Raw genomic sequence first — 55,491 nt, 5'->3', positions numbered from 1 at the left:
CGAGCCCCACCGGTGAGCGCAGCCGTGCCAGCTCCCGCTCGGTCAGCCCGGCCGCGGTCAGTCGCGCCGTCCGCTCGTCGTGGGTCCGGCGGCTGCCCATCGCCCCGATGTACGCGGCGGGCCGGCGCAGCGCCTCCGTCAGCAGCGGCACGTCGAACTTGGGGTCGTGCGTGAGGACGCAGATCACCGTGCGGTCGTCGGTGTCGGTGTCGCGCAGATAGCGGTGCGGCCACTGCGCGACCACCTCGACGTCCTCGGGGAAGCGCCGGGGCGTGGCGAAGGCCGGGCGGGCGTCGCACACGGTGACCCGGTAGCCGAGGAAGCCGCCGATGCGGGCCACGGCCGCCGCGTAGTCGATCGCCCCGAAGACCAGCATCCGTGGCGGCGGGGCGAAGGACTGCAGGAACACGGCGACGGCGTCCTCCCGGCGTTGCCCCTCGGGGCCGTAGTGCCGCAGGCCGGTCGCGCCGAGGGCGAGTTCGCCGCGCGCGTCCGCCGTGACGGCCTCGTCCAGGCCGCTCGCGCCGAGCGTGCCGAGCACCCGGTCCGGCCAGACGGCGAGTGCCGCCCCGCGCCGCGCGGGTCCGTCGGTGACGGTGGCCACGGTCACCGGCTCGCCGGCCGCGACCGAGTCCGCGACCGCGCCGAACGCGGGGTCCAGCCCGGGCGTCACGGCCCGCACCAGCACGGTGATCTCACCGCCGCAGGTCAGCCCGACGGCGAAGGCGTCCTCGTCGCCGTAGCCGAAGGTCTCCAGCACGGCCGCGCCGCTCGCCACGACCTCCTGCGCCAGTTCGGCCACCGCGCCCTCGACGCAGCCCCCCGACACACTGCCCACGACCTCCTCGTCCGGCCCCACCGCCATCGCCGCGCCCGGGTCGCGCGGCGCGCTGCGGCTGACCTCGACCACCGTCGCGAGGCCGAACGGCAGCCCGGCCGCGTACCAGCCGCCGAGCACCGGAAGGACGTCACGCACGAGCCGCTCCTCTCCGTCGCGCACCCGCCGGGTACCCCGGAGGCGGTTAATTCCGTTGTGGCCCGCGGGGCGGGTCTGCTGCACTGCACGGGACAGCGAGGTCACCGAGTCCCGAGGAGAGCCGGATGCGCACCGCGTTCATGTCCCCCCAGTCAGCAACGGCTCCCTCTGTGAAGGACATGACGCTTCGTGCACGTGCTCAACCTCGGGATTCTCGCCCATGTCGACGCCGGTAAGACCAGCCTGACCGAGCGGCTGCTCCATTCGGCCGGGGTGATCGACGAGATCGGCAGCGTCGACGCCGGGAACACCCGCACCGACACCCTCGCGCTGGAGCGGCAGCGCGGCATCACCATCAAGTCCGCGGTCGTCTCGTTCCCGCTCGACGGCGTGACCGTCAACCTGATCGACACCCTCGGTCACCCGGACTTCATCGCCGAGGTGGAACGGGTCCTCGGCGTGCTGGACGGGGCCGTCCTCGTGCTCTCGGCCGTCGAGGGCGTCCAGGCGCAGACCCGGGTGCTGATGCGGACGCTGCAGCGGCTGCGCATCCCGACCCTGCTGTTCGTCAACAAGATCGACCGCGGCGGCGCACGCCATCAGGAGGTGCTGCGCGAGATCGCGGCCCGGCTGACCCCCGCCGTCGTCCCGATGGGGACGGTCACCGGCCTCGGGACCCGCGCGGCCCGCTTCGTCCCCGGGCCCGGTGCCGCGGGCGCCCTCGACGTGCTGACCGAGTACGACGGCGCCCTGCTGTCCGCACACGTCGAAGACCGGGTCACCGACGCCCTCCCGCACCGGTCCCTCGTCGCCCTGACCGGGCGGGCCCTCGTCCACCCGGTCCACTTCGGCTCCGCCGCCACGGGCGCCGGCGTGGCGGAACTCCTCACCGGCATCGGGGAACTGCTGCCGGCGGCGGACGGGGACGCGGACGGGCCGCTCTCCGGCACGGTGTTCAAGATCGAGCGGGGCCCGGCCGGGGAGAAGATCGCCTACGCCCGGATGTTCTCCGGCACCCTGCGCACCCGCGACCGGGTCCCCTTCGGCGCGGACGGCGCCGAGGGCCGGGTCACCGCGATCAGCGTCTTCGGCGACGGCACCGACACCCGCGCGGACGCCGTCACCGCCGGCCGGATCGCCCGGCTCTGGGGGCTGGGCGGCATCAGGACCGGAGACGCCCTCGGCGAACCCCGCAAGGCCGAGGAGCGCTTCTTCGCCCCGCCCACCCTGGAGACGGTCGTCGTCCCCGGCCCGCACACCCACCGGGGAGCGCTCCACCTCGCGCTCACCCAGCTCGCCGAACAGGACCCGCTGATCGGCCTGCGCCACGACGAACGCCGGCAGGAAACCGCCGTCTCCCTCTACGGCGAGGTGCAGAAGGAGGTCGTCCAGGCCACCCTCGCCGACGAGTACGGTCTCGACGTCACCTTCCGCGCGACCACCCCGCTGTGCGTCGAACGGCTCGTGGGCACGGGGCACGCCGTCGAGTTCAACCACAAGGCTCCGAACCCGTTCCTCGCGACGGTCGGGCTGCGCGTCGAGCCCGCGCCGCCCGGCTCGGGCATCGCCTTCGGGCTGGAGGTGGAGCTCGGCTCCATGCCGTACGCCTTCTTCAAGGCCGTGGAGGACACCGTGCGCGAGACCCTCGACCAGGGCCTGCACGGCTGGCCGGTCCCGGACTGCACGGTCACCATGACGCACAGCGGCTACTCGCCCCGGCAGAGCCACGCACACCAGGGGTTCGACAAGAGCATGTCGAGCACCGGCGCCGACTTCCGGGGCGTGACCCCGCTGGTGCTGATCGAGGCGCTGCGGCGGGCCGGGACGCGGGTGCACGAGCCCCTGCACCGCTTCCGCGTCGAGGCCCCGGCCGACACCCTGGGCGCCCTGCTGCCGGTCCTCGCCGCGCTGGGGGCGGTGCCGGAGACGACGGACCAGCGCGACGGCCTCTGCGTGCTGGAGGGCACCGTGCCGACGGCCCGGGTGCACGCCCTCGGACAGCGGCTGCCGGGCCTGACCCGGGGCGAGGGCGAGCTGGAGAGTTCCTTCGCCCACTACGCCCCGGTCACCCACGGCACCGTCCCCGAGCGTCCGCGCACCGACCACAACCCCCTGAACAGGAAGGAGTATCTGCTCAACGTGACGCGGAGGGCCGGCGATCGAAGTGTGCACCTCCCGCACACGTGAACTTACTCGGGAGTCAGAGGTGTTGACGGTGTCCTGATATCACCGGACTGTAGTGGACATGCCGACTATCCGAGCGCGTCTCCTGGTCGTCCTGGCCATCCTGTTCGGCTCGATGTCGGTGGCGGGCGTCCCGCCCGCCACCGCCGCGCCCCCGTCCGGCTCCCTCTGGTTCGACGATCCCACCGTCACCGTGCGCGACGGCCGTTTCACCGACGTCCACGGCCGCGAGGTCGTGCTGCGCGGCTACAACGTCTCCGGCGAGACCAAACTCGCCGAGAACAAGGGCCTGCCCTTCGCCTCGGTCGCCGACGCCCGGAAGTCGGCGACCGCGCTGCGCGCCCTCGGAGGCGGCAACACCGTGCGTTTCCTGCTCTCCTGGGCGTACGCCGAGCCCGAGCGCGGCCGGGTCGACACCGGCTACCTGGCCGCGGCCACCGAGCAGATGAAGGCCTTCCTCGACGCGGGGATCCGCGTCTACCCGGACTTCCACCAGGACCTCTACTCCCGCCACCTGTTCGACGCCGACAGCTGGTACACCGGTGACGGGGCCCCCGAGTGGGCGGTGGACGTCGGGAACTACCCCGACGAGTCCTGCGGCATCTGCCTCTTCTGGGGGCAGAACATCACCCAGAACGAGGCCGTGAAACGGGCCGCGTACGACTTCTGGCACAACGCGCACGGCGTGCAGGACGCCTTCCTCGCCACCGCCGAGAAGACCATGGCGTACGTCCGGCAGCATCTGAGCGCCGACCAGTTCAAGGGCGTCGCCGGCTTCGACCCCTACAACGAGCCGCACGCCGGCGTCCTCGACCCCGGGCAGTCCAGCCGTGCCTGGGAGAGGGATGTGCTGTGGCCGTTCTACGAGAGGTTCCGGGCCCGCATGGACGCCGCCGGCTGGCGCGCCAAGCCCGCCTTCGTCGAGCCGAACCTCTTCTGGAACGCCAACCTCGACTTCCAGCGGCAGGAGGGCGGCCTGCTGGACGCCGGCCCGCTCGGCCCGCGCTACGTCTTCAACACCCACTTCTACGACCAGAAGGCCATCTCCGGCGTCTTCATGTGGGGCAAGGCGGCCGACGGCCAGTACGCGGGCGACTTCCGCACGGTCCGCGACCGGGCCGCCGCCGCGCGGACGGCCGCCGTGGTCAGCGAGTTCGGGCACCCGCTGGCCGGCACCGTCGCCGACAAGGCGCCGACCGTCCTCAAGGCGATGTACCAGGCCCTCGACTCGCGGGTGAGGGGCGGGGCGTGGTGGTCCGACCCGGTGGCCTCGGGACCCGTGCTCTCCGGCTCGCAGTGGCAGTGGGACATCTACAACGGCCGCCACCACGAGCTGATGAACGGCAACCCCGGCAAGGTCCTCACCGAAGGCGACGCGTGGAACGACGAGGACCTGTCCGCCGTACGCCTCGACGACACGGGCACGCCGGTGCTGCGCCAGGACGCCCGGCTGCTGGACCGCCTCTACCCGAGCGCCACGGCCGGCACGACCGTCGGCTTCACCTACGAGGACCGCTCCCGGGACGGTTCGGCGACCCTGACCTGGAACCCGGTGCCCGGTTCCCTGCCCCACGTGCAACGCCTCGTCGGGTCGGGCCAGTACGGGCTGCTGCTGTGGCGGTCGAACGGCGGCCCGGCGCCCACCGAGCTGCACCTGCCGGCGCGTTTCCCGGCCGCGTCCACCACGGTCGTCTCCGACCTGGGCACCGTGTACGCCCCGCCGGCCTACACCGCGACGACCCCGGTCGGGGTGGCCGAGGAGCCGGGCGGCACGGGAAGCCGCCGCCTGCTGCTCACCGCGCCGGACTCCGGGGTCCTGCACTACGCGCTGGTGACCAACGGGGCGACGGCTCCCCCGGCGGACCTGCTGGCCGCAGCCCGCGCGGAACTGGCGGCCTGGGCGGCGAAGGAGGTCAGCCGGCGGACGGGCTAGTCCAGTCGGCCGCCACCCGGCCGAGCCGGACGCGCTGGGGGTGGTCACCGACCGGTACGGACACGACCTTCTTCCCGGTGGCGAAGTCGATGGCCGTGACCTGGTCGGTGCCGCTCTCGGAGACCACGCAGGACCTGCCGTCACCGCTGACCGTGGCCCAGTAGGGCTTGGAGGCGGTGACGAGCGGGCCCTCCTGGAGGGTGGCGCGGTCGACCACCGTGGCGTAGTCGTCCATGGTCCCGGCCACGCACAGCTTCCTGCCGTCGGGGCTCATGGAGAGGCCGTGGTGGCGCGAGTCGTTGACGAAGGTGGTGCGGTCGTCGCTGGTCGCCGGGTTCTTCGGCAGGGTCTTCGTGCGCGTGATCCTGTCGGTGGCCAGGTCGTACTCGAAGAAGCCGTGGAAGAACGACACCTGGAAGTACAGCTTCGACTCGTCCGGGGAGAACACGGCCGGGCGGACCGCGTCGGAGAAGTCCTTCAGGCCGATCGCGTCCAGGCGCGCTCGCATGTCGATGACCTTGACCTGCTGGTACGTGGTCGCGTCGATGACGGTGATGCGGCGGTCGCCCTTCGTCCAGTCCAGCCAGGGTGCGTCGGTCTGCGTGTTCACCTCCCCGATCGACATGTTGTAGAGGTACTTGCCGTCCTTGGTGAAGATGTTCTCGTGCGGCTTGTCGCCGGTGGCGGCCTTGCCGAGCTGCTTTCCGGTGTCGATGTCCAGGACGTGCACGGCGTTGCCGGTCGAGGCCGACACCGCGACCCGCTCGCCGTCGGGGGAGACGGCCATGTGGTCGGCGCGGAAACCGGACACCGGGAAGCGCCAGTTGATCCGCCCGGAGGCGAGGTCGATCGAGACGACGTCGGCGAAGCTGGGCCGCGAGACGACCACCGACCTGCCGTCCGGCGTGGAGTACATGTCGTCCACGAACTGGTCGTGGCCCTCGCCGACGCTGTTGCGGATCGTCATGAAGGCGATCCATCTGATCGGGTCGGCGTTGATCTCCGCCATCCGCTGGTCCTTGTCGGGGATGACGTTGATGCGGCCGATCCTCGCGAAGTCGCCGGTGGACCGGATGACATCGGCGGTGCCGTCCCAGTTGTTGCCCACGAACAGCACCTCGCGCAGCGCGGCGGGGGAACCCGGCTCCGCCGCGGTGGCGGTCACGGGCAGGGCGGTGGCCAGGGCGAGGGCGGCGGTCAGGGAGCACAGGTGCCGTCGTCGGAAGACGGACATGGCTGATCCCTCCTCGGGGTGGGGTGAGGAATCTGAACACACGTGCTTTCAGAGTCAACTTACTGCAAAGTAAGGAAGGGGCCGCCTGCTCCACAAGACCGCGTGCACGACAAAATCGGTGCGCGGACGAGGAACGTGCGCGCGAGGAAGGGAGAGCCGGTGCCGGGCAGACTCAGAGCGCCGACCGGCCGCTACGGCGGCAAGACCGCCGAGGAGCGGCAGGCCGAGCGGCGCCGGCGGTTCCTGGACGCCGCGCTCGACCTGTTCGGCCGTGCGCCCGGTTTCCGCGCCACCACCGTCGCGGCCCTCAGTGAGGCCGCCGGTCTGTCGACCCGTCAGTTCTACGAGGAGTTCCGCACCCTGGAGGACGTGCTCGCCGCCCTGCACCTGGAGGTCAACGGCTGGGCCGAGGCGGCGGTGCTGGAGGCGGCCGCCGGGGCGGCGGACCTGCCGCTGGTCGAGCGCGCCACCGCGATCTTCCGCGCCTACGCCGGGAACCTCGCCGCCGATCCGCGGCGGATCCGCATCACCTTCGTCGAGATCATCGGCGTCAGCGCCCGCCTGGAGGAACAGCGGCTCGCCCGCCGCGCCGGCTGGGTCGACCTCATCTGCGCCGAGGCCGGGGCGGCCGCCGCGCGCGGGGAGGCCGCCCCGCGTGACTACCGCCTCGCGGCGACCGGCTTCATCGGCAGCGTCAACGGCCTGCTCCACGACTGGAGCGCCGGCTGGGTGGATGCGACCCTGGACGAGGTCGTCGACGAACTGGTGCGCCAGCTGCTCGGCATCCTGCGCCCTCCGGGATGGGACCCGCGCGGCTGAGTCAGACCCGGGCGGGTCCGCGCCCGCCCGCCCGCGCTCCGGGGAAGGCCCGCCGGTAGTCGCCGGGCGACACCCCGAGGTGCTTGAGGAAGTGGTGGCGCAGGTTGTTGGCCGTGCCGAGTCCGCTGAGCTCGCCGATCCTCTCGATGGGCAGATCCGTCGACTCCAGCAGGGACCGCGCGCGCCCGAGCCGCTGGTCCAGGAGCCATTGCAGCGGCGTCGTGCCGGTGGCCGCCTGGAGGCGCCGGTAGAACGTGCGCGGGCTCATCGCGGCCCGGCGCGCCAGGTCCGCGACGGTCAGCGGCCGGTCCAGGTGGGCCCGTGCCCACGCGAGGACGGGGGCCAGCCCCTCGTCGTCCCGGGCAGGCACGGACAGCTCGATGAACTGCGCCTGCCCGCCCGGCCGGTGGGCGGGCACCACCATGCGGCGCGCCAGCTGGTTGGCGACGTGCGCGCCGAGGTCGCGCCGCACCAGGTGCAGGCACAGGTCGAGCCCGGCGGTCAGCCCGGCGCTGGTGAGCACGTCACCCTCGTCCACGTACAGCACCGACGCGTCGACCTCCACCTTCGGGTAGCGCTCGGCCAGTTGGGCGGTGTGCATCCAGTGGGCCGTCGCGCGCCGCCCGTCCAGCAGCCCCGCCTCGGCGAGCGCGAAGGCACCGGTGCACAGGGACACCATCCGCGCGCCCGCGCCATGGGCCCGGCGCAGCGCGTCGATCAGCTCCGGCGGCAGCGGCCTGCCCTCCTCGACGCACGGATCGGGCACCGACGGCACGACGACCGTGTCGGCGCCGACCAGGTCGTCAAGACCGTAGGGGGTGCGCAGACTCAGCCCGGCACCGTTCGCCTCCCCGTCACCGCCCCCGACCCGGCACAGCTTCAGCTCGTACCAGGGATCGGCGAGATCGGGCTGCGGCTTGCCGAACACGGTGCAGGGGATGCTCAGTTCGTACAGATCCCACGAGGGGACCCCGATGTCCTCGGTGACCACCACGGCAACGGAACCGGCACTCATGCCCCGAAGCTTATGGCAGGAATTTGGTGGAGGCCGTCACCGCTGTCACTGTCCCCGACCCCCGCGCCCTGCGAGCGTGTTCGTACGTGATCACGGCAGTCACGAACACCCTTCCAAGAGCGAGGAGTTGCGACATGACCGCACCACAGCAGGCCGTCACCGTCCTCGGCCTGGGCCAGATGGGCTCGGCCCTGGCCGCCGCGCTGCTGGACCGGGGACACCCGACCACGGTCTGGAACCGGTCTCCGGACAAGGCCGCGCCCCTCGTCGAGCGCGGTGCCCGCGCGGCCGCGACACCCCGGGAGGCGATCGCCGCCTCACCGCTGGTCATCGCCTGCGTCCTCGACTACGAGGCACTGCACACGGTCCTCGACCCGGTCGCGGAGACGCTCAGGGGCAGGACCCTGGTCAACCTCACCTCCGGCTCCCCCGAGCAGGCCCAACAGGCCGTCGCGTGGGCGCACTCCCTCGGCGCCGAATACCTTGACGGCGCCATCATGACCACGCCCCCCGGCGTGGGCGACCCCGCCATGATGTTCCTCTACAGCGGCTCCGAGCAGGTCCTGGAGACCCACCGCTCCACCCTCGCGGCCCTCGGCGACCCCCTGTACCTCGGCGCCGACCCGGGCCTCGCCTCCCTCTACGACGCCGCCCTGCTCGGCCTGATGTGGTCCACCCTGACCGGCTGGCTGCACGGCACGGCCCTGACCGGCGCCGAGGGGACACCGGCCGCCGCGTTCACCCCCGTCGCCGTCCGCTGGCTGACTGCCGTGGCGGGCTTCCTCACCCGGTACGCGCCCCAGGTGGACGCTGGCCGCTACCCGGGCGACGACGCCACCGTCGACGTGCAGATCGCGGCCATCGACCACCTGATCCACGCGGCGGAGGCCCGGGGCGTCGACAACGCCCTCCCCGAACTGCTGAAGACCATGATGGAGAAGGCGAGCGCCGCGGGCCACGGCCAGGACAGCTACGCCGCCCTCATCGAGGTGCTGCGCCCTGCACGCCCGGACCGAGCGGGCTGGGCGGTCTCGTCCGGCAAGCCGGCCGGGGTCCCCCGGTCCGCCCCGTGACCTCGGCGACTGCCGCCTAGACCGACGCCAGCACCACGAAGTCCACCGCCACGACCAGTGCGAGCACGAGCAGCAGGCCGGCCAGCAGCCGGGTGCGCAGCGTCCGGTACACCGCCTCGTACTCGCCCCGCAGCTCCTCCCCGCGGCGAGCCGTCCGCTCCCAGGAGGCCCGGGCCAGGGCGAGGTGCTCCGCCGCGAACCGCCGTTCCAGTTCCGCCCGTTCCGCCGCCGGCAGCCACTCCGGCCCGGCGGCGAAACGGGCGGCGGCGGCGCGGGCCTCCGCACGTGCCGCGGCGAGGAGCAGATGACCCTCGACCTCGTTGTGGAACGCCCGCGGATCCACGCCGGGTCCGTCCGTCGCGGTCATCGCGGCGTCGGCTCCCGCTCCGGCGCCGCGACGGGCGCGTGGTGCAGGTCGAACGCCGGGGACTCGCTGCGGATCCGCGGCAGGACGACGAAGTTGTGGCGGGGCGGCGGGCAGGAGGTGGCCCACTCCAGGGAGCGGCCGTAGCCCCACGGGTCGTCGGCCGTGACCCGTTGGCCGTACTTGGCTGTCTTCCAGACGTTGTAGAAGAACGGCAGCATCGACATGCCGAGCAGGAACGAGAAGACGCTCGACAGCGTGTTGAGCGTCGTGAGTCCCTCCGCTGCCAGGTAGTCGGAGATCCGTCGCTGCATGCCCTCGGCGCCCAGCCAGTGCTGCACCAGGAACGTGCCGTGGAAGCCGGTGAACAGCGTCCAGAACGTGATCTTGCCGAGGCGCTCGTCCAGCATCTTCCCGGTGAACTTCGGCCACCAGAAGTGGAAGCCGGAGAACATCGCGAAGACCACGGTGCCGAAGATCACGTAATGGAAGTGCGCGACCACGAAGTACGAGTCGGAGACGTGGAAGTCGAGGGGTGGCGAGGCCAGCAGCCCCCCCCGTCAGCCCGCCGAAGACGAACGTGATCAGGAAGCCGGTGGCCCAGAGCATCGGCGTCTCGAAGGACAGCGAGCCCTTCCACATGGTGCCGATCCAGTTGAAGAACTTCACACCGGTCGGGACCGCGATCAGGAACGTCATGAAGGAGAAGAACGGCAGCAGCACACCGCCGGTGACGTACATGTGGTGCGCCCACACCGTCACGGACAGGCCCGCGATGGCGATGGTCGCGCCGATCAGGCCCGTGTAGCCGAACATCGGCTTGCGGGAGAAGACCGGGATGACCTCACTGATGATGCCGAAGAACGGCAGCGCGATGATGTACACCTCGGGGTGGCCGAAGAACCAGAACAGGTGCTTCCGCCACATGCTCATCATGGACCCGGCCACCGGCGCCGTCCTCGGCCTGGAGACCACCCTCACGGCGCCCGACCCCATGTACGGCGTCGCCAAGGGCGCCGTCATGTCGTACAGCGCCTGGATGCGCTGATCACGTGCAACCGGGAGGACGTGACGGACGCGGCGCCCTCGCCCACCGGCACCCGGCCGGACAGGGCACCGCGTCCGTCCGCCCGGTGAGAGCCCCCGGCGCGCCCGCGACATGATCCGCTCACGGGCCGGTGTGCCGCTCGGCCCCCGGCGCACGGCATCGACTTCGCGGGGAGGCCCCTCCCCGCTGGTGCTAAATCGCAGCGCCGGTCACGGTCCGGATCACCCCGACCAAGCCCGGCCGGGCGTCTCCTACTCGTCCCAGGCCTGCACCAGGGTCTGCTCGGTGATCTTGCCGTCCCGCAGCGACAGCATGGACTCCGACAGGACGCGCACACCGTCCGCGTACTCGCAGCTCTCGCTGTAGGCGGCCTCGTCGCCCTCGATCACGCAGCGCTCCAGCTTGTGCGACATGTCGCGGCTGTAGACGTCCTCCAGCATCCGGCCGATCTCGTCCCGGCCGTGCAGGACCTTGGGATGACTGGGCTGGGTCGTGCGGTCCACGATCCGCAGCTCGGCGTCGTCGGCGTACAGGGAGAGCAGGATGTCCGGGTTCTCGCCCTCCAGGCCACGGCGGAGTGTCTCCTTGTCGAAGGCGGGGTCTGCGGCGGTTCCCATGGTGACCTCCTTCGAAGGGTCTCTCCTCCCGAGCCTCCACCCGCCCGGCGGCCCCGGCAAGCGCTGGACGCTGGGCCTGACGGGTGAGCGCGGCGGCCCGCCCGTGTCCGCCGGGGACCCGGACGCGTTGGCCCCATACTTGATCTCAACACGACGTATCGTCACCGCCGTTGGTCTCGCCGCTGGGGTCACCGGCCTCGCCGCACCGATGGCGCACGCGGCCGACGCCGAGGCGAAGAGCCCGCTCAGCCCGATGACCACGCTGGACTCGCTGACCGTGAGCGATCTGCCCGCCGAGTACAAGGACGAGATCCCGCGGCCCTCCACGCAGCTGGAGGGCCTCAAGCGCCTGAAGGACCTCAACCAGCTGAACCAGGTCACGGGCATGGTCTCCCCGGTCTTCGGCCTCGTCCCGAACGTGCGCTGACGGCCGCGTCCGTGTGAGGGCCGCCCGGATCCGGGCGGCCCTCACACGTGCCGGGGCTCAGTCCGCTGCGGCCAGGAACTGCGTCGCCGCCAGCTCCGCGTAGAGCGGGTCGGCCGTCACCAGCTCCCGGTGCGTGCCCACGGCCCTGACCCGGCCCGCGTCCATCACCACGATCCGGTCGGCCATCGTCACGGTGGACAGCCGGTGCGCGACCACCAGGACCGTCGTCGTCCGGGCCACGTCCGCGACGGTGTCGCGCAGCGCCGCCTCGTTCACCGCGTCCAGCTGCGAGGTCGCCTCGTCGAGCAGCAGCAGCCGGGGCCGCCGCAGCAGGGCCCGGGCGATGGCGACGCGCTGCCGCTCACCGCCCGACAGCTTGGTGCCGCGATGCCCGACGAGCGTGTCGAGCCCGTCCGGCAGCCGGGCGACCAGTCCGTCGAGACGGGTCGTCTTCAGCACCCGGGCGAGGGCGTCCTCGCCCGCGTCCGGCCGGCCCAGCAGCAGGTTGTCCCGCAGGGATCCCGACAGGACCGGCGCGTCCTGCTCCACGTAGCCGATCGCGGCGCGCAGCCGGGGCAGCTCCCACTCGGCGAGGTCCCGGCCGTCGAGCGTGATCACCCCGGATTCGGGCTCGTAGAACCGCTCGATGAGCGAGAACACGGTGGTCTTGCCCGCGCCGGAGGGGCCCACGAACGCCGTCATGCCCTGGGCGGGGACGGCGAACGTCACGCCGTGGTGGACGGGCGGCAGATCCTCGGCGTAGCGGAAGCGCACGTCGTCGAAGGCGACGGCGGCGGGCACGGCGTCGGGGGAGGGCAGCGGCGCAGGCCCGGCCGCCGGCTCTGCGGGCAACCGCAGCGCCTCCTGGATGCGGGTGAGGGCCGCGGCGCCCGTCTGGTACTGCGTGACGGCGCCGACGACCTGCTGTATCGGCGACATCAGGTAGAACACGTACAGCAGGAACGCCACCAGGGTGCCCACGTCGACGGCGCCGGTCGCCACGCGCGCGCCGCCCACCGCGAGCACGGTGATGAAGGCGATCTGCAGGGCGAGCCCGGCCGTGTTGCCCGCGGCCGCCGACCACTTGGCGGCCCGCACGCTCTGCCGCCACGACTCCTGCGCCGCCACGTGCAGCGTGATCTCCTCGCGGTGCTCGGCGCCGGAGGCCTTCACCGTGCGCAGCGCGCCGAGGATCCGCTCCAGCGAGGCGCCCATGGCGCCCACCGCGTCCTGCGCCCGCCGGCTCGCCCGGTTGATGCGCGGCACGATCACGCCGAGGACGACGCCCGCACCCAGGAGCACCGCCACGGTGACGCCCAGCAGCACGGCGTCCACCAGGCCCATCACCACCACGGTCGCGACGAGTGTCAGCCCGCCCGTGCCCAGGCCCACCAGGGAGTCGGTGGTGACCGCGCGCAGCAGGGTGGTGTCGGAGGTGACGCGGGCCATGAGGTCACCGGGCTCGGTGCGGTCCACGGCCGGGATCCGCAGCCGCAGCAGATACGACGACAGGGCACGCCGCGCGCCGAGCACCACCGACTCGGCGGTCCGCTGCAGCACGTACGAACCCAGCGCGCCCACCGCCGCGTTGGCCACCACCAGGCCGGACATGGCCAGCAGCGCGCCGGTGATGGCCCGCTCGTGCGCCAGGTCGTCGATCAGGCCACGCGCCACCAGCGGCAGCAGCAGGCCGGTCGCCCCGGTGACCAGCGACAGCACGGCACCGACCACGAGGGCACGGCGGTGCGGCCGTACGTAGCCGAGGAGCAGCCGCCAGGGGGGCGGGCCGGCGTCGGTCTCTGCGATGCTCACGTCGCTCCTTCGGCGTCGGGCGGGAGCGTTCAGGCTACGTCGGTGCCGGGCCGCGCGGCCCGCTCTTTCCACGCAGGGACAGGTGGCGGATCCGCGCCCCTCACCGATCAGTCGCGCGTAGGGTCGGAAGGGACGGACCCCGGCCGACGAAGGAGTCAGCGCATGGCGCAGGAAGTACGCGGTGTGATCGCACCCGGCAAGGACGAGCCGGTGCGGATCGAGACCATCGTGGTGCCCGACCCCGGCCCGGGCGAGGCGGTCGTGCGCGTCCAGGCCTGCGGTGTGTGCCACACCGACCTGCACTACAAGCAGGGCGGGATCAACGACGACTTCCCGTTCCTGCTCGGCCACGAGGCCGCGGGCGTGGTGGAGGCCGTGGGCGACGGCGTCACCGACGTCGAACCCGGCGACTTCGTGATCCTGAACTGGCGCGCGGTGTGCGGCAGGTGCCGGGCCTGTCTGCGCGGGCGGCCCTGGTACTGCTTCGACACGCACAACGCGCGGCAGAAGATGACGCTGACCGACGGCACGGAGCTGTCCGCGGCCCTCGGCATCGGCGCCTTCGCGGAGAAGACGCTGGTCGCCGCCGGGCAGTGCACCAAGGTCGACCCTAACGTGGCCCCGCAGGTGGCCGGGCTGCTCGGCTGCGGCGTGATGGCCGGCATCGGGGCGGCGATCAACACCGGCAACGTCGGCCGGGGCGACTCGGTCGCCGTCATCGGCTGCGGCGGCGTCGGGGACGCGGCCATCGCCGGCTCGCACCTGGCCGGAGCGGCGACGATCATCGCCGTCGACATCGACGACCGCAAACTGGACACCGCCCGGTCCATGGGCGCCACCCACACGGTCAACTCGCGCGAGAACGACCCCGTCGCGGCCATCCGCGAGCTGACCGGCGGGTTCGGCGCCGACGTCGTCATCGAGGCCGTCGGCCGCCCGGAGACCTACAAGCAGGCCTTCTACGCCCGCGACCTCGCCGGCACGGTCGTCCTCGTCGGCGTGCCCACCCCCGAGATGAAGCTCGAACTGCCCCTGCTGGACGTCTTCGGCCGCGGCGGGGCGCTGAAGTCGTCCTGGTACGGCGACTGCCTGCCCTCCCGGGACTTCCCCATGCTGATCGACCTGCACCTGCAGGGACGCCTGGACCTCGGCGCGTTCGTCACCGAGACCATCGGACTCGACGAGGTGGAGAAGGCGTTCGAGCGGATGCACCACGGTGACGTGCTGCGCTCGGTGGTGGTGCTCTGATGACCACGCGCGTCGAACACCTCGTCACCTCCGGGCAGTTCACCCTTGACGGCGGCACCTGGGACGTCGACAACAACGTGTGGATCGTCGGCGACGACCACGAGGTGGTCGTCATCGACGCCGCCCACGACGCCGACGCCATCGCCGAGGCCGTCGGCGACCGCCGCCTGACGGCGATCGTGTGCACGCACGCCCACAACGACCACATCGACGCCGCCCCCGCGCTCGCCGAACGCACCGGCGCCACCATCTGGCTGCACCGCGACGACCTGCCGCTGTGGAAGCGGACCCACCCCGACCGGGAGCCCGACGCCTGGCTGGTCGACGGCCAGGTCATCGAGGCCGGCGGCGCCGACCTCCGGGTGATCCACACTCCGGGGCACGCGCCCGGCGCGGTGTGTCTGTACGACCCCGCACTGGGCACCGTCTTCACCGGCGACACCCTCTTCCAGGGCGGTCCGGGCGCCACCGGCCGGTCCTTCTCGCACTTCCCGACGATCATCGACTCGATCCGCGACCGGCTGCTCACCCTGCCGCCGGAGACGACCGTCCGCACCGGCCACGGCGACTCCACCACGATCGGCGCGGAGGCCCCGCAGCTGCAGGAGTGGATCGCCCGGGGCCACTGATCGCGTGTCGCCGTAAAAGGCGACAGAAGATGTCCGGCTTACCCGGCACTCTGGGACCGCAACGCAGTCGAGGGCACGGGAGGCCGGACATGTCAGCTCCGCTCAAGGGCAAGGTCGCACTGGTCGCCGGGGCGACCCGGGGCGCGGGACGGGGGATCGCCGTCGAACTGGGCGCGGCCGGCGCCACGGTCTACGTCACCGGCCGCACCACCCGGGAGCGCCGCTCGGAGTACGACCGGCCGGAGACCATCGAGGACACCGCCGACCTGGTCACCGAGGCCGGCGGCCGGGGCATCGCGGTCCCCGCCGACCATCTCGACCCCGCACAGGTCCGTGCCGTGGTGGACCGGATCGCCGACGAGCAGGGGCGCCTCGACGTCCTCGTCAACGACATCTGGGGCGGTGAGAAGCTCTTCGAGTGGGACGCCCCGCTGTGGGAGCACGACCTGGACAAGGGCCTGCGCCTGCTGCGCCTCGCCGTCGAGACGCACGCGATCACCAGCCACCACGCCCTGCCCCTACTGCTGCGCAACCCCGGCGGCCTGGTCGTCGAGGTCACCGACGGCACCGCCGAGTACAACGGCGACCACTTCCGCGTGAACTTCTTCTACGACCTCGCCAAGAGCGCCGTCCTGCGCATGGCCTTCGCCCTCGGCCACGAACTCGGCCCGCGCGGCGCCACCGCCGTCGCCCTCACTCCCGGCTGGCTGCGCTCGGAGCTGATGCTCGACACCTACGGGGTGCGGGAGGACAACTGGCGCGACGCCCTGGAACGCGTCCCCCACTTCGCCATCTCGGAGACCCCGCGCTACGTCGGCCGGGCCGTGACCGCGCTCGCCGCAGACCCGGACGTGACCCGCTTCAACGGCACCTCCCTCTCCAGCGGCGGCCTCGCCCAGGTGTACGGCTTCACCGACCTCGACGGCAGCCGCCCGGACGCCTGGCGGTATCTGGTCGAGGTCCAGGACGCGGGCAAGCCGGCCGACACGACCGGTTACCGGTGACCAGGGCACCTGCGGAACAGTCCGTGTCCGTAATGCCTGTTGTGTAGCCGTATATCTGTCATGCGCCGGTGGGGATTGTCACTGTTCCGTCGCAGCCCCGTCGGCCGCACAACCACACCCCGGGCTCGCCCGTCTAGCTGGCAGACATCGCAGACCACTGACGCGAAGGGGCATGACCAGCCATGGGGGACGTACGCAGACGGGGTGCCGTCGCACTCGGGCTCACCGCACTGGTGGCACCGCTCACGCTGGCGCTCGGCGCCACGCCGGCCGCCGCCGCGAGCTGCACCACGCAGACCGGGCCGTACCAGAAGCAGGTGGAGAAGTTCCTCGGCCTTCCGGTCGACGGCAAGCAGTCCGCCACCGACTGCAAGGCCATCAAGGCCTTCCAGACCAAGCACGGCATCACCCCGAACATCGGCTACGCCGGATCCGTCACCTGGGGCGTGATGGACCTGATGCAGAAGCAGAAGGCCGTCGGGAAGAACCCCAACAAGGACGGCAAGTGCCCGGTGAACAAGGGCCGCATCGCCTGTGTGAACCTGACGCTCCAGCTGAGCTGGATCCAGGACGGCAAGAAGCTCGTCTACGGCCCGGTCCCCGTCCGCACCGGCCGTGACGGCGACGAGACGCGCACCGGCCTGAAGAAGATCTACTGGCGCAACATCGACCACGTCTCGTCCATCTACGACGTGCCGATGCCCTACGCCCAGTTCTTCGACGGCGGGCAGGCCTTCCACCAGGCGAACGTCAGCATGTGGAACCCGCCTGGCTCGCGCGGCTGCGTCAACATGACCAAGACCGACGCCAAGAAGTACTGGTCGATGCTGAAGAAGGGCGACGACGTCTTCGTCTACGGCCGCAAGCCGGGCACCTGATCCCGGGCACCCGGCTCGCGTCGGCCCCTACTGCGGGGCGTCCCCGAAGTCCGGGATCTCCAGCCGCACACCGCCCTGCCGCGCCGACTCGTGCGCGATGATGCCCGGCAGGGTGTAACGGGCGGCCACCCACGCGTTCACCGACGGCAGGGTGCGCTGGTTCACGGCGGTCACGAAGTCGTCCACCAGGAAGTGGTGGCTGCCCTCATGGCCGTTGTGGAGGTGGTCGAACTCCCGCGGCAGCCGTGCGCGGTCGTGCACGGGCGCCGAACCGGAGGTGAAGGCGGCCCGCAGCTCCGGCGCGATGTGCCGCAACGACGGATCGTCGGGGGACATCGTGGGCTTGGGCTCCAGCAGTTCGCTGATGTCCTTCACCCCCTGCTTGTCCTGCCACAGGGCGACCGTGGCGAGCTGCTCCATGCTCGCCTCGGTCCCGAAGAACCGGAACCGCGACTCACGTATGTGGGAGGGGTAGCCGACCCGCCGGAACTCGTTCGTGCGGAACGAGCCGCCGCCCGCCACCTCGAACAGCGCGGTGGCGTTGGAGAAGTCGTTGCCGAACTGGCTGACCTCCTTGTCGAAGACGCCGTCGCCGCGGTCGTCGACGACACCGATCGCCGACACACTGACCGCGTGCGTCTTCCAGGCGCCCAGCACCCCGCCGACCGCGTGCGTCGGGTACAACAGCGGGGGATAGCTGGCGGTCGCCTTCCAGTTCTCGCCGCCGCTGTACTGGTAGGCCTCGTAGAACCCCAGGTCCATGTCGTGGACGTAGTCGCCCTCGGCGTAGAAGAGCCGCCCGAAGGCGCCCTCGGCAATCTGGTTGCGGGCGTGCACGGTGGCCGGGTTGTACTCGCTGGTCTCGCCCATCATGTACGTCAGCCCCGTGGCCTTGACCGCGTCGATGATCGCCGCGATCTCCTCCGTGCTGATCGCCATGGGGACCGCCGAGTACACGTGCTTGCCGGCGTTGAGCCCCTGGAGCACCAGCGGCCCGTGTGTCCACCGCTGCGTGAAGATCGCGACGGCGTCGACGTCCTCCGACTCCAGCATGGCCTGGTACGACGGGAAGGTGCCGGCCAGGTGCTGCGCGGCGGCGAGCTGCTCCGCCCGCTCGGGCAGCAGGTCGGTGACGTAGACGGCGCTGACGCCGGGATGGGCCTGGAAAAGGGTGGCGAACTGGCCCGAGAACTGTCCGGCGCCGACGATGCCGAGGGAGAACGTCATGGAACGCGTGCCCTTCACTGGGAGAGGATGAGGTTGATCTGGTCGTTGGTCTGGTCGAGGCTGCTCACGGGCTTGCCGTTGCCGTAGATGTCCTCCATGGCAGGGGTCATGAGCGCCGTCATGTCCGTCGAGTAGCTGGCGATCGGGTAGGAGAAGGTCCGGAAGTTCTTCTTGTCGGCCACGGGCTCGGTGAAGGACGACACGTCGATGCCCTTCTTCCGGTACGCGGCGACGGCCGCCTCGGTCCCGGCCTTGGTGGCCGGGAAGACGACGCCGTAACCGCCGACCACCTTCTGGCACTTGTCGGAGGCCAGGTACGCCACCCACTTCTTGGCGCCCGTCTTGTTCTTGGAGGCCTTGGTGACGGAGTCGGCGAGGCCGTTCATCATCGTGGCGCGCTTGCCGGTCGGGCCGACCGGCGTGAGGGCGGTCCCGATGTCCCGGCCCTTGAAGCCCGCGTACGTGGAGATCATCCAGGCGCCGTCGAAGGCGGTGGCGGCCTTGCCGGCCGCGACCTGCGTGTTGGCCTGGTTGGACTGGACGTTGTAGTCGGACAGCGGGGGCATGTAGCCCTTCTTCGCCAGGCCGAAGTACCACTTGATGACGGACTGGAAGGTGTCGCTGTCGTACTGGTACTTCGTGCCCCAGCGCGGCTTGTCGAGGTAGCTCCAGCCCGCGGAGGCGGCGAAGTTGCTCCACTGGGTCTGGCCGTCGCCGAAGCCGCCGCCGTTGGTGGCCAGGCCGTACACCTTGACGTTGTTCCTGTCGAAGCCCGGCTCGTCACCCCGTTTGCCGTTCCGGTCGATCGTGAGACGGGCGATGGCCTTCTCGAAGGTGCCGCCGTCCTCCGGGTTCCAGGACAGGTTGTTCAGCTGCTCGGCGGTGAGGCCGGCGTCCTTCGTCATCTTGGAGTTGTAGAACAGCGCGACGGTGTCCCAGTCCTTGGGGGCGCCGTAGCGGCGGCCGTCCTTGCCGACCCAGTTGGCGGCGAGGCCCGGCTGGTAGTCGGAGTCCTCGATCCCGAGGTCGTCGAGCGGTTCGAGGACCTGCAGGTCGGCGTACTGGCCGAAGTTCTGGATGTGGTCGGTGAACACGTCCGGCTGGGTGCCCGCGATGAACCCGGCGGTCAGCTTGGTCCAGTAGTCCGACCAGCCCAACTGCGTGATCTCGACCTTGAGTCCGGGGTTCTCCTTCTCGAACCCCTTGGCGCAGGCCTGGTAGGCGGGCAGCTGGTTGGCGTCCCACAGCCAGTACGTGACCGTGTGCGGGGACGATCCGGCGCCGCCTTGCGCGCATCCGCTGACCAGGGACAGCGCGAGCGCTCCGGTCGCCGCGACGAGCGTACGAATTCGCATCCCAGTCCCCTTACTTGATCCCGGTGAAGCCGATGGAGCTGACGATGCGGCGCGCGAAACAGGCGAACAGCACCAGCATGGGCAGCGCGGCGATGAGCGTCGCGGCCATGAGCCCGGACCAGTCGACGCCGGTGGCCGGGGTCTGCGCCCGGAAGATCGCCAGCGCCACCGTCAGCACGCGCGAGCTGTCGCTGTAGGAGACCATCAGCGGCCAGAAGTAGTCGTTCCACGAGGTGATGTACGTCAGCACGCCGAGCGTCACGATCGGCGTGGACGCCATCGGCAGCACCACCCGGAAGAAGATCTTGACCTTTCCGGCGCCGTCGAGCAGCGCGGCCTCCTCCACCTCCTTGGGGATGTTCATGAAGAACTGGCGCAGGAAGAACACCGCGAACGGGGTCATGAACATGGTGGGCAGCGCGATGCCGAGAAGCGTGTCCACCAGGTGCAGTTGCTTGATGAGCACGAAGTTCGGCAGCAGGGTGAAGATGGCCGGCACCATCATCCCGGCCAGGAACAGTCCGAACACCTTGTCCCGCCCGCGCCACCGCAGCCGCGAGAAGGCGTACGCGGCCATCGCGGAGAAGAAGATCTGACAGACGGTGATCAGGGTCGAGACGAGCACGGAGTTGAGCAGGTAGCGCCAGAAGTCCAGCCCGCCGCCCGCGCCGCCCTGCGCGATCGCCTCCTCCGCGGACTGCAGGCCCAGGGCCCGTTCGAAGCCGCTGGTGGTGAGGTCGACGGGCAGCGGGTTGGTGGGGTCGGCGCTCAGGCCCGCGTTGGTGGAGAGCGCGGTGCGCAGGATCCAGTAGAACGGCAGCAGGGTGATGAGGACGATCAGCCCCATCACGGTCCAGGCGACGGCCCGCCCGAAGGGGAACCCGCGCCGGGCCGGCCGCACCCGCGTCGGTGTCGTTGTCGTCACGGCGGTCATGCCGGTGTCTCCCTTCCGTCAGCCGAGGTCGGTCCGGCCGGCCCGGGTGAGCCGGTACTGCAGGACGGTGATCGCGCTCAGCACGACCAGCAGGGCGACGGACATGGCCGAGGCGTAGCCGAACTGGAAGCGGCCGAAGGCCGAGCCGTAGATGTAGTACTGGAGCACGTTGGTCGCGTTCGCCGGGCCGCCCGCGGTGGTCACGGCCACGGTGTCGAACACCTGGAACGACCCGATCACCGTCATGATCAGCACGACCGCGAGCACCGGTCGCAGCAGCGGCATGGTGATCCGCCAGAACATCCGCCACTCGCTCGCGCCGTCCACCCGGGCCGCCTCGTACATGTCGTTCGGGATGGCCTGGAGACCGGCGAACAGCAGCAGTGCGGTGTAGCCGACGTGCCGCCACACGTTGATGAGCGCGATCGTCGGGATCGCCCAGGTCTCGTCGGCGAGGAACGGGACGCGGTCGACGCCGGCGGCGCTGATGATCTCGTTGCCGATGCCGAGCTGTGTGTCGAGGATCCACAGCCAGACCAGACCGGCCACCACGTTCGACATCAAATACGGCGTGAGCACGATGCCCCGCAGCACCGCCGACCGCGTCAGCCGCTGGAGCAGCACGGCGATGGCGAGCGCCGCGACCGTCTGGACGCCGATGTTGATGACGACGTACTCGACGGTGACCCACAGGGAGTCCCAGAAGATCGGGTCGTTGACCATGCGGACGTAGTTGTCCAGGCCCACCCACTCCGCCGGTGTCAGCAGGTTGTAGCGGGTGAAGCTCAGGTAGACGCCCCGGAGCGTCGGCCAGAGCAGGAAGACCAGGAAGCCGAGGAGCGCCGGCGCGATGAAGAGCGCGGCGAGCCGCCCGTCACCGCGGTCCTCCCCGGCCACGCCTGGTGGTGTTCCGGTCCTGCTGCGGACCTCCGCCGCACCGCCCGTGGGCAGGCGCGACGGAGGACTGCTGGAGGCGATGGTCATCGGGAGACTCCCTCGCTGCGGCGGCTCGTCCTCTGGCGGGACTTACTTTTGGGGCGAAACAATTGCTGCGTCAAGAGGTGAGCAAACATCTTCTCGCAGGAACCTTCACCGCTCTAGAGTGGTCATGTTGATTTCGGTGCGAAAAAAACGAGGGGGTCGGACGTCCATGACCGCAGGCGCCGCCAGCTGGCTGCCGCTGAGCCAGGGGGAGCGCTCGGTGGCGATCGAGGTGCTGGTGCACGGACCGTTGTCCCGGAGCGAACTCGCCCGGCGGCTGGGCCTGTCGGCCGGCAGCCTCACCCGCCTGACCAAGCCGCTGATCGAGTCGGGCCTGCTGGTCGAGGTGCCCGAGGCGGGGGTGCCGGAGGGGGCGCGCCAGGGCCGTCCCTCCCAGCCGCTCGACGTCGTCGCCGACTCCCGGTTCTTCCTCGGCTTCAAGATCACCGAGGACATGGTCTACGGCGTGGTCACCACGTTGCGCAGCCGCATCGTCGCCCGCCTCGACCGTCCGCTCACCACCCACGATCCGGCCGAGGTCGCCGACCTGCTCGCCGCGATGACGGCCGAACTGGCCGCGGAGCACCCCCGGCCCGCCGGCATCGGCATCGGAGTCGGCGGCTTCGTCCAGGACCGGGCCGTGGTCGGCGAGTCGCCCTTCCTGCTGTGGCGCGACGTGCCGCTCGCCGACCTGGTCGCAAAGCGCACGGGGCTCCCGGTCGTCGTCGAGAACGACGTCGCGGCGCTGGTGGAGGCCGAGACCTGGTTCGGCGCCGGACGCGGGCTGGACCGCTTCGTCGTCCTCACCATCGGCGCCGGCCTCGGGTACGGGCTCGTGCTGGGCGGCAAGCGGGTGCCCTTCGCGGAGGAGGACCGCGGCTTCGGCCGCCACTGGATCGTCGACCCCCACGGCCCGCTCACCCCGGACGGCCGGCGCGGCAGCGCCGTCTCCCTCCTGACCATCCCCAGCATCCGCTACCAGATCCGGGCCGCCACCGGCCGCGACCGCACCTACGAGGAGATCCTCGCGCTGGCCGCCGCCGGGGACCCGATGCCCGCCCGGGTCGTCGAGGAGGCGGCACGGGCCCTCGGTACGCTCGTTGCGCAGATCTCCAACTTCGTGATGCCGCAGAAGATCCTGCTCGCCGGGGAGGGGGTCGGGCTGATGGACGTGGCCGGGAAGACCGTCGAGGAGACCGTCCGCGACCACCGGCACCCGCTGGCCGCCCCGGTCGGCCTGGAGACGAAGGTGTCCGACTTCCACGACTGGGCGCGCGGCGCGGCGGTGCTCGCCATCAAGGTGCTGGTGCTGGGCTCGGCGGAAGCGTGAACTAGCTCACGTTTACCGGGAGATGGACGTGATCAGCAACACTGTCCGAAATGACCGTTTAGCTGGTGATTACTCACATCGCCTTCACTTCAACAGACGTATGCTTCACAGCATGTCCACCACTGTTGAACCCTCTTCCGAGCGATCGGCTGACGAGGTCAACGAGGAGATCCGGGCCCTGTGGCGCCGGTCGGGCGGGACACTGAGCGTCGAGCAGCGCGAGGAGTACCAGCGCCTCGTCCTGGAGTGGGCCGCCGCGGCCCCGCAATCGGCGCCGGCGGCCTGACCCACCGGTCCGCTGACGCATCGGACCCTCGTCCCGGGGCACCCTTGATCCGATGGGTGCCCTTCTCGCACTTTCCTCCGCAGCCGTCTACGGCATCGTGGTCCCCCGAGCTCTCGGCTTCGCTCGAGCAGGGCGGACGCCGTGCGGCACGCCCGCACGCTGCGGCTCCCGGCGGTCCGCTGCCTCCAGGCCGTGCCGACCGGAGCCGGGGCGGCGCTCGGCCTCGTGCTGTATCTCCTCGCCGCGCAGCGGCAGTTGCCGGCCGTTGCCGTCGTCCTCGCCTCGCTGTACCCGGCGCTTCCCGTGGTCCTCGGCCTGGCCCTCCTGGGCGAGCGGGTCAGCCGCCGCCAGGTGATGGGCCTGCTGGGCGCAGGTGTGGCGACGGTACTGCTCACCCTGGGGTGAGGACCGGGTCCGGCCCGGACTCATCCCCATGTCGCCGAGTAGTACTGCCGGTACGCCTTGCGGTCCTGCTCGGCCCGGATCCAGCGGGTCGCCACCAGGGCCACCAGGCTGCCCGCGATGACCAGCAGGCCCGGGCCCACGTTGCGCGGGTCGGTCAGCCGGCCCAGCAGCGACGAGACGTCGGCGCCGGACACCGGCGCCGACGACCCGGGCGAGGCCGCGGCGGCATCCTGCGAGGCCGACGGGGTGGGCGCCGCGCCCGCGCCGCCACCGGCCTGCCGGGCCACGATCAGCTTGACCCCGAGCTCGCTCAGCGCCTTCGTCACCGGCTGGAAGAACGTCGTACCGCCCGCCGTGCAGTCCCCGCTGCCGCCCGAGGTCACGCCGAGCGCGATGCCGTCGGCGAACATCGGGCCGCCGCTGTCCCCGGGTTCGGCGCACACGTTGGTCTCGATGAGCCCGGTGACCGTGCCCTCGGGGTAGTTGACCGTCGCGTTGAGGGCCGTGACCTCCCCCTGCCGCAGCCCGCTGGTGCTGCCGCTGCGGAAGATCCGCTGCCCGACCTGCGGGTCGGCCAGGCCCGTGATCCGCACACCCTTGCCGTCCCCGACCGACACCACGTCCGCGCCCTGTCCCGCGCGCCCGCTGTCGTACCTCACCAGGGAGTAGTCGTCGCCCGGGAAGCTGCCCCGCAGCGAGGTGCCGACCTGCTCGCGGCCCCGGTCGTCGGCGAACCAGACGGAACCGTCGGGCCCGCAGTGCCCGGCCGTGAGGATGTAGTCGCTCCTGCCGTCGGTGACGTTGAACCCCGCCGAGCAGCGCCCCGCGGTCGACAGGATCGGCTGCGCGCCGTTGAGGCGCGTCGTGAAGGTGCCCTCGGTGCGTTCCATCCGGACGAAGCCGCCGATGCCCCGCGCGACCTCGGTCAGCCGGGACCAGTCGGAGGCCGAGACGGTGCTGTCGCCGCGCACCACGACCTGGTTGCCCTTGTAGTCCAGGGCCCAGGCGGTCCCGGGCACCCGGGGCGCCGAACGCAGCGTCGCCGTCGCCGACTTGAGGTCCTTCATGCTGTGGCTGACCATCTTCGCCCGGGCCCCGGCCCGTTCGACCTCCGCTGCGGCCTTCCGGTCGGTGACCGCGACGACCGGCCGGCCGGCCGCGTCCACCCAGCTGCCGGCCGTGCGGGAGGCGCCGAGCCGGGTGACCAGGTCGGTGCCCGTGTCGCCGGCTGGCTTCGCCGTGTAGGGGACGCCGACGGACGGGTCGGGAGGCTCGCTCGCCACGGCGCGTGTGACCATCACTCCTCCGAGGAGGAGTCCGCCGACGGCCGCCAGCCGTGTCACTCGCCGGACGACCCGTCGTCGTGCGTGCCTCATGCATGGCTCCCGAACCCGAACAGCGCGGCGCGAACACCGCGGGGCCCTCCGTCAGTTGAGCGCCCTTCCTCCCATACGGGGCCGAGCCGTGCGGCGTTCACCGCGCGCGTGATCTCTTCCGCCGTCAGCCGGTCACCGGCGTGGCGAGCAGGGCGCGGCTGCGCGCGTCGCCCCACACCGAGGCCGGATCGACGTAGGGCCGCAGCAGGGCGGTGAGCGCCGGGTCCCCGCGTCCGTTCAGCTCGTCGGAGGCGATCTTGCGGGCGACACCGGCCAGGAAGTCGGCGATCTGCACCCGCGCGTCGTCCCGCGCGACGACCAGCCGCAGCCCGGCCAGGGCCACGCCGGCCTGCCGGGCGCCCTCCTCGATCCACGCGATGCGGTCCGGGGTGAGCATGTTCTGCCGGTCGTGCACCAGCCGGATCCGCCGCCCGCCCCCGCTCCACAGCGCGGCCGTCCGCACGATCGCCGGGAGCAGCGGATTGAGCACCGGGACCAGGGGCGGTCCGTCCAGGAACCCCGCCCGGTAGGCCACGGCGCGGTCCCGGGTCACGGCGAGCCGTCCGAGGAGCCGGGCCGCCTCCGTGCCCGGGTGCGCGCGGCGCAGGGCGTCGACCGTGCCGTAGAAGGCGTCCACGACGTCGCCGTCGCCGCGGACCCGCAGCAGCCGGTTGGCCGCCTCCAGGAAGGCCCGCCAGCCGTCGTCCCCGAGGGTGCGGCGTCCCGCGCGGAACAACGCCGGAGCCTCGGCCGTACCGTCGAGCAGCAGGCCGGCGGCCCGCTCCACCACGAAGTACGACTTCTCCATGAGGTGCACCCGAGCCCGCCCGTGGATCGGCCCCTCCGGCGCGAGCAGCCACTCCAGCACGGCCCTGTGCTTCTCCCGCAGCAGGTGGTTGGCCTTGTACTCCTCCGCCGGTGAACGGATCCGGTCCCGGATCTCCCGGACCGCCGCCGCGGCCGACGCCCCGGAAAGCGACACGCTGCCGTGCGCGAACACGTCCGTGTTCCCGCCCGTGAGGTTCTCGCCGTCCGACCCGGACTCGTCGCAGGCGATCTCCGGCAACGCGTCCGACACCCCGCCCGGCCCCCCGTCCTCACGATTCCCGCTCACCGCGCAGCCCCCTATCGTGTGCCCATGACCAGGATCCCGCACGAGACGTCCGGTGAACCGAACCCCCTGCGAGTCCTCACCCTCGAACAGCTCCGGCGCCGCACGAGCATGAAGTGGCGCACCCACCCCGAAGACGTGCTGCCCCTGTGGGTGGCCGAGATGGACGTGCCGCTCGCCGAGCCGGTCGTCCGCGCCCTCACCGAGGCACTGGAAACCGGCGACACCGGCTACCCCGCGGGCACCGCCTACGCGGAGGCGCTGGCCGCCTTCGCCGCCAAGCGGTGGAACTGGGACGGGCTCGCCGTCGAGCGCACCGCGATCGTGCCCGACGTCATGCTGGGCGTGGTCGAGATGCTCAAACTGGTCACCGGCCCCGGGGACGCGGTGGTCGTCAACCCGCCCGTGTACCCGCCGTTCTACGCGTTCGTCACCCACCTGGACCGGCGGGTCGTGCAGGCCCCGCTCGGGGCGGACGGACGCCTCGACCTCGGTGTCCTGGAGGAGGCCTACCGACGGGCCGTCGCCGACGGAGGGCGCGCCGCCCACCTGCTGTGCAGCCCCCAGAATCCGACCGGCACCGTGCACACCCGCGAGGAACTGGCGGCCGTCGCCGCGCTCGCCGAGCGGTACGGCGTGCGGGTCGTCGCCGACGAGATCCACGCCCCGCTCGTGGTCGGCGGCACCCCGTTCGTGCCGTACCTGAGCGTGCCGGGCGCCGAGCGCGGCCTGTCGCTCATGTCGGCCTCCAAGGCCTGGAACCTGGCCGGGCTCAAAGCCGCCCTCGCCCTCGCCGGGCCGGGAGCCGCCGCCGACCTGGCGCGCATGCCGGAGGAGGTCGGGCACGGTCCGAGCCACCTCGGTATCATCGCCCACACGGCCGCCCTGCGCGACGGCACCGCCTGGCTGGACGCGCTGCTGGCCGGCCTCGACGCCAACCGGCGGCTGCTCGCGCGGCTGCTGGCCGAGCACCTGCCCGCGGTCCGCTACCGCCCGGGCGACGCGACCTACCTGGCCTGGCTCGACTGCCGTTCGCTCGGCCTCGGCGACGACCCCGCGGACCTCTTCCTGCGCCGCGGCCGCGTCGCCCTCACCTCCGGCCCGCCGTTCGGCTCCGGCGGGGCCGGGCACGCGCGCCTCAACCTGGCGGCCTCGCCCGAGGTCGTCACGGAGGCGGTGCGCAGAATGGCGGCGGTACGGGTCTGAGGACGGGGCCGCGCTCGTAGACTGCCCGGCATGGACGACAGGACGCTGGACCGGCTGGGCTCGGGCAAGTACCTGCTGGTCACGAGCTACCGCAAGAACGGCAGGCCGGTCGCCACCCCCGTCTGGGTGGTGCGCGACGGTGACGCGCTCGGCGTCTGGACGGCGGCCGGCTCCGGGAAGGCCAAGCGGATCCGCAACCGCGCCGATGTCCTCGTCGGCCCCTGCGACCCGCGCGGCAACCCGACCGGTGACCAGGTGCCCGCCACGGCGGAGCTCTGCGACCCGGCCACCACCGCGCGCTACCGGAGGCTCATCGCCCGCAAGTACGGCCTGGCCGGCCGGCTCACGCTGCTCGGCAGCCGGCTGCGCCGGGGCCCGCACGGCACGGTCGGCCTGCGGATCGTTCTCGCACCCTGAGACCCGCGCACCCCCACAGACCCGCGGATCGTTCCCGCGCCCCGGGATTCGGCAAGCGCTTCCGGCGCCGGGGGAGTGGACGCCCACGAGGCGCACGGCGGTGGGGACCCGCGCATGCTCGACGCGCTGTTCGGTCCCGCAGGCCCGGCCGGTGCGGCGGACACCGCGGCGGCGGTCCACCCGACGGCCGCCGAACGCGACGGGGCGCTGGCCCTGGCCGCCGGCCTGGCCGCCAACCGCAGCCTGGAGACCGGACGGCCGGCGCGCCGACGCGTCGGTCGTCATCTGAGAGGGCGTCAGCTCCAGGCCCGGTAGGGCTCGTCCAGCAGCTGGAAGACCGGCTCGCCCCGTACCGGGTCCTTGGCCGTGGACAGCCGGACGCGGTCCCCGCTGTGGATGCCGATGGGCGGGCCCATCACCCGGCCGCGCACCACGAACCCCTCGGACATCTCGATCAGGGACACGTTGCGCGCGGCGGGAGTGTTGCGGTGCACCACGGTGGAGTGGCGCACCGTGCCCGTGCCCTCGCTGCGTTCCGTGCGCAGGTCGGAGCCCCGGCAGACCGGACACAGCAACCGGTGGTACATGGCGGTGCCGCACCAGGTGCAGCGCTGGAAGAGGATGGCGTCGGCGTCCGCGCTCCTGGTTTCGAGCAGACCCGTCGCGGAGCCGGCGGCCTGCTGAGTGACGCTTCCTGGGTGGTGGTACACGCTGGTCAACTCCCTGCACTCGGCCGGAATTGCGTGGGCGCGGTCACCCGCGCACACGCGTGCGCGGTTCGCCGTGCCACCGTGCACGCAGCACAGAGTATGGCACTCAGTGCCACTCGTAAAGGCACTCCGTACCCTCAATGTGGCCCCTTCAGGACCGTCCCATCACCGACTCGATCTCCTGCACCACCCGCCACAGGGGCGCACCGCGCCGCGAGACGACGACCACCACGTCGTCGGACCGCTCCGCGCTCGGCGGCACCGGGGCCGGGCCGAAGGCGGACTGCACGTAGGCCAGCGCGTGGTCCACCGCGGCGCTCGCCTCGCCCTGCCCGTCCGAACGCAGCCAGGAGCGCAGCGCGTTGTTGTGCGCGGCGACCACCGCCGCCGCGATCACCTCGGCCTGGAGGGAGCCGTCCCGGCGGGCCGCGAACCGCCGGCGCAGGTACTCGGCGAGGGCCCGCTCGTAGCGCCACACCACCGACAGCTCGTAGGCGCGCAGCCCGGGGACCTTCTTGGTGAGGCGGTAGCGCTGCACGGAGAAGGTCGGGTTCTCGGCGTACATCCGCAGCACGAGCCGGGCCGCGTCACAGACCCGCCGCACGGGTTCGTCGTCGTCCGCGCCGTCGGCCAGGAAGGCGGTCATGTCGGCCAGGCACCGCTCGTGGTCCGGGAAGACCACGTCCTCCTTGGAGGGGAAGTAGCGGAAGAACGAGCGCCGTCCGACCCCGGCGAGCGCCACGATGTCGTCGACGGTCGTCTGCTCGTACCCCCGCTCGAGGAACAACCGGAACGCCGCCGCCACCAGGGCGTCCCGCATGGGCGGCTTCCCGTTGCCCGGACCGGCTTTCTCGGAGCTCATGTGTCGGAACGTAGCACCCGCGGCACCGGGAATGGCACTCAGTGCAGCCTTTGGGAGGTACTGAGTGCTTTCCGCTACCCGGCCGGCGGGCCGTTGAGCTTCCGGCGCGGCGGCCGCGTATTCAGCGGCAGGACGACCCCCGACGACCCGCGGCCCCGCGCCCGGACGGAAGGAGAGCAGCGTGTCGACACCGTCCCGGCCCCGGCCGCCGCACGGCGAACCGCCCCTGGAACCCATCCGCGTCCTGCGGCCGCGCCGCACCGACGCGCTCGCGGAACTGATGCGGGAACACCAGGAGGAGACCCGTCGCGCAGCGGGCGGCCCCGCGTCCGGTGACGACGAGGCCGGTGACTACGAGCCCGTCACCCTGCCGCCCTCTCCGGCCGGTCCAGGAACCCTGCCCCGCCGGACGGGCGGTGGCCCCGGGCTCCGGCCCCGCCCGTCGGCCGCCTCCGCGGCGCGGCCGGGGCGGCCGGCCCGCGCCGGATTCCGGCCGCCCCGGACGGCCGCCTCGGAAGCCCTCACGGAGGAACTCCCGCCCGTCGCCCCGGGATACGGCGGTGGGGCCGCACCTCCGGGCGCCGGGCTGCGCCGCGCCGCCGTCGCGGTGGCCGTCGGCGCCGCGGCGGTGCTGGGGTTCGGCGGCGCTCTCCTGCTCAGGGGCGGCGCGACCACCGCCGACGAGGCGGCCCCCGCGCCACGGCCCAGCCGTTCCGCCACCGCCCCGGCGCCGGCCCCCACCCCGCCCGGCACCACGCCGGCCCCCACCCCGCCCGCCGCCGACCCCGACGGGCCCGGCACGCTCCGCGAGGGAGCCACCGGCCCCGATGTGGCCGAACTCCAGGCCCGGCTGCTGCGCATCCCCGACGTCTACCGGGACGGCTCCACCAGCGGCAGCTACGACCCCACCCTGACCGCGGCGGTCGCCCGCTTCCAGCTCTGGTACGGCATCCGCGGCGACGAGACGGGCGTCTACGGCGACGACACCCGCGCCGCGCTGGAGTCCCGCACGGCTCCGGTCACCGGCTGACCGGCGGCACCTGCCCGCACGACACCCCGGGAGGCGTCGCCCGCGTGGTGCGGTGGTGATGCGACCATGGCGGGTATGGACGCGTTCATCGACCGGCTGAACCCCGACATGTACGTGGTCACCGCCGTCGCGGGCGGTGAACGGGCGGGCTGTCTGGTCGGGTTCGCCTCGCAGTGCTCCATGAAGCCCGTGCGGTTCGTGGTGTGGCTGTCGGAGCTCAACCACACCTTCCGGGTGGCCCGCGACGCGGACGTCCTGGCCGTGCACCTCCTCACCCGCGAACAGCACGACCTGGCGGAGCTGTTCGGCGGCCGCACCGGCGACGAGGCGGACAAGTTCGAGGGCCTGCGGCTGCGCGAGGCGTACGGCGGGGCGCTCGTCCTGGCGGACGCCCCGGCGTGGTTCGTCGGCCGGATCCTCACGCGCGCCGGCGGCGGCGACCACATCGGCTTCGTGCTGGACCCGGTCGAGTGGGGCGGACGGCGGCCCGAGGAGAACGAGGGGCCCGTGCTGCGCCTGTCCGACGCCCTCACGATCGATCCCGGTCACCCGGTCGACTGACCTCGCGTCCCACGGGTCGAACGCCGGGCAACGTCTCGGGAAAGCGGCCCGGGCGGCGGGCCCGCCCCGCCCCACCCTGGCCCCGGGCGGCAGGTGAGCCGCCCGGACCACCGCGAACCGAAGGCCACGCCCATGAACGGCTCCCGCATCCCCGGCCTGGTGCTGCCCACCGTCTTCCTGCTGGCCCTGGTCGTGGGCCTGTGGTGGTACTGGCGGCACCGCGGCGACTCGTGAACGGCAGGCGGCCGGCCCGGCGCGCCCGGGGAAGAAGTTCTGGTCATCCGGAGAAGAAGTCCTGGTCCTTGGGACGCTCCGCGACGACCGGAACCCTGACGTCGACGACGCACACGTCGTCCCGCCGCTCCTGCGGCAGCATCCGCGCCAGCAACGGCCCGAGCGGCACCGGTCCCTCGGCGTGCGCCGCGGCGACGGCGTCGGCCAGGCGCTCCATGCCCCGGTCGATGCTCTCCGGCGGGTGCTCGACCAGGCCGTCGGTGAACAGGATCAGCCGGTCACCCGGTTCGAGGCGGCACTCCGCCTCCTCGAAGACCGGCGTGGCGGTGGCCCCGATCAGCACGCCGCGCGGGCGGCGCAGGTACCGCGGCTCGCCGTCGCGCAGCAGCAGCGGCGGCGGATGCCCGGCCTGGGCCCAGACCAGGCGGCGCTGGCGGGGGCTGTAGCGGGCCAGCACCATCGTCGCCGTGGCGTGTGTGTCGTGCGAGTGCAGCAGCAGCGTGTTCAACCGGGCCAGCGCGCCCGTCAGGGAGGAACCCGTGATGACCATGCCCTTGGCGGTGAAGCGGAGCTGGGCCATCGTGGCGACGGCGTCGACGCCGTGCCCGGCGACGTCACCGACCACGAGCAGCGCGTCCCCTTCGGGCAGTTCGATGGCGCTGAACCAGTCACCGCCGACGTGCACCCCCGACTGGGCGGGCAGGTAGGCGACTTCCACGCGCAGCCCCGCCAGGTGCACCGGCCGGTTGGCCAGCGGAAGCAGGGCGTGCTGCAACCGGGAGGCCAGGGTCCGCTCGGCCTGGAGCACGTCGTGCTGGGTGAGGATCGCCCGCTCGCTCTCGACCAGGGCGAGTTCGGCCTGCCGCCGTGCGGTCATGTCCTGCACGAAGCCGTGCACCTGGACGGGCCGGCCGTGTATGTCGGTCACCGCCTCGGCCGCGAGCCGCAGATGCCGGATGCCGCCGCTGGCGCGGATCCGGAACGGTACGTCGAACGCCCGCCCCTCCGCGACGAGTTCGCCGACGGCACGGGTCAGCGCGGGCGTGTCCTCCGGCAGCGCGAGCTCGGGCAGCTCGGTCAGGCCGACCGGGCCGTGCGCGGGGTCGCGGCCGAGGAGGGTGAACACCTGGGTCGACCAGGAGGCCTCCCGTCCGGTCAGGTTCCAGCTCGCCCAGCCGAGGTTGCCCAGCCGCTGCAGGTCCGCGAGCCGCTGTTCCTGCCGGTCCGAGGCGCCGTGCCGGATCCAGGACACGACCAGGGTGTCGCCCAGCGGGGCCACCCGCACCGTGTACGTGAACAGCTCGGGGACCCCCGCCACGACCTCCTCGTGCGCGAACGGTTCGCCCTCGTACTGCTGCCCGGTGGCCAGGACGTGCAGACAGCCCTGCCACAGTGGCTGGGCCGCCGGCGCCGGCCGGAACTCCAGCAGCCGCCGCCCGGCCGGCTTCTCGCCGGGACGGCCCAGCAGATCCCCCACCTGGATGGTCGCGGCCTCCACCCGGAAGTCCTCCACCTCACCCGACGCGGCACGCAGCGGGGTGAGCAGCATCGCCGCGACCGGCAGCGCGTCGAACAGGGCCTGTACGGCGTCCGTGGCGGCGTCGGGGGTCCGGTCGACGGGGGTGTCGAAAATTCGCAGCCGCCCGGCGCACAGCCCCGTGATCCCGCGCAGGTGCGCCCGGTCGCGCCGGGTGAACGTCCCGGCCCGGCCGCGCAGCACGCCGATGCAGACCTCCGCGGAGCCCGCGGCCGTGACCGGCAGCCAGGCCCGCGAGCGCCAGCGCTCGGGAGGGTCGCCGATCAGCAGGTACCGCCGCGCGTCCGAGGCGAGGTCCTCCAGCCAGCGGGGCTCACCCGCCCGCAGGGCGTCCAGCGCGGCGATGCCGCTCAGCGGCGGCACCCGGCCCCACTGGGCGGCCAGGTCCTCGTCGACACCGGCGTGCCCGATCAGCTCCAGGCCGCCGTCGGGCCTGCGGGTGTAGATCAGGATCGCGTCCGCCCCCATGTCGGGCGCGAGGTGCTCCAGCAGGCAGCGGGCGAGCTCCTGCGGTGTCGTCACCCGAACGAGGGCCTGGCCGAGACGGCCCAGGGCGGCGGCGACGTCGTCCGGCGCGGACACCTCCTCCAGGAAGGGCCGCTCGGTGTCCGGGGCGTCCGCGGTGAGGGTCCCGGCCGTCCTGCCCGTACCGGGTGCCGTGGGCGCCAGGCGGCCGAGCGTGATCCAGCACTCCTCCAGCAGGGTGTGACGGCCGGCCTTGGCCCGCTGCAGCAGCCGTTCCCCCGCCGCGTCGGCGGAGCACCCGGTCAGCGCCATCACCACGCCCTTGGCCCGTTCCACGACAGCCGAGGTCGCCGCCTGATCGCGCAGCCGGTCCATCTCGGCGCGCTGCCGGGCGACGATCCTGGCCAGTTCGGCCAGGTCCGGTGCGCCACCGTGCCCAGCCGGTGTCACGGGCTCGCTCACGCGTTGAGCATCGCACATCCGGCCCGATTCGAAGAGCGCCTTGTGAGCGGGGAGTGCGCACGCATCGGGACCCCCGTCCGTCCCACGGCTCCCTGGACGGACGTCAGTGTCCGTCGCGCGGATACAGCCACAGCCGCAGCGCCCGGCTGAGCCGCGGCATCACCAGGTAGGTGAGCACCGGCAGCAGCAGGAGCGGGAACACGGCGGCCCGCAGCGGCAGTGGCCAGCCGGTGGTGTGCGGGGTCACCAGCCACTGGACGAGCAGGGTGAACGGGTAGGCGCCGAGGAAGGTCGTGAGGACCATCTTCCACCGGGGCGGCGCCTGCACGGCGGTGCCGGGGAGGCTGAACCAGGTCTCCATGCCGGTCGTCGACTGGCGTTCGCTGCTGACCTCGGTGGCGACGTCCTCGATCCGCCGGTGCCAGTGCGCGCGCTCCTCGGACTCCAGCCAGGCGGCGAGCCGGTGCCGGTCGGACCAGCGCAGCACCGCGTGGTAGCGGTGGCCGTCCTCCACCGTCAGCCAGGAGACGCCCTCGTTGCCCGGGAACCGTCTGGCGCAGCGGCTGATGCCGCGCGTCCACTCCTCGAACCGCTGCTCCTGGCCGGGGCGCACCTGCCAGGTCAGAACCGTCGTCACCGGCTCGGCACGCCGGACTTCGCTGGTGCTCATTCCCTTACGCGTGCCACGCGCGGCGCGTGCCATGCGTGGCAGGTGCCCTGGGAGTGGATGCCATGGGTGGCATGGGGGGTGCGTGCCGGGCGTGCGGGCGTCACGCGTGGCGGTTGGCCTCCACCAGGGCCTGGGTGACGGCCCGGACACTGCGCGCGATGTGCTGCAGCTGCATGACCTCGGCCGCGTACAGCTTGATGGTGTGCTCGATGACGCCCTCGTGCAGACCGAGCCCGGGCAGATCGGCACGGGCGGTCTGCAGGGCGGTGCGGGCGATCCGGATCTCGTTCTGGACCTGGATGTGGGCGTGCCGGGCGAGGAGGACCGGATGGCGGACGAACACGGGGTAGCCGGCGTAGCGCGCGGGGACCAGCTCGCGCAGCCACTTGGCCGCCGAGCGCTCCCAGTCGTAGCTCCCGGGGGTCTTCACCTGGCAGGGCCAGTCCGGGCTGATGCGCGTGGACGTCAGGGGCATGATCATCGCTTCCGGGGTGTGCGGCGTCGTGAGGGTGGACGACGGATCGGGGCGGCCCCGGCCTAGGGGATGACCGGGGCCGCCACGGACACCCGGGTCGCCGGAGCGGGTAGGACCCGGCCTCCACGGGTGCGGAACGGATCCGGGCAACCGGGTCGCGATCCGTGAGCGGTATTTATATATGCCAACCCGTTGGCAAGGAGCATGAAAACATTCATGCCTGCTTTGTTGCGTCCCTGCCCCTCCCGGGCCGGGACGCGGTCCGCTCAGTCGCGGAGGAAGAACTGATGCTGGTCGGCGACCTGCTCGTACTCCTCCAGCCGGGCCTGCGTCCGCTCCGGATCCGCGTCCGTCATGGCCTGCAGCAGGGCCGAGCACATCACGCCCGGGGCGGCGTAGGAGTCGAAGACCAGGCGCGATCCGGTGCCGGTGGCGAAGACGGCGTCGGCCTCGTCGGCCAGCGGCCCGAGGGCCAGGTCGGTCACGAGCGCGACCTTGAGTCCCGCGCCCCGCGCGACCCGTAGGGCCGTCAGCGTCTCCTGGGCGTGCCGCGGCATGGAGAACGCCAGCACCCAGGTGCCGCCCGCCTCGCGCGACTGCAGCAGCGCGTCGTAGGCGACGCTGCCGCCGCGCGTCACGACCCGTACGTCCGGGTGGATCCGGCGCGCGGCGTAGGCGAAGTACTCGGCGAGGGAGACGGAGATGCGCAGCCCGAGGACGGTCAGCGGGGCCGACGACGACAGCTTGCGTCCGACGTCGATGACCAGGTCGGGGTCGGCGAAGTCGCGCCGCAGGTTCTCCAGGTTCTCGATCTCGGCGTCCACGGCCGCCTGCAGTTCGTTGCCCCGGTTCTCCTCCGGGGGCCCGCCGGCCAGGGTGCCGAGCGCGATCGACTGGAGCTTCTCGCGCAGCGCCGGGTAGCCGCTGAAGCCGACCGCCGAGGCGAACCGCGTCACCGAGGGCTGGCTCACCCCGACCCGGTCCGCGAGGTCCGTGATCGACAGGAACGCCGCCTCGGTGATGTGCTCGATCAGGTACTGGGCGATGCGCCGCTGCCCCGGGGACAGGCGCGGCCGGTCGAAGAGCGACCGGAGCTGGGCGGACGGGGAGATTTCCGCTTCCGGGACGGCCTTCCCCGAGGTGATCGCGGATGCCTGTGCGCGTGCCTGCTGCGGCGATGGCACCGGTGCGCCTCCTTCGTCTCCCAGGGACGTTCAACATAGCTCACGCACCGTGGTGACCAGGGCTTCTCAACGGGGGCACATGAGCCGGCCCGGGCGGGGATACCCGGAGGCCGGGCGGGAACCCGCCACCGCAGAGGATCTTGAGAGGAGTCACCGCCATGACCGTCCCCGAGGAGAACCGGCCCAAGACGCACACCACGGACGAGGTCCTGGAGCAGCAGGACGACAACCGCGAGCGGCAGCCGGGCGCGACCGGCCGCACGATGCGCGAGGCCCTGGAGGAGGCCGAGGTGCGCCCCGACGACTACGACGAGCGGTAGCCCGCGCCGGCCCCCGCTACCGAACCGACGACGCTACCGGCAGGTGAGACCGCATGGGCGCGCTGAGTGCGCTGGAAGAGACGCTGGAGAGCCGATGGGAGGCACTGTGGGCGCGACTCCTCGACAAGGAACCGGTCGAGGTCCTCGACGCCCTGCGACGCGAGTGCGACGACAACGCGGTGGTGTGCGGTGAGGGCCGGGTCATGGTCCCGAACGCCTACGACGTGGAACTGCCCGACGACGTCCACGAGCACCTGACCCGCTCCGGCACCGACGTGGGCCAGGCCCTCACCGACAGCCTGTCCCGGCACGCGGAGCGCCGCGGCTACGAGTGGGCCGGCCCCCTGGCGGTCCATGTGGCGCGCTGCCCCGAGGTCCCCAACGGCCGCTACCGGGTGGCCAGCAGGGTCATGCCTCACGTGAGCGCCGACGGCTTCTTCCGCGCGGCCCACTGAGGCGGCGGTCCCGCACACCGGGCGCCGGACCGGAAAACGCTCACCGGCGATCGATCCTGGTCGAGCGCCCCACACGGCCCACGGGGCGGCCGGCCGCCGATCAGTTCGGCCGGCCGCCCCGTCGCCTTCGCGAGCCGCCCCGGATCGCGCCCGGCGTCACCGCCGCACGAGTCGTACCGACAGCCCGTCAGCCGTGTGGAGCGGCACGGCCCGCAGCGTCGCCGAGTCCAGCTCGACCCGGTCGAACCGGCCGCGCAGTCCCGCGGCGGACAGCACGGGAACGGTCGCGCCCGCGGCCGGCGGCCGCTCGGTGTCGAGCCGCAGCGCCAGCACACCGCCGTCCAGCAGGACCCGCCGGCCCACCGTGAGGGCCGGACCGTGATCCCTTCGCAGCGGCAGCTCCAGCGCCGCCCCGCCGTCCTGCACGTACGAACCGCGCACCCGCACCACATCGGCGACGCGCAGCGTGCCGCCCGCGACCCGCACGTCCCCTTGGCCCAGGGCGTTGGGGGAGGCGGCGACCAGCGTGCCGGCCTCGACGACGGTGCCGCCGCGGTAGCGGTTGTGGCCGGTCAGGGCGAGCGTGCCGGTACCGCGCTTGGTCAGACCGCCGTCGCCCTCGATGTCGTTGCGCCAGCTGTCGGCCGCGTGGAAGCCGCCGGCCGCCGCGTCCAGCGTGACGGTCACGTCCCGGTCGAAGGCGCCGTAGCCGTCCGCCGCCGCGAACAGGTCGAGACGGCCCCACTGCTCGAAGCCGTCCAGCAGGACGTACCCGGCGGGCAGCGCGGTCGTGCGCAGCACCTCCCGCCGCTGGGCCGCGCTCAGGTACGGCAGCCGCGTCTCGAGCAGCACCTCCGCGCCCTTGGGCACGGTCAGCGGGACCTTGCGGCCGCGGCGGGGCAGCACGTACGTCAGCCTGGCCGCGACCGCACGGGCGTTGGCCGCGCGGTCGGCGTACGGGTCGGCGGCGCCGGAGTGGGCGTAGGCGTACAGCGTGTCCGCCGTCGTGCCCGTCTCCCGCGTGAAGTAGGCGAGGGCCTGCGCGCGGGCCGCCGCCTTCAGCTCCGCGTTCGCCGGGTCGGCCAGGGCCGCGGCGGCCAGCGCGGTGGCCATGATCCGGCCGCCGATGACGTCGACCGTGGAGTGCATGCCCGCCGTGATCCGCGTGTGGCTCAGCTCGAACGCCCGCGTGACGAGCTCCTGGAACCGCTCCGGCACCGCGTACGCCAACGCCAGCCCGGCCAGGTGGAAGGCGTTGGTGTGGCCGCTGGGGAACCCTCCGTCCTCCTGCGCGTTCTCGGAGCGCTGGCGCAGCAGCTGCGGGGCGACGACCACCTCCGAGTCGTACACCGGGTAGCCGAGCGCGTCCTTCCGCCCGGTGTCGACGACCTCGCTGTCCTCGTTCATGCGCCAGGGGCGCGGGTACTGGAAGGCGAACTTGGCCGGGTTGCCCGAGGCGAACGGACCGCGCACGGTGTCGACCAGCTTCGCGACCCGGCCGAGCTCCGAGTCGTGCGAGCCCGCGCCGAGCGCCGACCCGGCCGGGGCGTCGGCGGGCAGCGTGTCGCTGATCTTCCCGGGGGGCGTGCCGTCCGGGGCGGCGGTGATCGACGTGACGGCCCTGGCGCCCGCCTTGTAGGGCGCGGCGAGCGGACCCAGAGCGGCGATCATGGCGTAACTCTGGTGCTGGCGGTCGTAGAGGAAGGCCTCCTTCGCCTGTGCCTCGGTGCGGGTCCGGGTCAGGCGGGCGCAGTAGCGCATGTTGGCGCGCAGCACCTCGCGGTCCAGGACGCGGCCGGTGTCCCAGGCGTCGCCGGTCTTCCACACCTCGGCCATGCCGCCCAGGATCCGGACGACCGCGTTGGTCTGCGGGGTCTGGTTGGCCACGACGTTGGACCTGTAGTCGTCGACGAACGCGGCGAGGCCCGTGGCGGCCTTCGCGTCCGCGGCGCCCAGCCAGGTGGCGCACGCCGGTGCGGCGAGCAGCCCGGCCGAGGCGCCCAGGGAGGTCTTGAGGAAACCCCGCCGGTCGACGGCGGTGGCGGTGCGGTGCCCGGCTGATGACGGCATGAAGGGCCTCTCCTGAGTTCTGCGACGGAGCCTCGGCCGTGCGGCCGGAAGGCGGGGCGGCGTGTGACCGCCGGTGCCCCGGTGGTCCCGGGGCACGGGTGCGTACGGGCGAAGATCTACGGCCGGGCCGTGACCCCGCGGGGAGGGTCCGGCCACGGGGCGGGGTCGGGACGGTGAACGGCGGCCGCCCGGCTCACGGGAGCGAACGGGCCAGCGCCAGCGCCCCCTCCACCGGCGGCACCCGCAGACGGTGCGGGCGCGCGGCGGGCAGGGCCTCGGCGAGGGCGGCGGTGAACGCCTCGTACAGCGCGGGCTGGGCGAGCACCGTGCCGCCCGCCACCACGACGTCGTCCACGGCGACGCCCCGCGCGGCGAGCCGGACGACCAGGGCCGCGAGGGCCCGGCCGCCGTCGGCGATCACGGCCCGGGCGAGCGGCGAGCCCGCCCCGGCGGCCGCGAACACGACCGGGCAGTGGCGTCCCCACTCGGCGGAGACGTCCGTGGCGGCCTCCAGGGCCGCGCCGAGCGCCGGGACCTCGGACACCCCGAACGCGGCGACCAGGCCGTCCGCCAGCGCGTCGGGCTCCTCGCCGCGGTCGTGCGCCGCCCACACGGCCCGCGCGGCCTCCCGGACGAGTCCGGCCGCGCCGCCCTCGTCGCCGAGCACCGCGCCCCAGCCGCCGACCTGTACCGGATCGCCCGCGGGGGAGCGTCCCACGGCGACCGAGCCGGTTCCGGCGACCAGGCCGACGCCCTTGTCCAGACCGGCGGCCGGGACGAGCAGCTCGGCGTCGCCCACGACCAGCGCGGGCACCCCCAGCCGCTCCTGGAGCGCGGCCCGGATGCCCGCGCACTGGCGGGGCGTCTCACAGGCGTGCCCGCCCACGGCGACCGCGGACGGCCGGGCGTGGACGGGCAGGGCGTCACGGACCAGCGCGGCCAGCCAGTCCGCGGCGGCCGGGGCGTCGTGGGGGCGCCAGCCGGCACTGCTGCGGACGCGGTCCACGACGGTCCCGCCCGCCGCGAGGGCGCGCAGCTGCGTCTTGGTGCCGCCCACGTCGATACCGACCGCGTAAGGCGTGGAGTCCTGCACGGGGCCTCTTTCGTCATCGCGTGGTCACGGCGAGCGGCAGGCGAACCGCGCGTCGGACCACGGCAGTTGAAGAGGTAGGGAAGCCCCGGGACGGGCTTCTGCGGGGCACGGCAGGCGAGTACCGTGGAGTTCGTTAGGAAGTTAACTAACGAAGTAGGGTGCGTCAAGAGGCACGGAATTCCCGGTGCCGCGCCACTCTTGCGGCTGCCCTGTCCGGCCGCAGCACGACCTGGGGAGACCATGCAGCTGAGTGAGAGTGCCCGTGTGGTGTTCGACGTACTGGCCGGTACGGGCACGGCCACCCGCCCCCAGCTGGCGGCAGGCGCGGGTCTTTCCAAGCCGACCGTCTCCGCCGCGGTGGCCGAGCTGGAGGCCGCGGAGCTCGCCGCCCACTCCGGGCGGGCCTCCGGTTCCACCGGCCGCAGCGCCGCGGTCTACCGGCTGGGCCCGGCCGCGGGCGCCGTGCTCGCGGTCGACCTCGGGCCCGCCGAGACCCGCGTGCGCGGCTGCGCCCTGGACGGCACGCTGCTCGCCGAGGGCACCGGGTCCCGCCCGGAGGCGGCCGGCACGGTCCGCGAGGTCCTCGACGCGCTGCCCGCCGGCGCTCCGCTGCGGGCCGTCGTCGTCGCGGTCGGTGACGTCCCCACGCGCGACGGGGAGGGCGCCGGGGAACGCCCCGCGACGGCCAAGGCCGGACCCGTCTTCGACGCCATGGCCGTCGCGCTGCCCGAGGGCGTGCCCGTCCACCTGGAGAACAACGTCAACTGCGCCGCCCTCGCCGAACTGCACGAGGGCGCCGCCGTCGGCCGCGACACCTTCGGCTACTTGCGCATCGGCGTCGGCATCGGTCTCGCCGTCGTCATCGGCGGCCGGGTGCTGCGCGGTGCCAACGGCGCCGCCGGTGAGGTGGCCCGGCTGCCCTACCCCTGGGACGACGACCGCGCCCCCCGCCACGAGGGCCTGGAGCGGCGGATGGGCTCCCGCACCCTGCTGCGCCGGGCCGCCGAGGCCTGGCGGGACGGGGACGGGCCCCGTCCGCGCAGCGCGGACCGGCTGCTCGCCCTCTCCGCGCGGGGACACGCCACCGCCCGTGCCGTGGTCGAGGCGCACGCCGCCGACGTGGGCCGGCTCGCCGCCGCCGTCGCCGCCGTGCTGGACCCCGGGCTGATCGTGCTCGGCGGTGGCACGGGCGCGGATCCGCAGCTCCTGCCCGGTGTGCGGGCCGAGCTGGCCCGCCTGAGCTGGCCCACCGAGGTGGTCAGCAGCGTGCTGGGCGACACCGGCACCGTGGCGGGTGCCAGCAGGCTGGCCGTGGCCCATGGAATTCAAACCGTGACCGGAGCTGTGCGGGCGAAGCATTGACGGCTGCGCCGTCGGTCTGCCAATGTCCGGACAAGCGCTTTCTAAGTCGGCCGGGACGCCGACTCCGGGTAAGCCTCCCGCTCGTACGCGAAGTACGGCAGCCGCACGAGGGCGAGCTCGTGCGACGCTCGGCCGTCATGGCCGGGGACCCCGCCCGTGAAGGCGACGTGGCCGGGCGAGGCCGCGCCCCGGAAAGCGGCATTCGACATCTCCTGCACAATGCACCCGTGCCGCCTCGGCTGGCGCCGTGCTTCCTCCGCTACGAGAAAAGGGATCGAAGATGATCAGTGTGGGTGTGCGGCGCTCCCGCCGGCTCGGCCGCGGCGGCATACGCCGCGTGGTTCCCCTCGCTGCCGTGGCCACGGCAGGTGCCCTGCTGCTCTCCGCCTGCGGGTCGGGGTCCGGCTCGGGCGGCAACGAGAAGTCGCTGACCTTCTGGATCTCCACGGTCCCGGGCCAGGACGCGGGCTGGAAGAAGATGGTGGCGCAGTACAAGAAGGAAACCGGCGTCTCCGTCAAGCTCGTCAACATCCCCTACGACGGCTACCCGGCGAAGCTGCACAACGCCGCGCAGGCGAACTCCCTGCCCGACGTGGCGGCCGTACCGGCCCTGGACCCGATCTGGGCGAACAAGCTGATCGACCTCAGCTCCATCGCCAACAACAAGAGCTACAAGATCAACGCCAACTTCATCGCCAAGGACTCGTCCGGGAAGGTGCTGTCCATCCCCTCGGACATCACCGCCTCCGGCCTGTACATCAACAAGTCGCTGTTCGAGAAGGCCGGCGTCGGCTTCCCGACCTCGCCCGAGAAGACCTGGACCTGGACCGAGTTCATCAAGGCCGCGGACAAGGTCCGGGACAAGACCGGCGCCAAGTACTCCCTCACGTTCGACCAGTCGCCGTCCCGGCTGCGCGCCATGGTCTACGAGCTCGGCGGGAAGTACGTCCACGCCGACTCCTCGGGCAAGTTCTCGGTGGACGCCGCGACCAGGAAGGCCGTGAAGCGCTTCGTCGGGCTGAACGACGACAAGACCATGCCGAAGTCGGTGTGGACCAGCGGCGCCGACCCGTCCGCGATGTTCCAGAGCGGTGACGTGGTGGCCTACTGGTCCGGCGTGTGGCAGGTGCCCGCCTTCGCCGAGAGCATCAAGAAGTTCGAGTGGGCGAGCGTCCCGACCCCCGCCGAGCCGGTGCAGGCCAGTGACGTCAACAGCGGCGGCATGATGGTCGGCTTCAACAACAACGAGGCCGCGGCCGGCGCCGCGAAGAAGTTCATGTCCTGGCTGTACGAGCCGGACCACTACCGCGCGCTGTGCGAGGCGTCCGGGTTCCTGCCCGTCGAGAGCGGCCTGAACCCGAAGTACCCCTTCACCTCCGAGGCGGCGCAGGCGGCGTTCAAGCTCTACAACGAGTCGATCCCGCTGTACGAGCCGATCTCGGGCTACTTCAACACCGCGCAGACGAACTGGGTGCTGAAGGGCAAGAGCCTCACCGAGGACCCGACCAAGACGGAGCTCGGCAAGGCGATCAACGGCCAGCAGTCGGTCGACAAGGCCCTGGACAACATCGTGGCCGGCTACAACCAGCAGGTCGGCGGCGGATCGTGAGCCGGGGGCCGGACGGCCGGGCCGAGTCCCGGCCGTCCGGCCCCGAGCACCCGTGGCCGCCCGGCTCACGCCCTGAGCCCACCGCAACCCCTTCCACCAGCACGGAGTCAGGAAGATGACCAAACGCGCCCCGGACGTGTCCGCGAGCCCACCCAGGAGACGCAGCCGCTACACCCTCGCGCCGCTCGTCCTCATCGCGGCCAATGTCGTGCTCTTCGCGCTGTTCTTCGTCTGGCCTGCGGTGATCGGGCTCGTCTACTCCTTCACGAACTACACGGGCGTGGGAGCGTTCCAGTTCGTCGGACTGGACAACTACAGCAACCTCTTCGGGGACTCCACCTTCTACGACGCGGTGACCCGGACACTGCTGTACACCGTGCTCTTCGTCCCGCTGAACTTCGTGTTCTCGCTGCTCATCGCCAACCTGCTGGTGAGCCGGCACGCCAAGGGCGCTTCGGTCGCGCGCGTCTTCTTCTTCATCCCGTGGCTGCTGTCGCCGATCGTCGTGGGTGTCCTGTGGCGGTGGCTGTTCGGTGAGAACTTCGGACTGGTCAACTACCTCATCGAGAAGGTCGGCGGCAGCGCCGTTCCCTGGCAGTCGAACGCGGACCTGTCGCTGCTGGTGGTGGTCGTGGCGGCGTCCTGGGCCTGGACGGGCTTCTCCATGCTGCTGTTCATCGCGGCGATCAAGAACGTGCCGGCGTCGTACTACGAGGCGGCCGCGCTCGACGGCGCCGGTCCGTGGCGCCAGTTCGTGAGCATCACCCTGCCGAGCATCGCGCCCACGTCCTTCATCGTCATCCTGCTCAACACGATCCACGCGATGAAGGAGTATCCGCTGTTCGCCTCCCTCAACAACGGCGGGCCCGGAACGTCGAACAACCTGCTGGTGCAGTACATCTACCAGACCGGCTTCAAGTCGGGGCAGATCGGCTACGCGAGCGCCGCGTCGTTCGTGCTCATGCTCATCCTGATGGCCGTCGCGGTCGTCCAGCTGATCGTCAACCGGCGGGTGGAGAACCGATGACAACCACAGACATGCCGCACAAGGTCGACTCCACGCCCGGACGGGCTGTTCCCAGGAAGCGGTCCGGCGGCGCGGCCAGTGGCGGGCTCCGGCGCGCGATCCCCGCGACGACCCTGCTGTGGGTCCTGGCGGCCCTCTACGGGGTGCCGGTGCTGTGGTTCGTGCTCAGCTCCTTCAAGCCGGCGGGAGACCTGTTCTCCCTGCCGCTGACGCTGTTCCCGCACGACCCCACCGTGTCGGGCTACCAGGCGGCGTGGGACAGCGCCAACTTCTCCCAGTACTTCTTCAACACCGCCGTCGTGTGCGTGATCGCGACGATCCTCACGGTGGGAGTCAGCTGCTGCACGGGCTACGCGCTGGCCAAGTACGACAACAAGTGGCTCAAGGCCTTCTTCGTCGGCATCCTGGCCACCACGATGCTGCCGGGCGAGGTCATGCTCGCCCCGCTCTTCCTGGTGGTCCGCGACCTCGGCTTCTACAACTCGCTCGCCGGCATCATCCTGCCGGCCGTGCTCACCGCGACCGGCTGCTTCATGTTCCGCCAGTTCTTCCTGACGGTCCCCGACGAACTCATCGAGGCCGCCCGCATCGACGGCGCGCGTGAGCTGTCGATCTTCCTGCGGATCATGGTGCCGATCTCCCGGCCCATCATGCTGACGCTTGCCATCCTGTCGTTCCAGTGGCGGTGGAACGACTACATCTGGCCGCTGCTGATGCTCAACGACCCCGAGAAGTTCACCGTGCAGATCGGCATCCAGAGCCTGGTCGGGGCGCAGAACATCAACTGGTCGGTGCTGCTCGGGGGATCGGTCATCTCCATGATCCCGCTGATCGTCGTCTTCCTGGTGTTCCAGCGTTACGTCATGAACGCCGACATCAACGCCGGACTGAAGGACTGACCGTGCCCACCGAGCTCGACCACGCATTCGTCCGCGCGGCGGCCCGCGCCGCCGACCGGCCGGCCGGCCCGCTGGCGGCCCGTCCCGACGAGGAACCCGCCGGTGTGACCCACCGTGCCCTGGCGCGCCGCGTGCGGACGCTGGTCGCGGCCTACCGTTCCCCGGACTCGGCCCTGCACGGCAGCGGGCGGGCCGTCGCCGCCGCGACCACCCACCTGCGCGCCCTGCGCGCCGCGCAGACCGCCACCGGCCTGTTCGCCGGCGGCGACAACGTGCAGTCGCCGCCGGACTCGGCGTTCACCGTCAACGACGTGTGCGACGCGCACGTCCTCGCCGCGGGCGCCGGGCCGGAACTGCGCGACGTCACGGCCGCGCTGGCCGAGATCGCCGGCGCCGCCCGGGAGAGCCTCCTGGCCGGCGGGGTGCACACCCCGAACCACCGCTGGGAGCTGTGCGCCGCGCTGGCCCGCCTGCACCGGTCGTTCCCCGACGGCCGGCTGCTCGACCGCGTCGAGCAGTGGCTCGCCGAGGGCGTCGACATCGACGCGGACGGCCTGTACTCGGAGCGCAGCGCCAACTACGCGGCCCACGTGTCCAACCCCTCGCTGCTGCTGCTCGCCGACGTGCTCGGCCGCGCCGACCTGCTGCACGCCGTCGAACGCAATCTCGCCACCACGCTGGACCTCATCGGGCCGGACGGCACGGTGGAGACCGTCCACTCGCGACGGCAGGACCAGCACCACCCGTTCCCGCTCGCGCCCTACCTGCCGCACTACCGGCTGCTGGCGATCCGCACCGGCCGGGGCGACTTCAGCCGGGCGGCGCGGCAGGCCGCCGCCGGCGGCATCGACGACCCCGGCCTGCTCGCCGAGACCCTCCTCACCCCCGACCTGTGCCGTGTCCTGCCGGCACCGGCCGCCGAGGCGCTTCCGCGCGAGCGGTACCTCACCACCGCGCGCCTGGCCGCACGCGCCACGGCCACCGCGCACACCGTGGTCTACGGCGGCTCCGACGTGCCCGAGCACCGGCGCATCCGCTCCGGCCTCGCCTGCAACCCCACCTTCCTGCGTCTGTTCGCCGGCGACGCGGTCCTCGACGCGGTCCGCCTCTCACGGGGCTTCTTCGACCTGGGCCCGTTCCGCGCCGCCGGCATGCGACGCCTCGCCGACAGCCGCTACCGGCTCACCGAGACCCTCTCGGCCGCCTACTACCAGCCGCTGGCGCCCGGCCGCCGACGGGACGACGGCGCCTACCGCATGGCGGACGAGGGACGCTTCTCGGCGGCGATGGACTTCCCGGACCGGCCCCGTGACGAGGTCTCGCAGACGACGGACGTCGAGGTGGACCTGAGAGACGACGGCGCCGACCTGCGGATCGACATCAGCGGACCACGGGTGCCCTGGGCACTGGAGCTGACCTTCCGGCCGGGTGGCGCACCGCAGGGCGCCGTGCCGATCGGCGACGGGCGCTGGTGCCCGGCGGGCGGGGAGATGACGTACCGGGCCGGTGACGACGAGATCCATGTCGCGACGAGCGTGGCGGCGGGCGAGCCACTGGCCGGACCGGACCGGAGCGACGTGCTGCGCTACGACCCGGGGCAGGACTACACGGTGGTGGGCGGCACCGACGCCACGACCGGCGACCGCGTGTACATCGGGGGACTCGGACCGCACACCGTGACCGTCGCGCTGCGCGCCCGCCGGTCCGCGCGGGGGCCACGGCCGTGACCGGCGGCCCGGCGGGCGACGCGCCCGGGGGCCGGAACCGGCCGGCCGGGCCCGGCCCGGCTCACGCGCCGGGGGCCGGGTCCGCCACGTCCGGTGCCCGGGCGGCGAGTCGCTCCAGTGGCTCGCCGCTGAGCCGGCACACCTTCCATTCGTCCAGGAACTCCACCCCGAGCGACGTGTAGAAGTCGATCGTGGGGGTGTTCCAGGCCAGGACCCACCACTCGAAGCGGTCGTAGCCGTCGCGCCGGCAGATCGCGGCCAGGGCGGCGAGGAGCGCCTTGCCGTGACCCCCGCCGCGCGCCCGCGGGCGTACGTAGAGGTCCTCCAGGTGCATGCCCCGGGTGCCCGTCCAGGTCGAGAAGCGCGGGAACCACAGGGCGAAGCCGACGGTCGCGCCGGTGCCGTGGTCCTGGGCGATCAGCGCGTGGGCGGCCGGGTGCTCGCCGAACAGCGCCTGGCGCAGCTGCTCCCCGGTGGCCCGGGCCTGCTCCTCGGCCCGTTCGTAGGCGGCGAGTTCGCGGATCATCGCGCGGATCTCGGGGACGTCGTTCGGTGTCGCGGACCTGATCATGGGCACATCATGCCTGGCCCGTCCGGACCACCGGACTCCTCATGCCCGGCCCTTCCGGAGCTGGCCCCTCATGCCCGGCCCGTCCGTCCGGACCACCAGGTCGGCGCGGTCCCGGGTCGCGGCGACCAGCTCCGCGTTGGGCTGGTCCGAGCGGGCCACCCAGGCCTCGGCCTCCCCACGCGTCTTGCCGAACCGCTCGTGCCGGGCGACCAGGCGGCGCAGGCGCTCCGGCTCGGGCAGTTCGCAGAACCACACCTCGTCCAGCAGGGGGCGGACACGGGCCCAGGCGCCGGTGTCCAGGAGGAGGTAGTTGCCCTCGGTGACGACCAGCCGGGCCGTCGGCGGGACCGGGACCGCGCCGGCGAGCGGCTGCTCCAGGTCGCGTTCGAAACCGGGCGCGTAGACGATGTCGCCGGCGTGCCGCTCCTCGCGCAGGCGTGCCAGCAGGGCCGCGTAGCCGGCCGCGTCGAACGTGTCGGGAGCACCTTTGCGGTCGCGCAGGCCCAAGCGCTCCAGTTCGGCGTCGGCGAGGTGGAAGCCGTCCATGGGGACGTACGCGACCCACGGTTCGGCGGACCCGTTCAGTTCCTCCACGAGGCGCTCGGCGAGCGTCGACTTGCCCGCGCCGGGGCTGCCGGCGATGCCCAGGAGCGCGCGCCCGCCGCCCCGCGCCAGGGCGCGGGCCCGCCGGAGGAGATCGTCGAAGGTGTGCGGCACGGGGACGAGTGTGTCACCCGGCTCCCCGCACGCGCGCGCGGGCCCCGCCCCGCGATCTTCGCGTGCGCCGTGCCACGCGGGCCCCGGCCCCGCGCGTGTGGCGTGCGCCACTCACTAGGACGTCGCCGGGAGGGGAACCGATCCCGTATGACGCAGCTCGGTCTACCCGACGACATCCACGCCTGCCTCTTCGACCTCGACGGCGTCGTCACCAAGACGGCCGTCGTGCACGCGGCCGCCTGGAAGGAGATGTTCGACGCCTTCCTGCGCGCACGCGACGGCGAGGACTTCCGGCCGTTCGACGCGGCCGACTACGACCGGTACGTCGACGGCCGGCCGCGCGCCGACGGCGTGCGCACCTTCCTGGCTTCCCGCGGTATCGACCTGGCCGAGGGCGACCCGGACGACCCTCCCGGCGCCGAGACGGTGCACGGCCTGGGCAACCGCAAGAACGACCTGGTCCTGGAGAAGATCCGCACGGACGGGGTCGAGGCGTACGAGGGCACGCTGCGTTATCTGGAGGCCGTCCGCGCCCGTGGGATGAGGACCGCGATCGTCTCCTCCAGCGCCAACTGCCGTGACGTGCTGCGTTCGATCGGCGCCGAGCACTTCTTCGACGTGCGCGTCGACGGCGTGGTCGCCGCCGAGCGCAAGCTGCCCGGCAAGCCGCACCCCGACACGTTCCTGGCGGCCGCTGGGGACCTCGGGGTCCGCCCGGCCGAGGCCGCCGTCTTCGAGGACGCGCTGGCCGGCATGGACGCCGGCCGCGCGGGCCGCTTCGGTTACGTCGTCGGCGTCGACCGCGTCGGGCAGACCGACGCGCTGTACGCGCACGGCGCCGACGTGGTGGTGAAGGACCTCGCCGAACTGGGGGGCGCCGAGTGATAACCCAGCGGGCGTACGGCGTCGAACCCTGGGCCGTGCGCGAGTCGGAGCTCAACCTGGACGTGCTCGCGCAGAGCGAGTCCGTGTTCGCGCTGTCCAACGGCCACGTCGGCTGGCGCGGCAACCTCGACGAGGGCGAACCCCACGGCCTGCCCGGCTCCTACCTCAACGGCGTCCACGAACTGCACCCGCTGCCGTACGCCGAGGCCGGCTACGGCTACCCGGAGTCGGGACAGACGGTCATCAACGTCACCAACGGCAAGGTGCTGCGCCTGCTCGTCGACGACGAGCCGTTCGACCTGCGCTACGGCCGGCTCGTCACGCACGAGCGGACCCTCGACCTGCGCCGGGGCGTGCTGGAGCGGGTCTGCGAGTGGACCTCCCCGGCCGGCTCGACCGTACGGGTGCGCTCCACCCGGCTGGTCTCCCTCACCCAGCGGGCCATCGCCGCCGTGGCCTACGAGGTGGAGCCGGTCGACAGCCGCACCCGCGTGGTCGTCCAGTCGGAGCTGGTCGCCAACGAGAGCCTGCCCGAGCCGGACGGCGACCCGCGCGCGGCCCGGGCGCTGAAGTCGCCGCTGGAACCGGAGGAGGACCTCGCCTCGGGCAGCAGGCTGCGCCTGGTCCACCGCACCCGCCGCAGCGGCCTGCGGGTCGCGGTCGCCGCCGACCACACCGTGACGGGCCCCGAGCGGACCACCACGAGCAGCGAGAGCAACGTCGACGTGGCCCGGCTGACCGTCACCTCCGTACTGGAGCCGGGGGAGCGGCTGCGGGTGGAGAAGCTGGTCGCGCACGGCTGGTCCGGCGCCCGCTCCCGGCCCGCGATGAGCGACCAGGTCGAGGCGGCCCTGGCGGCGGCCGGGCACAGCGGCTGGGAAGGACTGCTGGCCGAGCAGAAGGCGTACCTGGACGACTTCTGGGCGCGCGCCGACGTCGAGGTCGACGGTGACGAGGAGATCCAGCAGGCCGTCCGCTTCGCCCTCTTCCACGTGCTGCAGGCCGGTGCCCGCGCCGAACAGCGCGCCATCCCCGCCAAGGGGCTCACCGGCTCCGGCTACGACGGCCACGCCTTCTGGGACACCGAGGCGTTCGTGCTGCCGCTGCTGACCTACACCGAACCGAAAGCGGCAGCCGAGGCCCTGCGCTGGCGCCTGGACACCCTGCCCGCGGCCCGGGAGCGGGCGGCCCAACTCGGGCTGCGCGGCGCCGCGTTCCCCTGGCGCACCATCGAGGGCTCGGAGGGCTCCGCCTACTGGCCGGCCGGCACGGCCGCCTTCCACGTCGGGGCCGACATCGCGGACGCGGTGGTGCGGTACGTCGCCGCCACGGGCGACGAGACCTTCGAACGCGAGGTCGGCGTGGAACTGCTGGTGGAGACGGCCCGCCTGTGGCGCTCCCTGGGCCACCACGACGACCGGGGCGTCTTCCACATCGACGGCGTCACCGGACCGGACGAGTACAGCGCGATCGCCGACGACAACACGTACACCAACCTCATGGCCCGGGCGAACCTGCTGGCCGCCGCCGACGCCTGCAAGCGCCACCCCGACGAGGCCGCGCGGCTCGGCGCCGACGAGGAGGAGGCGGCCGCCTGGCGGGACGCCGCGGAGGCGATGCACGTCCCCTACAACGAGGAACTCGGCGTGCACGAGCAGCACGCCGGCTTCACCCGCTACCAGCGCTGGGACTTCGCCCGCACGCGGCCGGACCAGTACCCGCTGATGCTCCACTTCCCCTACTTCGACCTCTACCGCAAGCAGGTGATCAAGCAGGCGGACCTGGTGCTGGCGATGTACACCTGCGGCACCTTCTTCGAGGAGGCCATCGACAACCACGCCGAGGAGCAGATCGCCCGCAACTTCGCCTACTACGAGCCGCTGACCGTGCGGGACTCCTCGCTGTCCGCCTGCGTGCAGGCCGTCATGGCCGCCCGGACCGGCCACCTCGACCTGGCCTGCGCCTACACGGCCGAGGCGGCGCTGATGGACCTGGGGGACCTGGAGCACAACACCCGCGACGGGCTGCACATCGCCTCGCTGGCCGGTACGTGGATGGCGCTGGTCGCCGGGTTCGGCGGCATGCGGTGCGTCGACGGCGGCCTGCGGTTCGCCCCGCGCCTGCCCGGCCGGTACAGCCGGCTGGCCTTCACCATCCGCTTCCTCGGCCGGTCCCTGCGCGTGGAGCTGACCGACGGCCGGGCCACCTACACCCTGCGGTCCGGACCGCCCCTGACCATCCGCCACCACGGCACCGAGCTGACGGTGGCCGAGGACGCCCCGGTGACCCGCCCGGTCCCGCCGCCACCCCGGCGCCCCGCCCCCGAGCAGCCCGCGCACCGGGCCCCGCACCCCCGCTGACCGTCCCGTCGCGTCAGGCAGTTGGCCGTATTCCGCCCCGCACCCGCCCGGCCACCGAGTTAGTTTGTTCGTGTTTGCCGACTTCACCGGGGTAAGGGGCGGAACATGGCCGACAGCGCGGACGCCATCCTCGTCCGTATGCGACGGCGCGAACCGACGGCGGGCGCGGGCACGGGCGGCCGGAAGCGCGGCGACCGGGCGCTCGCCGCGCTCGCCGCCGTCTTCACCCTCGCGCAGCTCGCCCTCGTGCGGCCCGTGCTGGGCCTGGGCTGGGACGAGATCGTCTACGTCAGCCAGGTCACCTCCCACACCCCGGCGGCCTTCTTCAGCGCGCCCCGCTCCCGGGGTGTGTCGCTGCTGGTCGCGCCCGTCGCCTCCTGGTCGTCGTCCGTCCCGCTGCTGCGGGTTTACCTCGCCGTGCTCTCCGGGCTCGCCCTCTTCCTGGCCCTGCGCGCCTGGCGGGGTCTGTTCCCGACCCGGGTCCTGGTCGTCGGCGGCGCCCTCTTCGCCTCCCTGTGGATGACCCTCTTCTACGGCCCGCAGGCCATGCCGAACTACTGGGTCGCGATCGGCGCCCTGCTCAGCGTCGGCTGTTTCCTGCGCGCCCGGGAGGAACGTTCCGCCCGGGCAGCCCTGTGGGGCGTCGCCGCGGGCGGCGTGCTCATGGCGCTGATGCGGCCCGGCGACGCGGTCTGGGTGGCCGGGCCGCTGCTGGTCCTCGCCCTGGCACGCCGTCACTGGCGCCTGCTGCTGGCGCTGGCGGCGGGACTCGCGGCGGGTGCCCTCCCGTGGGTGGTCGAGGCGTGGATCAGCCACGGCGGCCTGGCGCAGCGGTTGTCGGAGGCCTCTCGCATCCAGGGCGGGCTCGGCTGGCAGGTCGCCGTGGACGACCAGCTGCGCAGCCTGGGCGGACGGGCCCTGTGCCGGCCGTGCACCGGGTCGGTGCCGCACCCCGTGGTCACCGTCTGGTGGTTCGTCCTGCCCGTCCTGGCCGTACTCGCACTGGTCCTCGCGGTCCGGGCCCGCCGCCTGGAACGGACCCTGGTCCCGCTGGTCTGTGCCGCCACGGCCGCCGTGCCCTACCTGTTCATGATCGGCTACGCCGCCCCCCGCTTCCTCCAGCCGGCCTACGCCCTGCTGGCCATCCCGGTCGCCGACGCCCTGTGGCACCTGGTCAGGAAGCCGGGCGGAACCTGGCGGCCGGTCGCCGCCGCACTGGTCGCGCTCGGTCTGGCCGGGCACCTGGCCGTGCAGACCGCCGTCCTGGAAGGGGCCGTGTCCCGCAACACCGAAAGCCGCCGCGACTGGGACCGCACGGCCGACGCGCTGCACGGCCTCGGCGTCCGCCCGCCCTGCCTGCTCACCGGGCACGAGGCGATCCCCATCGGCTACTACACCGGCTGCTCCTCGGGGGCGACCGCCGGTCACAACGAGAACACCACCGTGCCGGAGATCCTGCGCACCGCCGACCGCCTCCCGGTCGCCCACCTCGCGCCCGCCGGCGGCACCCCGCCCCGGTACGCCCGTACCTGGCCCGTCCACCGCGTCTCCGACCTGGACGTGCGCGTCGCACCGCGCCCCTGACGCCCCACGCGTGTTTCCCGCCCACCCGGGTCAGGTAGGACTCGGGTGACGGCCACGGACGAGGGGGGAACGGGATGGTGCCGGGCGAGTACGAGGGCGGTCTCGGGCAGGAGTTCTTCACGCCGGGGTCCTCGTCCTTCACGGAGTTCCTGGCGGCCCACCGGCCCGGCCTGCTGAGCACCCGGCGTGTCCTGCCGGACGGCGTCCGCGCCGAGGGCGCCCCGCACGGTACGACCGTGCTGGCCCTCGCCTACGGGGACGGCGTGCTGATCGCGGGGGACCGCCGGGCGACGATGGGCCACCTGATCGCCCAGCGCGACCTGGAGAAGGTGCACCCCGCCGACGACCACACCGCCGTCGCCTTCGCGGGGTCCGTGGGGCTCGCACTGGACCTGGTGAGGCTCTATCAGGTCGAGCTCGCCCACTTCGAGAAGATCGAGGGTGTCCCCATGACCCTCGCCGCCAAGGCCACCCGGCTCGCCACCATGATCCGCGGCAACCTGGCCCAGGCCATGCAGGGTCTCGCGGTCGTCCCGCTGCTCGCCGGCTACGATCCCGCGGCCCCGGAGGGCGGACGGGGCCGCATCTTCGCCTTCGACGTCACCGGCGGCCGCTACGAGAAGTCCGGCTTCCACGCCGAGGGCTCGGGATCGCCGTACGCCCGGGGCGCGCTGAAGAAGCTGTTCCGCCCCGGCATGACCCGGCGCGAGGCGGCCCTGGCCGCCCTCCAGGCGCTCTACGACGCGGCGGACGACGACTCCGCCACCGGCGGACCGGACCTCACCCGCCGCATCTACCCGGTGGTGTCCGTCATCACCGAGGACGGCTTCGAGCGGCTGCCCGAGGCGGAGACGGAGCAGCTCAGCCGCGAGATGGTCGCACAGCGCAACGCCCGGCCGGACGGGCCGAACGCCGCCGTGTGACCCGGAACCCGGGCCACGGTCCCGCACCGGCCGGGCTCCACGCGGGGTGGACGGCCGCCCCTGCGTCCACTCCGTTCCACTCCGCCCCTTCCCGGCCCGCGCCCGGCGCACCCTCCGGCACCGCGTCCGCACGTCCATGACGCGCGGCGGGAGTGGTCCGGGCTCGGGGACGGCCGCGGTGCTGATCACCGCCTGACCGGTGGGTAACGTCCCGGATCACCCGTCCGCCGAGGTTAGAGCCCGCGTTACGGGAAACGCGGAACGGACAGCCGAGACGAACGAGTCGACGCAGCGCAACAGGGAGGCAGGAGTGATGGGCACGGAACCGATGCGCCCCGAACCGATGGCGGACGACGCGTACCAGCCCACCGGGACCAACGAGGAGCAGGAGGACGCCGCGCCGCTGGACCTGCAGGACGCCGTCGACGAGCGGACGTACGACGACACCCTCGACGAGGGCTACTCCCCGCCGGAGAAGCCCCTCGGCGTGACCAAGCACGGCACCACCGCCGCCGAGCAGCACGAGGGCGAGACGCTCGACGAGCGGCTGTCCCAGGAGGTCCCCGACGTGTCCGCCGAGCCGGTCGGGGACGGCGTGGGCGACAGCCCCGACAGCGACGGCGAACCGGTGGACCCCGAGGCGGGCACCGCCCGGGCCGGCCGCCTGGTCGCCCCGGACGAGGGCGCCCACCCGGACACCACGAGGGAGTCCGTCGCCACCGACGTCGGCATCGACGGCGGCGCGGCCGGCGCAGAGGAGGCCGCCGTGCACGTGGTGGAGGACGACAGCGTGCTCCCCGAGGACGACGGCAGGGCGTGAACCACCGGCACCGGCAACGGTCCGACCGGCCACACGTACCGGCCACAGGTACTGAGGACGGGCAGCGGCCACAGGTACCGACCACAGGTACGGATCACAGGTGAGGCCACCGCCCCCGGCGCACAAGCGCTACGGGGGCGGTGGCCTCACCCGCACAAGCGCTAGGGCAGCAGCTTCTCGAGCGCGGACGGTCCCTCCGCCGCCAGCTTGCGCCTGGCCCATTCGAGGTTGTGCGGCGTGAGGTCCTTGCCGGAGGCCAGGACGAGGTCCTCCGGTGACACATCGGTGCCGGTTCGGGCGTGGAGCAGGCGGTCCGGGGTGGTGCTGTCCTCGGGCGGCCGGGACGCGGGGGGCTGTGACGTCGACATGTTCTCTGCTCCTAGGGTCCGGTTCGCTGGTGCGGCCCCGGTGCTGAAAGCGGGCCCGCTATCACCATTCCCCGCGCGGGCGCGGCGTGCATCCGGAGAGCGCGGCGCCGCTCCCGCGGACCCCCGCACCCCGTTCGGACGCCCTCGGATGTCGCGTCGCCGGTTTCCGTATGACGGTGGAGACACGTGTCCCTGCGACTGACAGGAGCTTTTCCATGCGCACACGTGTGACCGCCGCGGCCGGCCTGGCCTGCGCCGCCCTGCTCGCCTTCGCCGGTACGGCGAGCGCCGGCGACGGCACCGTCGGTATCACCAACGAGAGCGGCGGCATCCTCTCCGGCAACGTCATACAGATCCCGGTCGACATCGACGCCAACGTCTGCGGCAACTCGATCAACGTGATCGGTCTGCTGAACCCGGTGTTCGGCAACGAGTGCACGATCAAGGGCTGACGCACCGGTAACGGCTTGCCGGCGGGGGGGGGGGGGCGGGGGGGGGGGGGGGCGCCGCCGGGGGGGGGGGGGGGGGGGGGGGCGGGGGGGGGGGGGGGGGGGGGGGGCCCCAAAACCCCACGTGGGGGTGAACCTCCGCCACGCGTCCCCGGGCCGCGAGACGACAGGAG

At 72.7% G+C, this 55,491-nt stretch carries 55 protein-coding genes and 1 pseudogene (1 of these 56 only partly in view); 31 read left to right on the top strand and 25 right to left on the bottom strand.

Translation table 11 applies throughout. The features are described from left to right. A protein-coding gene (locus AC07DA_RS29675) for an XdhC family protein (protein ID WP_479131304.1) crosses the window boundary here: on the bottom strand, positions 1 to 976 show its 5' portion. It extends 131 nt beyond the left edge of the window; only the first 976 of its 1,107 coding nucleotides appear in the window; it begins with the start codon at positions 974 to 976; its stop codon lies beyond the left edge, outside the window. 189 nt (positions 977 to 1,165) lie between these two features. On the opposite strand from AC07DA_RS29675, the gene AC07DA_RS29670 reads away from it, so the two are divergent. Then, a complete protein-coding gene (locus AC07DA_RS29670) occupies positions 1,166 to 3,163 on the top strand; it encodes a GTP-binding protein (RefSeq protein WP_479131303.1) in 1,998 nt (665 codons plus the stop codon). A gap of 58 nt (positions 3,164 to 3,221) precedes the next feature. Then, entirely contained in the window at positions 3,222 to 5,093 is a 1,872-nt protein-coding gene (locus tag AC07DA_RS29665) for an endoglycosylceramidase (RefSeq protein WP_479131302.1), read from the top strand. Here the strand turns inward: AC07DA_RS29665 and AC07DA_RS29660 are convergent. Further along, positions 5,074 to 6,327 carry a YncE family protein gene (locus tag AC07DA_RS29660; RefSeq protein ID WP_479131301.1) on the bottom strand — a complete coding sequence of 418 codons (1,254 nt, stop codon included), beginning with the start codon at positions 6,325 to 6,327 and terminating at the stop codon, positions 5,074 to 5,076. The two genes, AC07DA_RS29665 and AC07DA_RS29660, sit on opposite strands and share 20 nt — an antisense overlap. Before the next feature lie 159 nt (positions 6,328 to 6,486). Here AC07DA_RS29660 and AC07DA_RS29655 point away from each other — a divergent pair, with 159 nt between their 5' ends. Further along, positions 6,487 to 7,146 (top strand): TetR/AcrR family transcriptional regulator, encoded by a 660-nt coding sequence (locus AC07DA_RS29655; RefSeq protein WP_479131299.1) that lies wholly within the window; start codon positions 6,487 to 6,489, stop codon positions 7,144 to 7,146. Between the two features lies 1 nt (position 7,147). On the opposite strand, the gene AC07DA_RS29650 is transcribed toward AC07DA_RS29655, so the two are convergent. Further along, a complete protein-coding gene (locus AC07DA_RS29650; protein ID WP_479131374.1) occupies positions 7,148 to 8,140 on the bottom strand; it encodes a GlxA family transcriptional regulator in 993 nt (330 codons plus the stop codon). A 155-nt stretch (positions 8,141 to 8,295) separates the two neighbouring features. Between AC07DA_RS29650 and AC07DA_RS29645 the strand changes: the two genes are divergently transcribed. Beyond that, a complete protein-coding gene (locus AC07DA_RS29645; RefSeq protein ID WP_479131297.1) occupies positions 8,296 to 9,234 on the top strand; it encodes an NAD(P)-dependent oxidoreductase in 939 nt (312 codons plus the stop codon). Positions 9,235 to 9,250: 16 nt separating this feature from the next. Here AC07DA_RS29645 and AC07DA_RS29640 read toward each other — a convergent pair whose 3' ends face one another. Both AC07DA_RS29640 and AC07DA_RS29635 read right to left on the bottom strand, forming a co-directional pair. Next, on the bottom strand, positions 9,251 to 9,601 hold the full coding sequence (locus AC07DA_RS29640) for a hypothetical protein (RefSeq protein ID WP_479131295.1): 351 nt from the start codon (positions 9,599 to 9,601) through the stop codon (positions 9,251 to 9,253). Continuing rightward, a pseudogene (locus AC07DA_RS29635) lies at positions 9,598 to 10,516 on the bottom strand (cytochrome c oxidase subunit I); the annotation flags it as partial. The gene AC07DA_RS29640 and the pseudogene AC07DA_RS29635, both read right to left, overlap by 4 nt. Between AC07DA_RS29635 and AC07DA_RS29630 the strand changes: the two are divergent. Continuing rightward, positions 10,437 to 10,646 carry a hypothetical protein gene (locus AC07DA_RS29630; protein WP_479131377.1) on the top strand — a complete coding sequence of 70 codons (210 nt, stop codon included), beginning with the start codon at positions 10,437 to 10,439 and terminating at the stop codon, positions 10,644 to 10,646. The pseudogene AC07DA_RS29635 and the gene AC07DA_RS29630 sit on opposite strands and share 80 nt — an antisense overlap. Before the next feature lie 251 nt (positions 10,647 to 10,897). Here AC07DA_RS29630 and AC07DA_RS29625 read toward each other — a convergent pair whose 3' ends face one another. Next, a complete protein-coding gene (locus AC07DA_RS29625) occupies positions 10,898 to 11,263 on the bottom strand; it encodes a nuclear transport factor 2 family protein (protein ID WP_479131294.1) in 366 nt (121 codons plus the stop codon). A gap of 139 nt (positions 11,264 to 11,402) precedes the next feature. Here AC07DA_RS29625 and AC07DA_RS29620 point away from each other — a divergent pair, with 139 nt between their 5' ends. After that, positions 11,403 to 11,690: a hypothetical protein gene (locus tag AC07DA_RS29620; RefSeq protein ID WP_479131293.1), complete on the top strand. Its 288-nt coding sequence runs from the start codon at positions 11,403 to 11,405 to the stop codon at positions 11,688 to 11,690. A gap of 57 nt (positions 11,691 to 11,747) precedes the next feature. Here AC07DA_RS29620 and AC07DA_RS29615 read toward each other — a convergent pair whose 3' ends face one another. Next, positions 11,748 to 13,502: an ABC transporter ATP-binding protein gene (locus AC07DA_RS29615; RefSeq protein WP_479131292.1), complete on the bottom strand. Its 1,755-nt coding sequence runs from the start codon at positions 13,500 to 13,502 to the stop codon at positions 11,748 to 11,750. A gap of 162 nt (positions 13,503 to 13,664) precedes the next feature. Between AC07DA_RS29615 and AC07DA_RS29610 the strand changes: the two genes are divergently transcribed. The 4 genes from AC07DA_RS29610 (at position 13,665) to AC07DA_RS29595 (ending at position 17,261) form a co-directional block, all read left to right on the top strand. Beyond that, on the top strand, positions 13,665 to 14,750 hold the full coding sequence (locus tag AC07DA_RS29610; protein ID WP_479131290.1) for an S-(hydroxymethyl)mycothiol dehydrogenase: 1,086 nt from the start codon (positions 13,665 to 13,667) through the stop codon (positions 14,748 to 14,750). Continuing rightward, complete coding sequence (locus AC07DA_RS29605; RefSeq protein ID WP_479131289.1) at positions 14,750 to 15,379, top strand: MBL fold metallo-hydrolase; 630 nt, start codon at positions 14,750 to 14,752, stop codon at positions 15,377 to 15,379. Before AC07DA_RS29610 ends, AC07DA_RS29605 begins: the two co-directional genes overlap by 1 nt. An 89-nt stretch (positions 15,380 to 15,468) precedes the next feature. Next, a complete protein-coding gene (locus tag AC07DA_RS29600) occupies positions 15,469 to 16,383 on the top strand; it encodes an SDR family oxidoreductase (RefSeq protein ID WP_479131288.1) in 915 nt (304 codons plus the stop codon). A gap of 182 nt (positions 16,384 to 16,565) precedes the next feature. Further along, entirely contained in the window at positions 16,566 to 17,261 is a 696-nt protein-coding gene (locus AC07DA_RS29595) for a L,D-transpeptidase family protein (protein WP_479131287.1), read from the top strand. Positions 17,262 to 17,288: 27 nt separating this feature from the next. On the opposite strand, the gene AC07DA_RS29590 is transcribed toward AC07DA_RS29595, so the two are convergent. The 4 genes from AC07DA_RS29590 to AC07DA_RS29575 are packed head-to-tail and all read right to left on the bottom strand — an operon-like array spanning position 17,289 to position 21,761. After that, positions 17,289 to 18,488, bottom strand: a complete 1,200-nt coding sequence (locus AC07DA_RS29590) for a Gfo/Idh/MocA family protein (RefSeq protein ID WP_479131286.1) — start codon at positions 18,486 to 18,488, stop codon at positions 17,289 to 17,291. Between the two features lie 14 nt (positions 18,489 to 18,502). Beyond that, complete coding sequence (locus AC07DA_RS29585) at positions 18,503 to 19,843, bottom strand: ABC transporter substrate-binding protein (protein WP_479131285.1); 1,341 nt, start codon at positions 19,841 to 19,843, stop codon at positions 18,503 to 18,505. A 10-nt stretch (positions 19,844 to 19,853) separates the two neighbouring features. Continuing rightward, the gene (locus AC07DA_RS29580; RefSeq protein WP_479131284.1) at positions 19,854 to 20,777 is read right to left on the bottom strand and encodes a carbohydrate ABC transporter permease; all 924 of its coding nucleotides are present in this window, start codon (positions 20,775 to 20,777) and stop codon (positions 19,854 to 19,856) included. An 18-nt stretch (positions 20,778 to 20,795) separates the two neighbouring features. Beyond that, entirely contained in the window at positions 20,796 to 21,761 is a 966-nt protein-coding gene (locus tag AC07DA_RS29575) for a carbohydrate ABC transporter permease (RefSeq protein ID WP_479131283.1), read from the bottom strand. Positions 21,762 to 21,927: 166 nt separating this feature from the next. On the opposite strand from AC07DA_RS29575, the gene AC07DA_RS29570 reads away from it, so the two are divergent. The 3 genes from AC07DA_RS29570 (at position 21,928) to AC07DA_RS29560 (ending at position 23,779) form a co-directional block, all read left to right on the top strand. After that, positions 21,928 to 23,088, top strand: coding sequence for an ROK family protein (locus AC07DA_RS29570; protein ID WP_479131282.1), 1,161 nt, complete (start codon positions 21,928 to 21,930; stop codon positions 23,086 to 23,088). Positions 23,089 to 23,188: 100 nt separating this feature from the next. Then, positions 23,189 to 23,374, top strand: coding sequence for a hypothetical protein (locus AC07DA_RS29565; RefSeq protein ID WP_094051301.1), 186 nt, complete (start codon positions 23,189 to 23,191; stop codon positions 23,372 to 23,374). A gap of 141 nt (positions 23,375 to 23,515) precedes the next feature. Beyond that, a complete protein-coding gene (locus AC07DA_RS29560) occupies positions 23,516 to 23,779 on the top strand; it encodes an EamA family transporter (protein WP_479131281.1) in 264 nt (87 codons plus the stop codon). Positions 23,780 to 23,799: 20 nt separating this feature from the next. Here the strand turns inward: AC07DA_RS29560 and AC07DA_RS29555 are convergent, their stop codons facing one another. Both AC07DA_RS29555 and AC07DA_RS29550 read right to left on the bottom strand, forming a co-directional pair. Continuing rightward, positions 23,800 to 25,155, bottom strand: coding sequence for a S1 family peptidase (locus AC07DA_RS29555; RefSeq protein WP_479131280.1), 1,356 nt, complete (start codon positions 25,153 to 25,155; stop codon positions 23,800 to 23,802). Positions 25,156 to 25,279: 124 nt separating this feature from the next. Beyond that, positions 25,280 to 26,269, bottom strand: a complete 990-nt coding sequence (locus tag AC07DA_RS29550) for a hypothetical protein (protein ID WP_479131279.1) — start codon at positions 26,267 to 26,269, stop codon at positions 25,280 to 25,282. A gap of 24 nt (positions 26,270 to 26,293) precedes the next feature. Between AC07DA_RS29550 and AC07DA_RS29545 the strand changes: the two genes are divergently transcribed. From AC07DA_RS29545 to AC07DA_RS29535, 3 genes are all read left to right on the top strand, one after another. Then, on the top strand, positions 26,294 to 27,472 hold the full coding sequence (locus AC07DA_RS29545) for a MalY/PatB family protein (protein WP_479131278.1): 1,179 nt from the start codon (positions 26,294 to 26,296) through the stop codon (positions 27,470 to 27,472). A 30-nt stretch (positions 27,473 to 27,502) separates the two neighbouring features. After that, on the top strand, positions 27,503 to 27,889 hold the full coding sequence (locus AC07DA_RS29540) for a PPOX class F420-dependent oxidoreductase (RefSeq protein ID WP_479131277.1): 387 nt from the start codon (positions 27,503 to 27,505) through the stop codon (positions 27,887 to 27,889). Positions 27,890 to 28,003: 114 nt separating this feature from the next. Then, the gene (locus AC07DA_RS29535; protein WP_479131276.1) at positions 28,004 to 28,204 is read left to right on the top strand and encodes a hypothetical protein; all 201 of its coding nucleotides are present in this window, start codon (positions 28,004 to 28,006) and stop codon (positions 28,202 to 28,204) included. Here AC07DA_RS29535 and AC07DA_RS29530 read toward each other — a convergent pair. After that, the gene (locus AC07DA_RS29530) at positions 28,186 to 28,599 is read right to left on the bottom strand and encodes a Zn-ribbon domain-containing OB-fold protein (RefSeq protein ID WP_479131275.1); all 414 of its coding nucleotides are present in this window, start codon (positions 28,597 to 28,599) and stop codon (positions 28,186 to 28,188) included. The genes AC07DA_RS29535 and AC07DA_RS29530 overlap by 19 nt on opposite strands. A 151-nt stretch (positions 28,600 to 28,750) precedes the next feature. Continuing rightward, entirely contained in the window at positions 28,751 to 29,461 is a 711-nt protein-coding gene (locus AC07DA_RS29525) for a TetR family transcriptional regulator (protein ID WP_479131274.1), read from the bottom strand. A 181-nt stretch (positions 29,462 to 29,642) separates the two neighbouring features. Here AC07DA_RS29525 and AC07DA_RS29520 point away from each other — a divergent pair, with 181 nt between their 5' ends. After that, a complete protein-coding gene (locus AC07DA_RS29520) occupies positions 29,643 to 30,491 on the top strand; it encodes a peptidoglycan-binding domain-containing protein (protein WP_479131273.1) in 849 nt (282 codons plus the stop codon). Positions 30,492 to 30,557: 66 nt separating this feature from the next. Then, on the top strand, positions 30,558 to 31,052 hold the full coding sequence (locus AC07DA_RS29515) for a flavin reductase family protein (RefSeq protein WP_479131271.1): 495 nt from the start codon (positions 30,558 to 30,560) through the stop codon (positions 31,050 to 31,052). A 277-nt stretch (positions 31,053 to 31,329) separates the two neighbouring features. Here the strand turns inward: AC07DA_RS29515 and AC07DA_RS29510 are convergent, their stop codons facing one another. From AC07DA_RS29510 to AC07DA_RS29495, 4 genes are all read right to left on the bottom strand, one after another. After that, positions 31,330 to 33,768, bottom strand: a complete 2,439-nt coding sequence (locus tag AC07DA_RS29510) for a SpoIIE family protein phosphatase (RefSeq protein WP_479131270.1) — start codon at positions 33,766 to 33,768, stop codon at positions 31,330 to 31,332. An 85-nt stretch (positions 33,769 to 33,853) separates the two neighbouring features. Next, positions 33,854 to 34,420 (bottom strand): antibiotic biosynthesis monooxygenase, encoded by a 567-nt coding sequence (locus tag AC07DA_RS29505; protein ID WP_479131269.1) that lies wholly within the window; start codon positions 34,418 to 34,420, stop codon positions 33,854 to 33,856. A 100-nt stretch (positions 34,421 to 34,520) separates the two neighbouring features. Continuing rightward, positions 34,521 to 34,901 (bottom strand): hypothetical protein, encoded by a 381-nt coding sequence (locus AC07DA_RS29500; RefSeq protein ID WP_479131268.1) that lies wholly within the window; start codon positions 34,899 to 34,901, stop codon positions 34,521 to 34,523. A gap of 260 nt (positions 34,902 to 35,161) precedes the next feature. After that, positions 35,162 to 36,079: a MurR/RpiR family transcriptional regulator gene (locus AC07DA_RS29495; RefSeq protein ID WP_479131267.1), complete on the bottom strand. Its 918-nt coding sequence runs from the start codon at positions 36,077 to 36,079 to the stop codon at positions 35,162 to 35,164. A 158-nt stretch (positions 36,080 to 36,237) separates the two neighbouring features. On the opposite strand from AC07DA_RS29495, the gene AC07DA_RS29490 reads away from it, so the two are divergent. Both AC07DA_RS29490 and AC07DA_RS29485 read left to right on the top strand, forming a co-directional pair. Further along, complete coding sequence (locus AC07DA_RS29490) at positions 36,238 to 36,399, top strand: hypothetical protein (protein WP_479131266.1); 162 nt, start codon at positions 36,238 to 36,240, stop codon at positions 36,397 to 36,399. A gap of 53 nt (positions 36,400 to 36,452) precedes the next feature. Continuing rightward, on the top strand, positions 36,453 to 36,854 hold the full coding sequence (locus AC07DA_RS29485) for a DUF3662 domain-containing protein (RefSeq protein WP_479131265.1): 402 nt from the start codon (positions 36,453 to 36,455) through the stop codon (positions 36,852 to 36,854). A 156-nt stretch (positions 36,855 to 37,010) separates the two neighbouring features. Here the strand turns inward: AC07DA_RS29485 and AC07DA_RS29480 are convergent, their stop codons facing one another. After that, a complete protein-coding gene (locus AC07DA_RS29480) occupies positions 37,011 to 38,924 on the bottom strand; it encodes a phosphatase PAP2 family protein (RefSeq protein ID WP_479131264.1) in 1,914 nt (637 codons plus the stop codon). 193 nt (positions 38,925 to 39,117) lie between these two features. Next, positions 39,118 to 40,017, bottom strand: coding sequence for an N-acetylglucosamine kinase (locus AC07DA_RS29475; protein WP_479131263.1), 900 nt, complete (start codon positions 40,015 to 40,017; stop codon positions 39,118 to 39,120). A 240-nt stretch (positions 40,018 to 40,257) separates the two neighbouring features. On the opposite strand from AC07DA_RS29475, the gene AC07DA_RS29470 reads away from it, so the two are divergent. After that, positions 40,258 to 41,379: an ROK family protein gene (locus tag AC07DA_RS29470; RefSeq protein WP_479131262.1), complete on the top strand. Its 1,122-nt coding sequence runs from the start codon at positions 40,258 to 40,260 to the stop codon at positions 41,377 to 41,379. Between the two features lie 41 nt (positions 41,380 to 41,420). Here AC07DA_RS29470 and AC07DA_RS29465 read toward each other — a convergent pair whose 3' ends face one another. Further along, on the bottom strand, positions 41,421 to 41,588 hold the full coding sequence (locus AC07DA_RS29465) for a hypothetical protein (protein ID WP_479131261.1): 168 nt from the start codon (positions 41,586 to 41,588) through the stop codon (positions 41,421 to 41,423). A 71-nt stretch (positions 41,589 to 41,659) separates the two neighbouring features. Between AC07DA_RS29465 and AC07DA_RS29460 the strand changes: the two genes are divergently transcribed. The 4 genes from AC07DA_RS29460 (at position 41,660) to AC07DA_RS29445 (ending at position 46,641) form a co-directional block, all read left to right on the top strand. Next, on the top strand, positions 41,660 to 42,988 hold the full coding sequence (locus AC07DA_RS29460) for an extracellular solute-binding protein (RefSeq protein ID WP_479131260.1): 1,329 nt from the start codon (positions 41,660 to 41,662) through the stop codon (positions 42,986 to 42,988). 115 nt (positions 42,989 to 43,103) lie between these two features. Continuing rightward, positions 43,104 to 44,015 (top strand): carbohydrate ABC transporter permease, encoded by a 912-nt coding sequence (locus AC07DA_RS29455; RefSeq protein ID WP_479131258.1) that lies wholly within the window; start codon positions 43,104 to 43,106, stop codon positions 44,013 to 44,015. Beyond that, the gene (locus tag AC07DA_RS29450; RefSeq protein WP_479131257.1) at positions 44,012 to 44,914 is read left to right on the top strand and encodes a carbohydrate ABC transporter permease; all 903 of its coding nucleotides are present in this window, start codon (positions 44,012 to 44,014) and stop codon (positions 44,912 to 44,914) included. The genes AC07DA_RS29455 and AC07DA_RS29450 overlap by 4 nt, the downstream gene beginning before the upstream one ends. A gap of 2 nt (positions 44,915 to 44,916) precedes the next feature. Next, a complete protein-coding gene (locus AC07DA_RS29445; RefSeq protein WP_479131256.1) occupies positions 44,917 to 46,641 on the top strand; it encodes a hypothetical protein in 1,725 nt (574 codons plus the stop codon). A gap of 61 nt (positions 46,642 to 46,702) precedes the next feature. On the opposite strand, the gene AC07DA_RS29440 is transcribed toward AC07DA_RS29445, so the two are convergent. Beyond that, entirely contained in the window at positions 46,703 to 47,212 is a 510-nt protein-coding gene (locus AC07DA_RS29440) for an N-acetyltransferase family protein (RefSeq protein WP_479131255.1), read from the bottom strand. A 39-nt stretch (positions 47,213 to 47,251) separates the two neighbouring features. Continuing rightward, positions 47,252 to 47,929: a nucleoside/nucleotide kinase family protein gene (locus AC07DA_RS29435; RefSeq protein ID WP_479131254.1), complete on the bottom strand. Its 678-nt coding sequence runs from the start codon at positions 47,927 to 47,929 to the stop codon at positions 47,252 to 47,254. A 147-nt stretch (positions 47,930 to 48,076) separates the two neighbouring features. On the opposite strand from AC07DA_RS29435, the gene AC07DA_RS29430 reads away from it, so the two are divergent. The 5 genes from AC07DA_RS29430 to AC07DA_RS29410 all read left to right on the top strand — a co-directional run bounded on the left by AC07DA_RS29430 (position 48,077) and on the right by AC07DA_RS29410 (position 54,501). Continuing rightward, on the top strand, positions 48,077 to 48,814 hold the full coding sequence (locus AC07DA_RS29430) for an HAD family hydrolase (protein WP_479131253.1): 738 nt from the start codon (positions 48,077 to 48,079) through the stop codon (positions 48,812 to 48,814). After that, complete coding sequence (locus AC07DA_RS29425; protein WP_479131252.1) at positions 48,811 to 51,174, top strand: glycoside hydrolase family 65 protein; 2,364 nt, start codon at positions 48,811 to 48,813, stop codon at positions 51,172 to 51,174. Before AC07DA_RS29430 ends, AC07DA_RS29425 begins: the two co-directional genes overlap by 4 nt. Before the next feature lie 105 nt (positions 51,175 to 51,279). Further along, entirely contained in the window at positions 51,280 to 52,758 is a 1,479-nt protein-coding gene (locus tag AC07DA_RS29420) for a hypothetical protein (RefSeq protein ID WP_479131251.1), read from the top strand. 74 nt (positions 52,759 to 52,832) lie between these two features. After that, a complete protein-coding gene (gene prcB, locus AC07DA_RS29415) occupies positions 52,833 to 53,681 on the top strand; it encodes a proteasome subunit beta (protein WP_479131250.1) in 849 nt (282 codons plus the stop codon). 328 nt (positions 53,682 to 54,009) lie between these two features. Beyond that, positions 54,010 to 54,501: a DUF5709 domain-containing protein gene (locus AC07DA_RS29410; RefSeq protein WP_479131373.1), complete on the top strand. Its 492-nt coding sequence runs from the start codon at positions 54,010 to 54,012 to the stop codon at positions 54,499 to 54,501. Positions 54,502 to 54,662: 161 nt separating this feature from the next. Here AC07DA_RS29410 and AC07DA_RS29405 read toward each other — a convergent pair whose 3' ends face one another. After that, entirely contained in the window at positions 54,663 to 54,869 is a 207-nt protein-coding gene (locus AC07DA_RS29405; protein WP_479131249.1) for a hypothetical protein, read from the bottom strand. Between the two features lie 215 nt (positions 54,870 to 55,084). Between AC07DA_RS29405 and AC07DA_RS29400 the strand changes: the two genes are divergently transcribed. Continuing rightward, positions 55,085 to 55,321 (top strand): chaplin, encoded by a 237-nt coding sequence (locus AC07DA_RS29400; protein WP_479131247.1) that lies wholly within the window; start codon positions 55,085 to 55,087, stop codon positions 55,319 to 55,321. The last annotated feature ends 170 nt before the right edge of the window (positions 55,322 to 55,491 follow it).

The sequence above is a fragment of the Streptomyces sp. NPDC044921 genome, assembly GCF_056432865.1.
This window is presented reverse-complemented; position numbering and strand designations above follow the sequence as displayed.

Coding starts and splice junctions, on each gene's coding strand:
- AC07DA_RS29460 (WP_479131260.1), top strand. CDS start 41,660: ATGATCAGTGTGGGTGTGCGGCGCTCCCGCCGGCTCGGCCGCGGCGGC.
- AC07DA_RS29665 (WP_479131302.1), top strand. CDS start 3,222: ATGCCGACTATCCGAGCGCGTCTCCTGGTCGTCCTGGCCATCCTGTTC.
- AC07DA_RS29400 (WP_479131247.1), top strand. CDS start 55,085: ATGCGCACACGTGTGACCGCCGCGGCCGGCCTGGCCTGCGCCGCCCTG.
- AC07DA_RS29500 (WP_479131268.1), bottom strand. CDS start 34,901: ATGATCATGCCCCTGACGTCCACGCGCATCAGCCCGGACTGGCCCTGC.
- AC07DA_RS29610 (WP_479131290.1), top strand. CDS start 13,665: ATGGCGCAGGAAGTACGCGGTGTGATCGCACCCGGCAAGGACGAGCCG.
- AC07DA_RS29640 (WP_479131295.1), bottom strand. CDS start 9,601: ATGACCGCGACGGACGGACCCGGCGTGGATCCGCGGGCGTTCCACAAC.
- AC07DA_RS29580 (WP_479131284.1), bottom strand. CDS start 20,777: ATGACCGCCGTGACGACAACGACACCGACGCGGGTGCGGCCGGCCCGG.
- AC07DA_RS29485 (WP_479131265.1), top strand. CDS start 36,453: ATGGGCGCGCTGAGTGCGCTGGAAGAGACGCTGGAGAGCCGATGGGAG.
- AC07DA_RS29600 (WP_479131288.1), top strand. CDS start 15,469: ATGTCAGCTCCGCTCAAGGGCAAGGTCGCACTGGTCGCCGGGGCGACC.
- AC07DA_RS29660 (WP_479131301.1), bottom strand. CDS start 6,327: ATGTCCGTCTTCCGACGACGGCACCTGTGCTCCCTGACCGCCGCCCTC.
- AC07DA_RS29405 (WP_479131249.1), bottom strand. CDS start 54,869: ATGTCGACGTCACAGCCCCCCGCGTCCCGGCCGCCCGAGGACAGCACC.
- AC07DA_RS29505 (WP_479131269.1), bottom strand. CDS start 34,420: ATGAGCACCAGCGAAGTCCGGCGTGCCGAGCCGGTGACGACGGTTCTG.
- AC07DA_RS29585 (WP_479131285.1), bottom strand. CDS start 19,843: ATGCGAATTCGTACGCTCGTCGCGGCGACCGGAGCGCTCGCGCTGTCC.
- AC07DA_RS29535 (WP_479131276.1), top strand. CDS start 28,004: ATGCTCGACGCGCTGTTCGGTCCCGCAGGCCCGGCCGGTGCGGCGGAC.
- AC07DA_RS29575 (WP_479131283.1), bottom strand. CDS start 21,761: ATGACCATCGCCTCCAGCAGTCCTCCGTCGCGCCTGCCCACGGGCGGT.
- AC07DA_RS29410 (WP_479131373.1), top strand. CDS start 54,010: ATGCGCCCCGAACCGATGGCGGACGACGCGTACCAGCCCACCGGGACC.
- AC07DA_RS29555 (WP_479131280.1), bottom strand. CDS start 25,155: ATGAGGCACGCACGACGACGGGTCGTCCGGCGAGTGACACGGCTGGCG.
- AC07DA_RS29595 (WP_479131287.1), top strand. CDS start 16,566: ATGGGGGACGTACGCAGACGGGGTGCCGTCGCACTCGGGCTCACCGCA.
- AC07DA_RS29625 (WP_479131294.1), bottom strand. CDS start 11,263: ATGGGAACCGCCGCAGACCCCGCCTTCGACAAGGAGACACTCCGCCGT.
- AC07DA_RS29605 (WP_479131289.1), top strand. CDS start 14,750: ATGACCACGCGCGTCGAACACCTCGTCACCTCCGGGCAGTTCACCCTT.
- AC07DA_RS29465 (WP_479131261.1), bottom strand. CDS start 41,588: ATGTCGAATGCCGCTTTCCGGGGCGCGGCCTCGCCCGGCCACGTCGCC.
- prcB (WP_479131250.1), top strand. CDS start 52,833: ATGGTGCCGGGCGAGTACGAGGGCGGTCTCGGGCAGGAGTTCTTCACG.
- AC07DA_RS29515 (WP_479131271.1), top strand. CDS start 30,558: ATGGCGGGTATGGACGCGTTCATCGACCGGCTGAACCCCGACATGTAC.
- AC07DA_RS29630 (WP_479131377.1), top strand. CDS start 10,437: ATGACCTCACTGATGATGCCGAAGAACGGCAGCGCGATGATGTACACC.
- AC07DA_RS29565 (WP_094051301.1), top strand. CDS start 23,189: ATGCTTCACAGCATGTCCACCACTGTTGAACCCTCTTCCGAGCGATCG.
- AC07DA_RS29470 (WP_479131262.1), top strand. CDS start 40,258: ATGCAGCTGAGTGAGAGTGCCCGTGTGGTGTTCGACGTACTGGCCGGT.
- AC07DA_RS29430 (WP_479131253.1), top strand. CDS start 48,077: ATGACGCAGCTCGGTCTACCCGACGACATCCACGCCTGCCTCTTCGAC.
- AC07DA_RS29540 (WP_479131277.1), top strand. CDS start 27,503: ATGGACGACAGGACGCTGGACCGGCTGGGCTCGGGCAAGTACCTGCTG.
- AC07DA_RS29480 (WP_479131264.1), bottom strand. CDS start 38,924: ATGCCGTCATCAGCCGGGCACCGCACCGCCACCGCCGTCGACCGGCGG.
- AC07DA_RS29420 (WP_479131251.1), top strand. CDS start 51,280: ATGGCCGACAGCGCGGACGCCATCCTCGTCCGTATGCGACGGCGCGAA.
- AC07DA_RS29525 (WP_479131274.1), bottom strand. CDS start 29,461: ATGAGCTCCGAGAAAGCCGGTCCGGGCAACGGGAAGCCGCCCATGCGG.
- AC07DA_RS29570 (WP_479131282.1), top strand. CDS start 21,928: ATGACCGCAGGCGCCGCCAGCTGGCTGCCGCTGAGCCAGGGGGAGCGC.
- AC07DA_RS29645 (WP_479131297.1), top strand. CDS start 8,296: ATGACCGCACCACAGCAGGCCGTCACCGTCCTCGGCCTGGGCCAGATG.
- AC07DA_RS29450 (WP_479131257.1), top strand. CDS start 44,012: ATGACAACCACAGACATGCCGCACAAGGTCGACTCCACGCCCGGACGG.
- AC07DA_RS29545 (WP_479131278.1), top strand. CDS start 26,294: ATGACCAGGATCCCGCACGAGACGTCCGGTGAACCGAACCCCCTGCGA.
- AC07DA_RS29440 (WP_479131255.1), bottom strand. CDS start 47,212: ATGATCAGGTCCGCGACACCGAACGACGTCCCCGAGATCCGCGCGATG.
- AC07DA_RS29590 (WP_479131286.1), bottom strand. CDS start 18,488: ATGACGTTCTCCCTCGGCATCGTCGGCGCCGGACAGTTCTCGGGCCAG.
- AC07DA_RS29510 (WP_479131270.1), bottom strand. CDS start 33,768: ATGTGCGATGCTCAACGCGTGAGCGAGCCCGTGACACCGGCTGGGCAC.
- AC07DA_RS29490 (WP_479131266.1), top strand. CDS start 36,238: ATGACCGTCCCCGAGGAGAACCGGCCCAAGACGCACACCACGGACGAG.
- AC07DA_RS29455 (WP_479131258.1), top strand. CDS start 43,104: ATGACCAAACGCGCCCCGGACGTGTCCGCGAGCCCACCCAGGAGACGC.